This window comes from uncultured Mobiluncus sp. (assembly GCF_947254095.1).
In the GTDB taxonomy this organism is placed as follows: domain Bacteria; phylum Actinomycetota; class Actinomycetes; order Actinomycetales; family Actinomycetaceae; genus Mobiluncus.
The window spans coordinates 1-57087 of record NZ_CAMYBV010000007.1 but is presented as its reverse complement, the minus strand read 5'-3'; the positions used below and the strand labels follow the sequence as shown (position 1 = coordinate 57087).

Sequence of the window (57087 nt, the reverse complement as noted above, 5' to 3'; positions counted from 1 at the left end):
AACACGAGTTCTAACCCGGTTTCAAGGAAACAGTATACACATTAGTTGATAATGATTATCGTTTTCATTTATAGTAGCCCTTATGAAACTAATGAAGATTGTTGCAATTGCGTCAGTAATGACTGTGGCCCTGGCTGGCTGCGGAACCCAATCCGACGATTACGACCCTAAAGGTCAAAAACACGACGACCACGGCGTGAGTTCCACAGGAACAGAAACCTCGGAAGCAATGCCACGCGTTATCGTGGCAACTGAGAGCGGGGTAAGCATCTTTGATGAGAACCTTAAGAAAGTTACGGATTTTGAGCTCACCTCACGCCCATCGTTGACAACGGCACATGACGGCCGTCACGTAGTGGCTAACCGTCAACACGACAACGAATCATCCATCATCGATGCGGGTGCATGGAAGCAGGAGCACGGCGATCACTTCCACTTCTATACTGGAAAGCCAGCACTGCTGAAAGAGGTTGTTAAGGGTAATAAGCCTGTTCACGTGGTGCCGAATCCGAAAGCCGGGGCGACCGGGATTTTCGCTGATGATGATGGCGCCGCTTCCCTGGTCACCACCAAGAATTTAGAGACAGGGCAGCTTGATGGTCTCACTCGTGTCAAAGCCAACTTGCCGCATCACGGCGTAGTGGTTCCCATGCCTGAAGGTCACTACCTCGTGAGCGCCACAGCACAGGAAGGCACCGCATTGCCCGACACTATTGAACTGCGCCACGGAGAGACTGAAGTGGAGAAAACCTTCACCTGTATGCGCATGCACGGCGAAGTTGCTCGCGGCACCAACGCCGCCTTCGGTTGCGCTGACTCTGTACTAGTTATCAAGAACGGCGAGGGTGTCAACATTCCTACTCCTGACCTTGGCGAGGATCGCGTGGGTACTTTTGTAGCTAATGCGGACTTTTCTACATTGGTCGGTAAAGCTGGCGATAAGCTCGTCTTCGTTGGTGACAATACCACCAAGACTGTCGGGGTGGACGAGGGCGTGAATATCTCGAATCTCGCTATCACACCTGACGGTCATGTGATTACACTCGGAACCAACGGCAAGCTCTATGTCTTTGATGAGACCGGCAGCCTTGAACACACCATGCAGGTGACCGGTGAATGGGAAAAGCCCAGCGGTCACGGCGGCATTGCCCCCGGAGTTGCTGCTGGCAACTACGCCAACGCTAACACTGTGTGGGTCTCTGACCCTCTCGCTGGAAAAGTGCACATGATTGACCTCTCTACGATGACCGAGACTGCCACTGCGGAGGTTGCGGGTCAGCCGACATCACTGGCGGTCACGAATGTGAGCTAGCCACTCGTTGCTCGCTATGCATGTTTCCCTAACGAACAGTGTGCCCCCTCTAGACAGTTGAGGGGGCACACTTTCACGTCCAGTCCAAGGGGTAGCCATTTTTTGGGTAGCCCCGGATCGAGACTATATGGGTGTAGATGCGCGCAGGGGTCAATGCTACCGAGTTCATGCCCTCACGATGAACTTGTCGGGATTCCCGACAGGTTGTAGCCTCCTCCAGTTCACCCTCGGCATAGATATGGCTTAATTAAACAAAATTGGGCTTAAGTAACATTGTGTCTATATTTCGGGTTTTTTCCAGGTACTACAGCAAAAGGTCGGTGCTGGTAGGTTTTTTGTTTTGTGGAGCGGGCGACGGAGGTTTTTTAGGGCGTTCCGGCTAAAACGGCACACCAGTGCCGTTTTTTAACGCCTCCACCGTTTTACTCAGCGACTCATGCGACTGCGTCGCTGCCGCTTAACCTTCATCGGATGTGCCTCTAGATCGGGCCGGACGGCGGCTTCCTGGATGGAGGGATCGCCTTGTTCGTACTGAATTTCATTAACGGTGGTGTGATCGGCGGCTTTGTCTTGACCTTGCAGTAAATCGTGTCGGTATGGCGGCTAGTCGTTGCTTAGAGCAAAACGAAGAAGGGGGAAAATTTTGAGTATTTTCTCAAGAATTTCTTCCGCTTGCTATCTGGCAATAGATTCGTTGACGAATAGTGCTATAATTAAATACTAGACATATAAAGGAGGTTTCTGCAATGCCAAAAAGCTATGCCGACTTGATGAATGATATATCAGCGGATGAATTGTATGAACGATTGCTGGCTTATGGGTTATTTGCCGATAAACTTCCTCCTATTTTGAGCTCTGTCGATTTCTATCATTATTGCCACAATGAAAACCCATCATTTTCTGATAAGTGGAAACAGTATATCTATTATGAGAGTGTGCGCAACATCAATGTTCCTCGACCATTGGGTATCCCTAACCCCATGGCTTATCAAAAGCTATGCCGTTGCCTTTCAGATAACTGGGATAATCTAAAACTGCACTTTAAGCAACAAACAGCAAGTCAAGATTATAAGATTAGTCGTATTCATATCCGCAAGAGAAATAATTCAGGCGCGCTCTTTTCCATGAGTTATTCAAATTGGAAAACGGATGGTACGCCAGAGCCGGATTTGCTTATTGGGAAAAGGTATGTTGTAAAAGCCGATATTTCAACCTGCTTTCCAAGTATCTATACGCATTCTATTCCTTGGGCATTGGCTGGGAAAGCTACTGCTAAGAAAAAAAGTAGAAAAAAAAGAAATGGTATAATCAAATCGACCACTATACACAGAATTGCAAGAATGGTGAAACACACGGCCTTTTGATTGGTCCTCATGCATCAAATCTCTTATCAGAGCTTATTCTTACAGTTGTTGATAAGAATCTATATGACAAGGACTGGCGTTACATACGAAATATCGATGACTACACATGCTATGTTGAGAGCATGGAAGATGGGCAAAAATTCTTACTTGAATTAGGCAGTGAGCTTCGCCAATTCGATCTAACACTCAACTTCAAAAAAACAGAAATACAGGAGTTACCCGTAGCATCCGTAGAACAATGGGTTCGGAAAATAAATTTTGCATCCATAATACAACGTAATGGAAAACTTGATTTTATTGGTGCCCGCGCATATTTAGATTTGTCAATCGATTTAATGCGAAAAAATAAGGGTAATTCTGCCATATTGAATTACGCTATAAAAGTGTTATCAGGACAGGAACTTACTCCTAATGCAAGAGATTACTGCATAAAAACAATCTTCCATCTTAGTTTATTGTATCCGTATCTAATTCCGCTTCTTGAACGGAATGTATTTGAGCCATTGTCTGTTGAAGGCAAGCAAATTGCTTCATTCTCACAAAAGGTATTTCAGCTCGGATATAATACCCAGAATTACGAGGCAATTTGTTTTTCAATTTATTTTTCGCTAAAATATAATTTTAAGATAAAAGGTATAACCGCAGATGCAGCAATTTCAAGCGATTCCTGTCTGTTTAAGCTTTTTGCTTTTTTGTACTACACCGCTCATAAAGACAGCAAAGCAAAGAATAAACTCAAGGATCACGCTAAAGCTTTAGCCTCGAACGAAGATGATTTTATTCGTAACTGGCTATTTGTATATGAGGCTCTGCCTCAAGACGATTTAGAAGGTGAATGGGAGCCCATGAAAATGGCTGGCGTTTCATTTATCAAAATACCTGCCAGCAATGACGCAACTTAATAAAAACAGGAGTACAGCCAACCGGACGAACCGAAAGGCTGTACTCCCATTTTGTATAACAGAAAGTGTTTGAAATCGATTCTTTTTTCCGTGTGCCAGTAACCAGTCTGGCACATGAGAAATCATAAAGGCACTTTTTGAAACTGCGGATACAAGGGCTTATTCTGCCGTTTTCGCACCCTTATCTGCACCGAACTAGAGCGCTTTGACCTGTGATGTGGACAGGCGATTTCGCACGGCCGGAAGCTCTGCTTGCAGCCGTGTATGCATTTGCGGCAGGTATGGTTTTACTGCCGCCTTTCGTTGTCACCAAGGAAGAACGCCCATTCCAGCCTCCATTTCTTGCTCCGGCTCATAGACAAACCTGCTCCGGCACATCACGGCCGAGCTTCTTGCTCTCCGAGGCCTTATGCCCGGTGCACTCCCGTTTGGCATTTTCCAACCGCTCCCGGATGGAAAGCGTCTCCGGCTTCGTCCGCTCCGTGTGCTCCTGCGCCTTCTCCGATTCCTCGCCGCGTCTGCCATTGTTGATGATGCCGTCAATCATGCCGTAGTCATCCTCCAACGTCATTTCCGCTGTGCGGAGGGGATTGTCCTGCTCCGGCTGCTGTGCGCGCACAGCAAAGGCTCGTGTGCCGTTGCCCATGATGAGGTATTTCCCATCGTCAGACTGATGGTGAATCCCATATCCCGCCGCCTGCATCTGTTCCCGCGTCATATTGGTCACACAAAAGCTGCCTCTGGGTGTACAGATTCGCTCCTGCGTCGCCATCTGATACGGCGTGGGAATCGTGACCTCTGCCGCCTGTTCCGGCTGCAAAAACTCCGGCACCTGAGAAAAGTCAAAGCGGTCACAGTAATGGGCGGTGTCCTTCCCGTCCTGATGCAGCACCACAATATCGGACACAGACAGAGAGTGCCCCTTGAAGTCAGCCGGGTGGTCGATGTTAAAGCGGGTATAGATGCTTTCCAGATCATCCTTTTCCGTCAGCGGAGCGGTGTAGACCAGTTCATAGTTCTTCGGCTTCACAGAAAGGCCGTTGTTTCGGATAGCATCCAGCGGTTCAAAGCGGTAAGCCCGTGTGGCGTCCCCCGGTTTCAGTTGGTAGATGGAAAAGGTATCGCCCCGCGGCTGCTCCTGTACCGCCTATGCCCGCTCCGCAATGTCGGCGGGCGTCTGCACATAGGCGGTCGCCTCCGCCATGTACTCGCGTTCTGCCTTTTCCGCAGAGGCCAGCATCTCTCAATGCGGGACTTGTCCGGGTTCTCCAACACTGCCTTGATTTCGGCGGGATCAAAGTCCAAAAATTCCTCATAGCCCGTGGCATCCTTGAATTTTTCAATCTCCGAAGGAAGATAGTCCTCCTGCGTTTGCCCTAGCGCCGCCAGCTTTTCGTCCAGAACGGAAATGCACCCTGCCATCAGATTTTCGTGGATTTCCCCCTTGGCTGCCTGTTTCTCCGGATGTTCTGCCGCATACTGCGAATCACGCTGCCGGAAAAAACTCGTCCTTGTCAAAGGCAATATCCATGGCCCAGAGCGGGCGACGGAGGATTTTTAAGGCGTTCCGGCTAAAACGGCACACCAGTGCCGTTTTTTAACGCCTCCACCGTTTTACTCAGCGGCTCACGCGACTACGTCGCTGCCGCTGAGCGAACCTGTTCGATTCCCGTCGCAGTCCGCTAAATGTTGAAGATGCCGAGCAAATGCTCGGCATCTTCAACAGAGCGGGCGACGGGAATCGAACCCGCCTTTACAGCTTGGGAAGCTGTCGTTCTACCGATGAACTACGCCCGCGGTTCAAACTACAACAGTATGCCACATTCTAGCAGCAACAGCCAGATTCACAGAGACAGGGCCTTTTCTTGAGTCATAAAACTAAACCTTGCTAAACATTACGTTAAAATTGGCCTATGCTTGCCACGCTTACAGGACTGGGACTCTCAGCAGCCGCGGGATTGAACGCTTACATCCCTTTCCTCATCGTCGCTCTAGTCGCACGTTTCACCGACTTCGTCACCCTACCCGCCGAGCTCTCGTGGATTGCCTCCCCTTGGGCTATCGCCATCGCAGCCATCCTCTGCTTCACGGATTTTTTCATTGACAAAGTTCCCGCACTGGACAGCGTCAATGATGCCATCAGCACCGTGATTCGCCCCGCCACCGGCGGCCTAATATTCGCAGCCTCCACCGCTGCTGAGGACTTTGAAGAACACTCCGCCCTTATGGCGCAAAATCCCTGGATAGGCATAGTCTTGGGCGTAGTCGTAGCGCTGACCGTTCACAGCGGCAAAACGGTCAGCCGCCCCGTCCTTAACACCACCACCGGCGGTCTGGCCGCCCCCGTAGCGTCCGGCGCAGAAGAAGGCTTTTCCTTGGTAATGTCCTTGACAGCTATCTTCGTCCCCATACTGGTTATCTTTTTCCTGATAATTATCATCATCGGACTCATATTCATCGCCCACAAGACCCGAAAATTCCTCGCCAAACGCCGCCAGAGGAAGGGAAACACCGCAAATCAGCCCGCCGGGAATTTGCCGGAAATCCCCACACAACTGTAACGATCGTTCAAAAATCTGCCGCTGTCCTAGGACTGCATAAAATCAGGGATTTCCCCGGGATATTCCTCCCAGTACGCCTCCGCCTCGCTCGCCAAAACATCCGACTCACCCCGGCTGGCATCATCGGCGATTCCCACCGTGTGGAACCCGGCCGCGTTGGCCACCCGGACCGCATAAACCGCGTCCTCAAATACCCAAGCGTCATCCGGCACGCTGCCCATCGCCCCCGCCGCCTGCAAGAACATAGTCGGCTCGCGCTTGTGCATTCCCGTCTCCGAAGAGGCGAAATACTGCGTAAACATCTCCTCAATCCCCAGACGCCGGAAAGCTGGGCGGATCAGACCCTCGGATCCGGAACTCACCACCGTCATCGGCACCCCCGCTTCGGCCAGTGCCTCTAGGAAACCCCTGGCTCCGGGCTTGAGCTGCACCTCCTCGAGATAGCCGGTATAGACCGCATCTTTGATACCGTTCACGACCTCACTGACCGTTACGCCCAACCCGAAGCGCTGGTGTACCAGGCGCGCCGACTCGGGCAACGTCATCTCAAAAAATTGCGCGCCCAAATCCTTATCAACCTCTATCCCCAAGGTCGTCAAGTATTTTCCGGCTGCCTCCCGCCACAGCGGCATGGTATCGAGTAGCGTTCCGTCACAATCGAAAATCGCGCCTTTAATCATGCCCTCAGGATACCTTCCCAACTTCCCTCCCGGCGCGCATCCTTTCCGGCCTGCACCACTAAACCGTGAAATACCGCCAGTTCCTCCACGGTAAATCCCTCCGCCCGCCACGCCGCAACGCAGGCCTGACGCGCTTGGCGATAGGTCCGAAACTCGCCCAAACCAGCTGCCGCCAGCAATCGGCGCGCATAGGCATCGAAAATAAAAACCGGGCGGTCATAGGCATAAAGTAGGATGTCATCGGCCGTTTCCTCACCCACTCCCGGGACTTGCAAAAGGGAGTTGCGCAGCGTTGGGGTGTCAATCTCACCAGCCCGGGCATCAGTTTTTATGTACCATTCGGTCAAGTTTTTCAGGTATCTCGCTTTCGCGCGCATGAAGCCGCTGGGTCGAATGAGGGTCTCGAGTTCGCACGATTCCACCCCCGCCAGCCGCAAGGGGTCAAGCAGTCCTTCCTTCCGCAGGTTCTCTAGGGACTTTTCCACGCTGGTCCAGGTCGTGTTTTGGGTCAGCACGCTGCCCACCAGGATCTCAAACTTCGTTTGCGCCGGCCACCACTTTCCCGCATCCCTCACATTGCGTTGCAAAATCTCGAACAGCTCGCGAAAACCTGAGACCCGCCCTACCACGCTTGTCATGAAGAACCGCCCGGAAAGACTATTGACCCGAAATCTGCAAGTCTCGTGACGAGACCATCAGCAGTCTGCCGCTAGTGAAAGAAACGGTGGCGCACTGTGCGGTGATTTCGTTGGAAACCCCGCGCGTTGAGCCGCGAACCAGGGTAAAGTCCTCGACCAGGTAGCGCGTCCCCGTCAGGGTGAGGCCGCGAACATCGCCGTCAAAAGGAATCAAGCCGAAATAGTGGTAGTCGTTGCGGGGCACCATATGGGTTCCCGGCCCTACCAGGGACACCATGTTGTAGCCGTCTATCCAGCGCAGCCGGGCGGGAGTGTGGGCGAATTTCGCCAAAATACCGAGGTTTCCCAAAGTATGGTCCAAGCGTCCCCCCAAACCGCCAATGACATCAATGTGCCGGTAACCGCGAGAATACGCCAAATCGACCGCCGCTTCAGAATCCGTAATTTCCTTGGCCGCGGGGAGAACTATCACTTCCGCGCCATCGCGGGGAACAGCGACGCTGGGAGGGTCGACGGGTACTGCCGCCAAAGCCTCGGGGGAGCGAGCGCGCCCGTCCGCGAACTCAGCCTGACCTGTCGGACGCGGCGAAGAATCAAAGTCGCCGATATAGACGTCGGGGACAATCCCCAAAGTTCGCGCCACGTCTTGACCCGAATCGCCACAAATTACCAACTCGTAGACCGAAAAATCCCAGTCGTCAGCGCACAGCGCACGCAGACCTTGCACCCCTCCGACCACCACCAGGCAGCGCGAATCAGCCGACACAGCGCCACCTTTAGCCGAATCGTCGCGGTTTTCGCACATCTTGGTCATGGAGTCATTCTAATCTGGCCCCCGCGAAGCCCGGAAAACATGACAGATGTCATCTAATTTTTGTGATTGCGCACACTACCGGCCCAAACGCCGGGGAGCAAGACTTAGATACATGAACACAACCACTACGGCTGCCCTGCAGCTCACTCATCTGCATAAGCACTTCGGGAAAGTCCACGCAGTGGATGGCATCGAACTTAATGTACCGACTGGTACAGTTATGGCTCTACTAGGGCCAAACGGGGCGGGGAAAACCACCACTCTGGATATGGTTCTGGGGCTCGGCGCACCGACCTCCGGACAGGTGCGGGTTTTGGGCGAAAGCCCGAAAACCGCGATTTCCCGCGGTCAGATTGCTGCCGTCCTGCAAACGGGTGGCCTACTCAAAGACATGTATGTCTCCGAAGTCGTCCGCTGGATTGCCGCAGCTTACGGCCGGGATGTTGATACCCCGGAAAACCGGGAGCGGGTGATACGCGCGGCAAACCTAGAGCCGATTCGCAAACGTAAGATTGGGAAATGCTCCGGCGGGGAACAGCAGCGGATTAAATTCGCGCTAGCTCTGTTACCAAACCCGGATTTATTGATACTCGACGAACCGACCGCGGGAATGGACGCCAACGCGCGCCGCGACTTTTGGGAAGTGATGCACGGTCAGGCGCAAAACGGCAAGACCATCATCTTTGCCACCCACTACCTGCAGGAGGCCTCGGACTATGCTGATCGCATCGTGGTGATGAATCACGGAAAAATCATCGCGGATGCCAGTCCGGCAGAAATTACTGCCCAGCGAACGCGCAACGTGTCTTTCCAGGTTGACCCCTCGCACCTCAACGCGCTTGCCGCTCAGATACAGGAACACTGGCCCCAAGAATCTGTGGAAATCAAAGACGACAGAATGTACCTTTTGGTACAGAAATCGGATGATTTCGCACGTTTCATTCTTTCTCAACCCGGTGTGAGCCACTTGGAAATCGTCCCTCCCTCTATGGAGGACACTTTCTTTACCCTGACCAGCAACTAAGGAAACCTCATCATGAACACGAAAATATTTGCTCTGGATTTAAAGCGAATCCTGCGCTCACCCGAAGTACCCATGTTCGTCATCGGACTTCCGGCAGTGATTTACCTGATTTTTGGAGTCGCCGCGACCTATGCCAAGGAAATGGTCGCCGACACGACTGCCAATTGGGCCTGGGTCATTATGGTCAATATCGCCGCCTACGGAGCCATTATCTCCACCGCCAGTTTTGCCGCTGGCACCTCCGTGGAAAAGATCCAAGGCTGGGGACGCCAAATCGCACTGACTCCCCTGAGTAACGGGAGGTACCTGGGTACCAAAATCGCCTTGGGAGCGCTGCTGGCGGCTTTGCCCGTGGCGGTCATCTTCCTGTTGGGTGGTCTCACTCAAGCCAAAGCGGAGCCCTCTGCTTGGGTTATCTCTGTCTTGGTGATTCTGGGTGGGTCGCTCACTTTCACCCTCTACGGTCTGGCTTTCGGGCTGCTGCTGCATTCTGATACGGCCGTCTCTATCGCCTCGGGTCTGACCACCCTATTTGGTTTCGGCGCGAATCTGTTTATGCCCCTGGGCGGATGGCTGCTGGATTTCGCGAAATTCATGCCAGGCTACGGTTACGGAATCCTCGCAAGATACGCCGCCACTAACGGAAATCAGATTACGATGGACGGAAAGCTATACACCGAAAACCTAGGAATTGGCATCGTGAACTTTGTAGTGTGGATCTTGATTTTTGCTCTCCTGGCAATATGGGGCTATAAACGTTCACGGAGGCGCGTATGAGCACGCAATCCACCTCCGACTTCACGGCGAAAGACCACGGTTTCAGCATGCCGCCCTCAAAGTCCTACGTTATCGTAAGCATCATCATGAGCCACGTGTGGCTGGGGTTTCTGTACTTTCCGATTAGTCAGGCACTGACCTTACCCCTGGGGCAAAAGATAATTTCCCTGATATTGACCACCGCATTCGCTCTGGCTTACGTAGCTGCTTTTTCACTCTCGTGGCGCAAACCAATCATGGGAGAGCGTAACTTCCGCTACTTCGACGGTCGGCACCGCCTACGCAAGAGCGACGCCGTAGCCTTTGCGGTACTTGTGCTGACTACATTGCTACAGGTGGCAGTGTTAGGACCGCTGAACTCCTTGGCTTTCCTGCCGTTTATCGCTGCTGCCGCGCCTTTCACCCTGCCACAAACGGTTGGCTATATTGCCGGAGCCTTGACGGTTTTAACCTCCTTCCTCATTCCCAGTTTTGTACCGAATGGTCAAGAATACTTTGGCCTCGCCATCACCACCTCAGCCGTGTTTATGTTCGTGGCGGGAATAACTTTCTTTATCGGTTCCAGTATTGAAAGCCAGCGCCAAGCTGGGACACGAGCGATTTTGGAAGAACGCGAACGTGTAGCCAGGGACGTACACGATGTCCTGGGTCACACCCTTACGGTCATTGCCCTCAAGTCCGAACTGGCCGGAAAACTGCTGGAACGCGACCCTGGGCGTGCCCACGCGGAACTGCGCGAGATTACCCACTTGGCGCGGGAATCAATCGAGGAGGTTAGACAAACTGTGGCGGGGCTCAAAGTACAGAGTATGTCAGAAGAAATCGCCGCCGCGTCTCAAGCATTGGAGAGTGCCAGTATAGACTTGCAGCGGGAGGGCAGCGCCTGGAAAGACCTCGACTCCATCCCCGCCGTGAACCAAGCAGTTTTCGCTTGGGTGATTAGGGAGGCCACCACCAACATCATTCGTCACTCGGCGGCTCGCCGAGCCACTATCAAGTTAGACCGGAGCAGCCTGACTATCACCGATAATGGAGTGGGGATTCCCCCCGATGCTGCCGGACACGGCCTGGAGGGACTCAAGGCTCGCGTGGAACAGGTCGGGGGAACCCTCAGTATAGTAGGGAAACGTGGGGTCGCAAGCGCCGCAAGCACCACGGGCACCGCAAGCGCCGCTAACGAACGGCAAAACGCCCTTGAGACCAGCACCGTAGTGGAGGTAAAGCTGTGATTAGCGTGGTACTGGCCGATGATCAAGCGCTAGTGCGCGGAGCGATTGCGGCACTGCTGGAACTCGAAGGCGACATTGAGGTAGTCGCCCAGGCCAGCAATGGTCGCGAGCTCCTCGATGCCGTCCAAACCCACCACCCCCAGGTTGCGGTGGTGGACATCGAGATGCCCGACCTTGACGGAATCGCCGCCACCAAAGCCATCACCGAGACTGCCGCCGACACCAAGACGCTGATATTGACGACTTTTGGACGTCCCGGATACTTGAAACGCGCCTTGAGCGCCGGTGCCAAAGGCTTTATGGTCAAGGAAACTCCCGCCGAAGAACTCGCCGCCGCAGTACGAACTATTGCCGCCGGAGGCACGGCTGTTGACCAAAAACTGGCCACGGAATCCCTTTTCGAGGGCGATAACCCGCTGACAGAACGCGAGATGGAAGTCCTGAAAATCGCGGAAAAAGGCTTGAAAGTCCAAGAAATCGCGGCTCGAGTGCACCTCTCACCCGGTACGGTACGCAACTACCTCTCTAGTGCGATTAGCAAAACCCACGCGGACACCTCGGCGGGTGCAGCTCGAAAAGCCCGTGAACTCGGATGGCTCTAGACACGCCGCCTGTGCCTCGGAGCACCCAGACTACCTAGGATAGGTAAGGCTTACCTAATCTTATTCTGATAGACTGGGAACATGAATGATGACTGCAATCTTCCACAAAGCGCCCGTGCCACTAAAATCGCAGCCGGATATTGGGTACTAGCGCGTGCCGGAAAACGGGTGCTGCGGACAATGTAGACTGAGGGCATGCCGCAGCGCCGTGAATACTGGGACTCCCGTCCTCTGTCCACTCCCTTGGGTTGGATGTATCTGGCGGCCAGCGAGCAGGGGTTGACGCGGTGTGTGTTAGGTGAAAATCCGACTAAAACGCACGCTCCAGGCAATAGTCTCCATACAAATACCGCACATCAGGCGCCTGAACTTAACGGACGCATCGCGACTGAATGCCCTATTCCCGGGATGCCAACTGCTGCTCGCAATCTTTGCAATCTGACAAGAAGCCAGCTTGAGGAATACTTTGCCGGCACCCGCCGCAGCTTCAGGATTCCGCTCGACCTGTCCGGCAGTGAGTTTCGCCGTCGTATCTGGCAGACCTGCGCCGCTATTTCCTACGGTCAAACCCGCACCTATTCTCAGTTGGCGGTGGAGGCTGGCAGTCCTGGCGCGGCGCGTGCTGTAGGCCAGGCTATGCATAGCAACCCAGTGGTAATCATCGTACCGTGCCACCGAGTCGTGGCGGCTCGTGGTCTGGGAGGATACGGGCCCGGGATTGAGATTAAACAATGGCTTTTGGACTGGGAGAGACAGCACGGACGCTAAAAACCTTGGCGGTTTCCCAGATGACCACTTCCGCAGAGGTCTCGGCACGCCGGCGGGCGCAGCCCGAAAAGCCCGTGAACTCGGATGGATCTAGACACGCCGCCTGTGCGTCCGAGCACCCAGACTATCTAAAATAGGTAAGGCTTACCTAAGCTTATTCTGATAGACTGGGAACATGAATGATGACAGCAATCTTCCGCAAAGCACCCGTGCCACTAAAATCGCAGCCGGACATTGGGTATTAGCACGTGCCGGAAAACGGGTACTACGTCCCGGAGGACTCAAACTTACCAACCGGATGCTCCAAGCAGCTGATATAACAGGAAAGAGAGTTGTAGAGTTTGCGCCCGGATTAGGCAAAACAGCCAAAATTATTATTGATGCGCCGGTCGAGTCCTATACAGGGGTAGATCAAGACCCGGACGCAGCCCAGCGGGTGCGAAACATCGTTGCAGACAGCGGCGGCAGAGTGGTACAGGCAGACGCCCAGGATACCGGTTTGGAGTCGCAATCGGCCCAGGTGGTGGTGGGTGAGGCGATGCTCACCATGCAAAGCGAGAAAAACAAAGAAAAAATCGTTTCAGAAGCATACCGCATACTAGAACCAGGCGGATGCTACGCGATTCACGAACTCGGGTTAACCCCTAACGATATAGACATGCAGCTAACGGATCAATTACGTAAGCGTCTTGCACAAGCTATTCGCGTGAACGCTCGTCCCCTCACCGAAAATGAATGGCGCAAGGTACTGGAAAATGCTGGTTTCGTTATTGAATGGGTTGGTTTTGAACCCATGGCTCTGCTGTCGCCACGGCGTAACCTAGCTGATGAAGGTCTCAAGGGAGTGTTGCGGATACTCAGTAATGTTCTACGCGATCGAGAGTTACGGGCGAGAATTTTAGAAATGCGAGCCACATTTAAGCACTACCGTAAGAATCTAACCGGAATTGCTATAATAGCTCGTAAACCCGGTAATGGTAATGAAGGTCAGAGGTGATTCATATATGGATTCAAAAGAAGAATTGGTTACTGCCGGTCTAGGATATATAGATAAACTTGCGGAACGAATTGAGTATTCCCCGAACTCTACTGTTTCTAAAACCCTGATGCGTGCAGAAGGGGTAAATGTTGTGCTATTTTCCTTCGACAGCGGCGAAGAACTATCAGAGCACACCGCTGCTATGCCGGTGATCGTGCAAACCCTGGAAGGGGAAATTGAAATCACCGCCGACGGCAAAACTGTAAAACTGCTTCCCGGCGGAATGGTGCACTTTTCTACCCGCTTACCACACGCAGTTAAAGCTTTGACTCCTGCAAAAATGGTTCTCTACATGCTCAGCGAGCAGGATAAATAACACCCTTTAGGTATCCGACGATACGAAAGCACTAAAATCAAGAAACTACAGCGTCACTATTGCGCCGTTTGCTTTTGATCAGCGGCACGAGTGGCGGTGAACAGCGAGTTGCGCAGCTCCTCCATTGCGTTATTGACCCCGCCGGGGTTGGACGGCAGCATCAGCGTCTGGGTGTTAGAGGCTTTCGCGACTTCCTGTAACGTATCGAAGTACTGGGTCAACAGCAGCATTTCTTGGGCTTCCGAACCAATCCCGGCATCGCGCAGGGATTCATACTGGCTGACCAGACCGTCCACGATAGCTTTGCGCTGAGCGGCGATACCTTCACCTTGCAGGCGCTTGTATTCCGCGTCGGCCTCAGCCTGTTTCACAATCTTGATTTTTTCGGCCTCAGCCAGGCTCACTGCTGCCTCGCGCTCCCGCTGGGCGGCGTTGATTGAGTTCATGGACGCCCGCACGGTCGGATCGGGGTTAATGTCAGTGACCAAAGTATTAATAATCGCAAAACCGTAGGCGTTCATAGCCGTAGCCAAGGTCGTCTCGACGTCTTGGGCAATTTGGTCCTTGGAAGAAAACGCCTCATCCAAGTCCAGTTTGGCCAGGGAGGTACGCACCCGGTCGTAAACGTAGGACTGAATCTGACGTTCTGGATTGGCCAGGCGATAGTAGGAATCAACCACGTTTTGAACCTGGTACTGCACCGAAACCGGAATCGTGACGAACACGTTGTCTTTCGTTTTGGTTTCCACTACGGAATCCAGCTGCATGATGCGCAGTGGAACTTTTTTCGCAATCTGATCCACGAACGGAATCTTTACCCGCAGACCGGGCAGAGCGACCTTGTGAAACTTACCAAAACGCTCAATCACGTAGTTCGTCTGTTGCTTCACCACAAAGAACATCCCGCCCGCGATGAGCAACACTAAGATGACGAGGGCGATAATCGACATCCCAAAAAGACCCCCGACAAAAGCCAAAAATGCTTCCATTTGCAAACCCTTTCAATCAACAAAAACCTAACCTTACAACCAACTTTAGCGCCTCACTTGCGTGATGGAAACTCGAAAATCCTGGTACCGACCCAGAACTGGACGAACATCATCACCACCATCAAACCAATCGTGGCAGCGAACGCCCAGGGTCCCAGAAAGAGGGTCATGGCGTAGGTGATTCCGCCGTACGCCACCAGCGCGGCAGCGGCGAGGGTGTCGGCTACGTTCAGAGCTGCGGAGACTTCGCCGTGGCGCTGGGGCGGGGTCAAGGAGAGGGCGTGGACAGTGGCCAGCGGGAAAATCAGGCCTTGACCCGAACCGGCGATGGCCCATCCCACCAGCACAAACCAGGGGCTGAAACCGGGCAAGACCGCCAGGAGCACCACCAGGGTGCCCGAAATTTGGATGATGGGACCGATGATAATCAGCCAGCGGCGGTGCGCCGGATCCACAATCCGGCCCTGAATCCATGAGCTAAATGCCCAGGTCATTGACGAAACCGTCATTGACAGGCCGGCCATGGTCGGTCCCCAACCGTGAATTTCTTTCAGCAGCAGGGGCAGGTAGAGGTCTACGGTGACGAAAGTGCCGTTCAACAGTCCGCGCATCGCCACGGTGGCGGGGACGCCACGCACCGCTAGGAAAGTGCCGGGAGGCAGAATGGGGCGAGCCGCAAAGAACAGCGCCAGGGTCAGGATGAGAGCGGAAATGATGAGCAGCGGAGAGACCGTTTCACGTTCCACCCCGGAGATAACTTGCAGGGCACCAATCAAGATGCCGCTAAAGATGGAACCCCAAAGCAGACTGGGAGAGGGACGAAACGGCACCGGGTCATGCAGCGGAGGAAATTGGCGAAATTTTGGCCACACTACCGGAAAAAACACCAGAAATAGGATTGGGCAAATTCCGAAAACGAAACGCCAATGCACATAGTCCACCAGGAATCCCGCCACCAGCGGGCCGACCAGGGAAGGCACCACCCAGGCGATGGCAAAGACCGCAAAAAAAGCCGGCTGCTTGTGCGGTAATACGTAGGAGCCCACCATCACGTAGAGGGGCACAATCAACAAACCTCCGCCCAAGCCCTGAATCGCGCGTCCCACCACGACAAACCAGATGTTGGGGGCGAAACTCGCCACCAGCAGTCCGCCGGTGAAAGCCACGATACCCGTGTAAATTACCGGTTTCGGGCCTCTGGTATCGACCCAAGCTCCGGCCAGGGCGGTGGTGATTAACTGGGTGGACATGGAGATTCCGGCCGCCAGCGCGAACAGATTTTTACCGTCTAGGCGGTCCACGATGAAAGGCATGGCTGTGTTCACCGCGATTGCTTCAAAAGCAACCAAGGTAATCATCCCGGTAGCGATGATTTTAAACCAGGCTGCTAGGTAACCGCTGAGATAGTTATTTCCCTTGTCCTCAGCTGACTTCTGGTTGCGTCCCGATGCTTCCACGCCGTCCACGGATCTACTCACTCCCTCATCACTCAAAAAATCTCCCTGCCGGAACCCTAGGTTAAGGCTCCGACAGGGAGTTGGCAAAAAATATTCGGTCTCCCCAGATTACAGATCAGAGGCCTTCAAGTAAGGCTGGTAGCGGTGGCATTTCACCGGAATCTGCCAGGACAAACGATCCTCTTGCAGCTCTTTCAGCACCAGCTGCAGCGCCACATCACTATAGGTCATGTTTTGGTGTCGATGCGCATCCGCCGGGCACACGTCTTGGAGCACCACGTTATTTACGTTGCTGCCTTCCAGGAATTCGCTGGTGTAGGGGGTGACGACCGTGTCTAACTTGGTGGTAATCACGGTGTAGTCGATGTTCGGGTAAACTTCAATACCATCGTTGAGCTGGTTAAAGAACCCCGAACCAACCAGCTGCTGCATTAAACCGGTCTGGTTGGAACTGTGAAACACTTTGTCGTCAAGGCTCGGGATTTCCTGGCGCAGCCAGTTAACTAGGTTCAGCATTCCTCCCAAGGTCGTGCCGTGGTTGTTCGGGGTCAGGCCAATGAGCTGGTCGACTTTCTGGTCCCCGCCGTACCACTTGATGTAAGCCCGCGGCAGCGCTCCACCGCCTTGGGAATGGCCCACCAAGTCAACCTTTGTGGCGCCGGTAGCCGCCAAGACCCGATCCACAAAGCCGGCCATAAACGCTGCGCTTTGCTTGATGTCGCCGCTGAAGGCTTTTGAATCGTTGATGACGGTTTCGCCCTTAGCGTTCTTTGAGGTCGCAGGGTTGTAGTTAAACGTAAATACGCAGTAACCTGCCTGTTTCAAGCGTGGAGACATGTAAGACCAGGCTCCGAAAGCATCATTGCTGGTACCCGGAATTAAGACGACCGGTTCCGTGCCTGGGGCTGGCTTGCAGTTGAAATCATTAGCGCCCAAAGGCGTCATCCCCGGATGCAAAGCGGCCTGGCTCAAACCCACCATTGCCGTGTGATAATCAGGGCCATATCCATTGGCGGGGATTCCTCCCGGGGAACTTGGGGCTTCAATGCCACCAATATTGTCAATAGTGGGACCCGCAGGAGCCGGAAGAGCCAGAGCCGCATTGGCGCTCAGACCCAACCCTAGAAATGCTGCCCCAGCTGCCGCCGCGATACGAGTTAGCTTCTTCAACTCTGTCTCCTTCTCAGTTTGGATTGTCACAAGTTTCCAGGGACTGTTTTTCGTGCTGAGGCGGTTTTCCCGCCGAGCCCACTCTGCCAGTTCCTTGAATAAATCCTAAAAGGAACCTGAAAGAAAAACAACTCTTTGTTCCTGACAAACAGAGAATATTTTTCCTAGTCAGGACGGGTTCAAAAGCGCGACTGGGCAGGTTCGCGCCGCCGCAAACCCTCCCGCACTCACTTTCCGCCGTCGTGGGTGGGTTTCCAGTGAGAACCGACCGTCCGGGTGTCCCCCGTGACAATGGTCAGGTCGTTACGTATGTTTGAACCGGTCAACATACCGCGAGCTATCGGGATTAGTTTATGAGCCACCGCTATCCGCACCAGCGGCACAATCAGCTCGGCGGCGTGAGCGGGGACTCGTCCGATATACGTTTTCTTGTCGAGATAGGCGCCCAAGCCACCGTCGTCCTCCCGTATCCACAGAGCCACCGGCACCGTCTTGCCAGTAGAAATATAGGGATGGAGCGGACCGATGTGTTCATCGTAGTCCTCCAAGGGGATTTCTTCCCCCGGGGGTAAAATCGTGAAAGCTTTTTTCGGGAACATATTGACCGGACCTACCCCGCCTACGGGAGGTAAACTCAAGGTCACCCGGTTTGCCAACCGCGACTTGGTGCGTTGAGCCCACAGGTGGCAAGGCACCACCAGATTGAGTTCTTGGGAATCCAAGCCATTGAGTTCCACCACGTATTTGCCAGCGGTAGCGTGATCCAAATAGCCCACGAAGTGGCCTTGCACCCACACGCAGACGGCCGCGTAATCATCAGGATTGTTCCGGTCACGCACCAGGTAAGCCCAGTCGTCAAACTCCGCGCCATGAATATCGTCAACGTTGTATCCGGCGAACAGCGCCGCGAAATCGTCTTGCAGCTCCAGCGAGTCCTCGACAGTGGCAAACGTTGACGGCGCTTCCCACCCGGCAAAACTTTTGACATATGGACGGACTGGACCGCTCGTAACAGGCCTACCCTTAGAAAACAACCCCACGCCGTTCCCCTTTCGCTAGTTTTACCTGCATTCTTTACGTTTTTACGCGGTGAACCTAGTTTCAAGCATAACCAAAAACGTTACGCTCCAAGCCTGGTTGACGGCCTTTCCCGAAGTTTCCTAAGGAATTCCGAGGCGTTTGCCGCCAGTTTCGAGGTGTATTCAGTTGACTTCCTGGCAGTTTTTCGGTGCCCGCGGATAGTGTCCCAAGTTGCCATCGCTGAGGTTATCTTTCGAGAGCGCACCTTGGAACTGTTCGCCCAGCAAGACGTTAATCTCTGAGCCGCGATTCAAGTCAATCCTGACGTCGGCTTCCGGCAGCGCCCGCGCCAACGAAAACGCTTTTGCCACATTGGCCTTGCTGGTATTAATCCGGGCTGCCCCGGCGTAGGAATCCGGCGAGTTACCAACCGTATTGACCTTGACTCCAAAGTCTTTCAGCCGCTGTGCCGTCTGCGTAGCCAGACCGTTTTGGGAAGAACCGTTGAATATATTTACCGTCACCCCTTGCAGGGAAACCGGCTTTCCTTTCGGGGGGCACGGCGGCACTTTCGCCTTGGCCTCCTCGGACAAAACGAAAGAATTACCGAAAGGCAGGGACACTAAACCCATAGCAAAAGGTAGGGAAACCACCAAAACCGCCGCCATCGCCAGAACTATCCAGCCAAAAATCACGGTTTGGCGCGCCAGAGTGTGACGCCGCCGCTTGGCGCGTATTTCCTGAGATTCACCCTGGCCTATCAGGTCCTTCGCTTCAATCCTGGGCATCGCTTCTTCCTTGCGCGTCTCGCAGTTCTTGATCCGCGTGACGCTTCGAGTAGGCCTCCGAATGCAATTCCGTTCCAGCCGGGGCGGAAGCCGGGGAGGCTTGCTCCAGCTTGGTGCCACGAACGTTAGAAATCGCCCGCATGACGTGATACATGATGATGGCACCGAAAGAACCCATCGCGATACCCTCGAACTTTACGTCACCAATGACCAAGGTGTAGTTCGCGATAGCCATCACCATCGCCACCGCGGCCGTATTCAGGTTCACCGGGTCAGCGAAATCTACCTGGTTCTGAACCCAGATACGCACCCCCAGCATCCCAATCATGCCGTACAGAATCGTCGCGGCTCCGCCCAGAACCCCCGGCGGAATGGTGGCGATAATCTCACCAAACTTGGGCAGCAAAGACAGGGCCAAAGCCCCGATAGCAGCAACGATATAAGCCACGGTGGAATAGACCCGAGTCGCGGCCATAACGCCGATGTTTTCCGCGTAGGTGGTCGTACCGGAACCGCCGCCGCTGCCGGCAATCATGGTGGACAAACCGTCCGCAATCAAAGCCCGCCCCGTCAGGTCGTCGAGGTTCTGACCGGTCATGGCGGACACAGACTTTACGTGTCCCACGTTTTCGGCGATGAGTACCAGCACTACCGGAAGGAACAAGCCCAGCAAGGCGGGGCTAAACGCCGGGGCGTGGAAAGTCGGCAGGCCCACCCAGTCGGCCTTGCTGATAGCTTCAAAGTTCACTTCGTGACGAATCACTGCCGTCGCATATCCGATGAGTACCCCGATGAGAATCGACAACCGCCCAATGATGCCTTTGAACAGAACGGTAATCAGCAGGACGGACAGAATGGTCACAGTGGCCGTCACCGGAGCCTGTTTCACGTTGTTCCAAGCCGAAGGAGCTAGGTTGAAACCAATCAAAGACACGATGGCACCCGTCACGATCGGCGGCATAATCCGGTCAATCCAAGTCGCACCCGCGAAATGAACCAACACCCCGACCAACAGCAGCAGGGCACCAGCGGAAATCACCCCGCCTTGTGCCAGAGCCATCTTGCCGGAGTCAATAGGTGCCCCGCCGCCGGAAACGTAACCGGTTACCGCACCGATAGGAGCAATCAACGCAAAGGACGAACCCAAATACGAAGGCAGACGCCCTGAGGTGATGAGGATGAACAGGATGGTTCCCACACCCGTAAAGAACAGTGTGGTTGCGGGAGAAAACCCGGTCAGCAACGGAACCAGGAAGGTCGCGCCGAACATAGCAACAATGTGCTGAGCCCCGATGCCTATGGTTCGCGGCCAGGTCAAACGCTCATTGGGCTGAACGACCTCACCGGTCGTGATGCGCTTGCCGTCCCCATGCAATTTCCACTTGAAATTGCCGGTTTTCGTTTCTGACATTTTTCGTCCTTCCTTGCAGACTCCCGGATTTTGTCCCTCTCATCCTAGTACGGCCCCGGGCGCGCAAAAAAACGCCTGTTGCGTTAGGCTAAACGGGTGAGCGATGCCTATGTTTCGGATTTTCCCGGCCTGGAAAAGGTCGACCCGCGAGAGGTTTTTTCCCGAACCGGGTACAGGGATTCGACACAAAAAATCCCCGGCGTCGTCATCACACTGTTTGTGATTGCCCTAGCCAGTTTCCTGGTACCAGTGTTTTTTTCAATAGCCGCCGTAGTCGTGGCGGTGCTGTCTGGCGGGATGCTGCGGGTGCGTACGCTTTCCTCCGAGCATCTTCCCGGCGATGGGCTGCTACGGGCCGCGTTCGGGCTGTCGTTCCTGTCGATAGCTTGGGGCTCAGTATGGTTCCTGGCTTGGATAATCACTAAAGTTACTGTGACTGTCGTCCCGTTTTAGCCGCTACACCCCCGACCTCAGTTCGAGGAAAGCGCTCCGTATCAGTCGACAAAATTACTCGTCGGCAGGCTCGTCAGGAATTTCAGAGGACAGCAGACGGCGAACCTGGAACTTTTGAATCCAAGTGGTCCACAAGATACCGCAAAGCGTGGTGACGACAAATGCAATAACAGCCAGCCAGGGTTGTCCCACCAGAGCGCGCGCCACGATAATGGCGGACAACAAACCAATGGGCATAAAAGACCCCAACCAAATCACCTTGTACCCGGTCGGATCATAGAAACGTCCCGAACCGATACGACTGGCGAAAGAGTAGGTGAACAGCAACACAATCGCCATCAACACGGTAAAGGCAATCAAGGAAAGAAACGCGTTCAAAGCGGACACGGCCGCCCCGCATACGCCACCGAACAAGGAAATTACCCAACGAATCCATCGGGGAATCGCTACAATCCGAGCCAGCACCTGTCGGGCGTGTTCGGGATCACGAATGGACTCCATGATTAGGCTGATTTCGTACCCGGTGTAATACGACGGGTGTTCGCGGGCGATGTAGGGAATCTCGTAACGGGCGTCCACTTCGGGCACTTCGCCTACGGCCAGACCTACGGCTCGCATTTGCAGGCCGTCAGAATCTTCGATTTCTTTAGGGCTCAGAATCGTCGCCGCAGCCATATTTGACACGGGTTGACCCAGCAGTTCCTTGAGAGACGGACCCGCATTCGGATCACCGGGAAGACTGAGGCTCCCCAACATTCCTTCGGATTTGTTTTCCCTCTGGCTGGCATCGCGCTTTTTACGTCGGGATGCTCGACCGACCACGGCGGGCTGGTCAGAACCCAAGGTCGGCATATTAAACGGCACCCGCGCGCGGATGTCTTGCAAATCAGGATACTGTTCCTCGGCGCGCTGCACCACCATACGAGGATCCATGGGTTGGGGTGTATACCGCGGAACCGACGTCCCCATGGGGGGGTATCCCTCGGGCTGCGGAACAGTTCCTGCCTGACTAAAATCAACCGGCTGGTTTTGAGCCGGGTATCCAGGATATTGGGGATATTCAGAACCGCTGGGAGCAGGCCCCGAGCCACCGGAGAAAGGCGGCTGAGCCATATTGGGATTCCCGTAGCCGTAACCAGCGTATGCACTAGGATTCAGGGGCTGGCTGTTCGGGTCATAAGCCGGCATCCCCATCGGTGCCGCTGGCGGCATTCCCATCACATCGTTCATACCATCAGGTTCCCCATTGAGAGGTACCGCCCCACCGTCGTAGGGTGCCGCCGGGTCGTTGAGAGGCACCGCACCTCCCCTGGGGACGTTGCGGGAAACCATATTGTCACTGCCAGCAGCGCCGTCGTAGCTCTGGAGAGGAACTGCCGCAGAATCAAGCGGAACCGCACCTGCCGGAGTGCCGCCCAGAGAAACCAGATTCGGGTTGGCATTTGCAGGCTTGGGCGCAGGTCTGCCTCCCTGACCGCTACCGGGCACGTTCACGCCAGTCATAAACCTGTAATCCTCCTTGAGCATACAAATACCTGGATACCATTGTACAAGGTTGGAACAGGTGGGGTCGCGTGATTCTGTAAAGAAGAATTAAACTCTTCCCCATTCTTTAGGTCACTACCTTCTCGGCGCGGCGAGTTGGCCCCCGCCGTCCAACATACCCGGGCAAACCTCGATTTATGCAGGCTTCGCCCGATTAGTGCCCCAGCAGTCTCACCAAGATACCCAGCCGCAGCCCTGTCAGCTTCTCGCGGCGAACCTTAATTTGCCGAACTGACAATGTTTAGGTATCTTTTTATGGCGTTGTTTTTATAGACAGCCGCACAAGCGCGAGTGGCGGAATTGGTAGACGCGCACGGTTCAGGTCCGTGTCCCAGTGATGGGGTAGGGGTTCAACTCCCCTTTCGCGCACGTCTCCGGGATTTCCCGGTCTGACCCAGCGCCGGTTTCACGGTCGGTTTTGCTGGGTTTTTTCTTATTTCCCAAATGTTTATTATTCTTTCATTGTTAACATGACATCGAGGGAAAGGGATATCATGAACAAATTTTTCACTCGTGCCGCCGCATTTTTCGGCGCAGGCGCTTTGGCTATTTCTTTGACCGCTTGCGGCGGGGGCGGCACCGGTGACGCAAATGTTTTGACCGTAGGTGCTTCTCCCACCCCGCACGCCAAGATTCTGAAGTACCTGCAGGATTCCGGCGCTGCTGAAAAGGCTGGAATCACTATTAAAGTTCAAGAATTTTCTGATTACATCCAGCCCAACGAGGCTCTGAAGTCTGGGGACCTCGACGCTAACTATTACCAGACTGTGCCCTACCTTGAGGAGCAATCGGCCTCTCGCGGCTACAAGTTCACCGCCAGCAAGGGCGTTCACCTAGAGCCGATGGGCATCTACTCCAGCAAAATCAAGAGTCTCGACGAACTCAAAGATGGCGCCAAAATTGCCATCATCAACGACCCGTCAAACCAGGCACGCCAGCTCAACTTGCTGGCAGCTAACAATTTGCTCCAGCTCAAGGGCATGAAAGACATCTCGGTCGTGAACGTTAAGGCTAAGCCGGCGGCTAATCCTCACGGTTTCCAGTTCACCGAAGTTGACGGCGCTTCCGAACCAGCCCTACTTCCTGACGTGGACATCGCCGTTATCAACGGAAACTTCGCGCAAGGCGGGGGTCTGAAGCCCTCTGACGCTTTGACTTTGGAAGACCCGAAGGGCAACCCAGCGGTGAACGTCCTGGTGTGGCGTGCTGACGAAAAGGACAAGCTCGACGCCATTAAGAAACTTGACGAGCTGCTGCATTCTGACGTGACCAAGAAGTACATTGAAGACACCTGGCCCGATCAATCGGTCCTCCCGGCGTTCTGATAATATCTGGCTCAAAATATTGGCGGTCAAGGCTTTCCTTGACCGCCAATATTTTAAAATCTCAGTTCAGACCAGCCCGTAGAGACGATCTCCGGCATCACCCAAACCGGGCACAATGTAGGAATCCTCGTTCAGATGGTCATCCACCCCAGCCACGACAACCGTCACTTCCGCCCGGTCACCCACCGCATCAGTCACGGCCTTAATCCCCTCAGGAGCAGCCAGGATACACGTGCAGGTGACATCTCGAGCGCCACGTTCCAACACGTAGTTGATGGCCGCAACCAAGGTTCCCCCCGTCGCCAGCATCGGGTCAACGATGAAGCACTGGCGCCCAGACAGGTCGCTGGGCAACCGGTTAGCGTAGGTTTCAATCGCGAGGGTTTGTTCGTCACGTTTCATTCCCAAAAATCCGACTTCCGCGGTCGGTAGCAAGCGAGTCATGCCTTCCAGCATCCCCAAACCAGCGCGCAAAATCGGAATCACGATGGGGCGCGGGTCTGCCATGACCTGGCCTTGTGTCTTGGTGATAGGGGTTTCTACGTCAATCGTCTCTACCCGAACATTGCGGGTTGATTCGTAGGCCAACAAAGTCATCAACTCGTCCACGAGCTGGCGAAACATCGGCGACGGGGTGTTTTTGTCGCGCAACAGGGTCAATTTATGGTTAATCAGCGGATGGTCCGCAACATATAAGTGCATGGTTTTAACTTACCGCGAAAGCACCTCGCCTCGCGTGAAGTTCACTCGGGCGGTTAGAGTTACTTTATGGTTTCCTCCAGTGTTCCTTCTGTTCCCAACTTTTCCGCCGATTCCTCCGGGAATTCACTAGGCGGGGGCGCGGCTTACGGTTTGTCCCCAGCAGAAGTGCGGGCGTTGGATACCGCGTTTCATCTAGCTCAGCAGGCGGGGCAGAGCGGAGACGTTCCGGTCGGGGCTGTCGTGTTAACCCCGGAGGGGATAGTGGCGGGATTGGGGCTGAACCAGCGCGAGTGTCCGCCTTACGATCCCAGCGCTCACGCGGAAATTGTGGCGCTGCGGGAGGCCGCGGGCCGGCTGGAACGTTGGAATCTCAAAGATTGCACCCTGGTGGTGACGCTGGAACCTTGCACGATGTGTGCCGGGGCCATCGTGAACGCCCGCATCTCGCGGCTCATTTTCGGCGCTTGGGATCCGAAAGCCGGAGCCTGCGGGTCGGTGCGCGATGTGGTGCGGGATAGCCGGCTCAACCATCAGGTGGAAGTCAGAGGCGGGGTGGATGAACCTCGGGTAAAAGCCCTGTTGAGTGGGTTCTTTGGGGAGCGCAGGTAGGTTTCGGCACGGCTCGGTCAGACCGTAAGTTTCTCGACGACTTGCCGCAAGGAATCTTCGTCCCCCACGTTGCCCGGAAAGACCACGTAAGGAATGCCCGCCCCCAGGCCTTCTGGGGCGCTCCAAAGCGACACCAACCCCTCCAACATGGGACCACGCACCCAAGCGCGACGTATCTCCAGGCCTTTCGCCGCCACATCCGAAGACGTAATCCCCCCTTTTGCCACCACAAACTGCGGTTTCACCCTGCCGATGACTCCCTGCACGACGCGCACCACCGCTTGTGAAACCAGGCGGGCAATGCGCAGCGAATCGGCCTGGTCCTGGCCTTTTACCAGGTTTCGGGAGGTGTAAACCACTACTGAACCGCTCTCTAAGGCCCGGCAGACTTCGCTTACGACCTGCTGGATAAATGCGTCGGGGTTATCCTGGCTGATAACCGCCGCCACCTCGATTTCCACCTGTTTCAGAGGAACGCGTGACTCTAATCGAGTCAGTTGCCGGGTCGTCAGTCCCACGTGGGAACCCACCACTATGAGCCCGCCCGGAACGGGGGTCCGGCCAGACGTCGAATCGGGAATCCGCGTCAAAGCGATGTCCGGGGCCTGCAGTGGCCGAGGAATGTCTTGCCCCAGACGAGCCCGCACGAAAGAGGGACCGGTGCGATAGATAAACCGTTTCCCCTGTGCTTCGGCCCGCATCACCGCTAAAGCCAAGAGCCGCAGGTCATCCTCCGTGGAGGCATCGCAGATAAGCGGTTGGAGGTTTGAGGCGGATAGTAGCTTTCGCAACGACTCGTCCCCCGCGTCCTGCTGACGCAAATCCTGCAAGTCAATGCGGATAACCGCTTCAGTCCGGTATTGGCCCGCGGATTTTTCCTCGACCCACTGCGCCAAATCAGACTGTTTATACCCAAAGGTCGCGTCCTTAGCGAACTCGGATTGACCTACCGGAATGAAACCTTCGCTCGGTGAACCGGTATAGTGAACCCCGCCAACAGTGACGCGGCCAGCCTCAGGAAACGCCGGCACGATGATGACCCCGTCAACCGTTTGGCCCCGCTTTTCTAGCTCGGAGCCAATCGTGTTGGGTTCCAGCGGGAAATGCCCGCGCAAGGTGGAATCAGACCGGGAAATAAACGCAACTTCCCGCCCCAGTGTCGCGCCCGCACGAGTGGCGGCAACCACAATTTCCCGGTTAATCCGCCTAGCTGAATCCGGATCCAGAGACCGGGTATTGGTCACCACGTACACAGCTGGCGCGGCGGTGCCCAGAGCCCAGAGAAAATCCGTTTCGTCCCACTTCATCAGCACCGGTAAGTCACAAACTGATTGGCTGCCAGTAGGGTCGTCGTCGAGTACCACAGAGAAGGGGCCGGGATGGTCCGCCTGGGCTTGGCGCACCTGAGATGCGGATACGGCAAGCGGCGCCGGCCATCCTTTCGTCAGCTCCTCCAGACTCACCAAGGCTGCCGGAGTATCGCTAGGTTTAGCCATAAACCCTCCCAAAATTGCGGTAGAGGTGGGATTTGAACCCACGGTGGGTTGCCCCACACAGCATTTCGAGTGCTGCACCTTCGGCCGCTCGGACACTCTACCTGGTCGCGCTTTTCAGCACGAGCCATGATTTTACCATGAAGCCGCGGGGGAAATCTTGTGGCGGTTCCACGTGCGCACAGTCCGGGTGCTGCCGAGAGTTTGTCTGGATGGTTTAACCTGTCAATATCGTTGCAAACACGGCAGTTTTCTGCGTTTGTCGTCTTGATACCTTCGCTACGCCATCGGTCGGGATTGGGGGAAACGTAAAAATCGGCAGAGTGTCCGAAATATGCTCTACAATTTGGTTTTCGGGATTTCCTGGAAATGACCCATTTGACACCAGTCACACGAAAGGCTCGATATGTCAGTCGACCGCGACCTGAATCTTCCCCTGCCCCCGGCTCGCACGCCGGTTCTGGCCATCATTACCGCCGCGATGGAGGACGAAGCCACGCCCTTGTGGGACCTGGCTCAAGGCGGGGGGAATCTGGTGCGTTTAGGCGCGAAAGGCACCCTGCAGCTGCTCCAGATTGAGGACGCTACGATTGCCCTGTTGACAACCGGAATCGGGCTGGTCAACGCGGCCAGTTCGCTGGCCACAGCCCTGACATATGTTTCCCCTCGCTACATTTTTAGCTGCGGTTCGGCTGGCGGTTTGGATGCGGATTCACAAGTCCGGGACGTAGTCGCGGCGTCGTCTTGCCTGTTTTCCACCGCCGATGCCCGCGAATTTGGTTACGCTCTGGGTCAGATCCCGGGAATGCCCGAACGTTATTTAGCTGACGGAGACCTGCTGGGTCGTTTTCATGCTCTGCCCGACCAACTGGCTGGGTCGCGCACCCGCAGCGGGGAGTTTCTCTCCGCTGACCAATTCGTGGGCACCGAAACCGCCCTGCAGCTGCGGGAACGCTACCCCGAGGCGACCACAGTCGATATGGAATCAGCGGCTTTGGCGCAGGTCGCTTACGGGGCTGAGGTTCCCTTCTTGGCGATTCGGGGAATCAGTGATTTGTGTGGACCCGAAGCGGCGGCGGAAAACTACGCTCGAGCCGGGGACGTAGCCCGCCTGAGCTTCCTGGTGGCGCTGTGCCTGTTGGGGCTGCGCGAACCTGAGGAAATCAAATAACGTCCGGTTTTCCGACGTAAACGAAGACCTCGGCTTCAGTGGGAATAGATGCGGCCCCACTCTTCTCTGTGATCAAGCATCTTTTGTGCCGCGGCTTGAGCTCCGGCCAAGCTGTGGTTCTGGCCCCACCCGCACTGGACTTCATTCGCAGCCGGTACCTCGGTCATGTTAACTACGTCAACCAGGGTTGCTTCCAATATCGACATAAATTCCGCTGGTTGAAGACCTAAAGTCATCGCATAAAATCCCGTTTGGCAGCCCATCGGCGAGAAATCCAGCAGTTTATCCGTGTGGTCACGCATATGCTCAGCCACACTGTGCTCCAAGGAGTGCACCACCGGCATATCCAGATGCTCTACATTGGGCTGGCAAAACCGTACGTCGTACTTGATGAACTCGTCCCCGCCGGGCAGAGTCTCCTGGTGTGCCACCCGCACAAACGGCGCCTTTACCTTGGTGTGATCCAGCTGAAAAGATTCCACGTTAGTTTTCTCGATTTCCATAGTTAAAATTCTATAGCTTCCCCGACACGCCGGCGACACGCCGAAGCCGTCATTTTTATAAAAAATTCTTTTTACACCGCTTGTGGATAACTACACCCATGTAACTTACCCTTACTACGTGGACTAACGCCGCTATGCACAAGCTCGTCCACAGCAGGAATCGGACTTGTCCACAGGCGGCAGGGAGAGAAAACCGACCACTACATATAGTGGTGGTAGACACACCCGCCCCCAAGGTGTAGTGTTTTGAACTCGACAGGACTTTTCAGTGCTGATAGAATAACAACGTTGTAGTTTTCCCTTCGTGGTTCCCGAAAACGCCGCGGGAGGACTACACACCGGGAGAGAGATGTGGAGGAAGTTTCGAGATGAGTATCACTCTTTACACGAAACCTAACTGTGTTCAGTGCAACGCAACGAAGCGCGCTTTGGACAAACAGGGTCTGTACTACGAAACCGTCGACCTGACCGAGGACGTGAACGCTCTCGATCACATCAAGAGCCTGGGGTTCCAACAGGCCCCCGTTGTTTTTGCCGGAGACGACTCCTGGTCCGGATTCCGTCCCGATAAAATCAAGGCTCTCGCCGCCGCGGCCCTCACGGCCGCCGCCGTCTAAACGCAACACCTCGGTCCGCCCGCTCCGCGCCATCGGCTCGGAGTTACGCACCGCGCCTCCGCACCGTCAGCGCGACCGACACACCTTGTGAATCCGCTAGAAAAAGCATCTAAGTAAGGCAAAACCGTGGGGTTATTGGTTTATTTTTCCTCCGCAACTGAAAACACCAAACGATTCGTGGAACGTGTCGGTGTTCCGGCGTTGCGTATCCCGCTGCGCCCCGGTCCTGAACCCTTGCTGGTCGACGAGGAATACGTGCTGATGGTGCCCTCTTACGGCGGCGGGGACACCAGTAAAGCAGTCCCCAAACAAGTCATCAAATTTTTGAACATCGAACATAACCGCAACTTGTGTCGCGGCGTAATTTCCAGCGGCAATATCAATTTCGGCGAAGCCTACTGCATCGCCGGCAAAGTACTTTCGGACAAACTCAAGGTTCCCTTCCTGTACAAGTTTGAACTGTTGGGAACCCCGGAAGATGTAACTGCAGTCAGAAAAGGATTGGAAGAATTTTGGGCGAACCTGCACTCTCAACAAGCGGAATCGGACTCCCCGGCGTCACCGGAGTCATGACTGACACACTAGAAGACGAATTCCTCGACGCTAAACACGATTACCACTCGCTAAACGCGAAACTGAACCTCTACGGCGAGGACGGAAAAATCCAGTTTGACGCGGATCGGGAGGCTGCTCGCCAGTACTTCTTACAGCACGTCAACAAGAACACGGTGTTTTTCCACGATCTGAAAGAAAAGCTCGACTACCTGGTCGAGGAAGGCTACTACGAGGCGGAAACTCTCAAACAGTACAGTTTCGAGTTCATAAAGTCCCTGTACGAAAAGGCCTACAGTCACAAGTTCCGGTTCCCGACTTTCCTGGGGGCGTTCAAGTACTACACTTCCTACACGCTCAAGACGTTCGACGGTAAGCGTTACCTGGAACGTTTCGAAGATCGCGTATGCATGGTGGCGCTGTACCTGGCACGCGGCGATGAACAGCTGGCCGTGGACATCATGGAAGAAATCATTTCGGGACGCTACCAGCCCGCCACCCCCACTTTCCTCAACGCGGGAAAGAAAGCCCGCGGAGAGATGGTTTCGTGCTTCCTGGTGCGCTTGGAGGACAATATGGAGTCCATCGCCCGGGGCATCAACTCTGCTCTGCAACTGTCCAAGCGCGGGGGTGGCGTCGCTTTGCTGCTGACGAATCTGCGCGAGGCGGGCGCGCCAATCAAAAAGATTCAAAACCAGTCCTCCGGCGTGGTTCCGGTGATGAAACTGCTGGAAGATTCGTTTTCTTACGCGAACCAGCTGGGGGCTCGCCAGGGAGCAGGTGCGGTCTATATCAACGCATTCCACCCCGACATCATGTCTTTCCTGGACACCAAGCGCGAAAACGCGGACGAGAAGATTCGCATCAAGACTCTGTCTCTGGGTGTGATGGTTCCCGACATCACTTTCGAGCTGGCGCGCAATAAGGAGCCGATGTACCTGTTCAGCCCCTACGATGTCGAGCGAGTTTACGGGGTACCCTTCAGCGATATTTCCGTCACGGAAAAGTACCGCGAGATGGTTGACAACCCCGACATTCGCAAGAAAAAGATAGATGCCCGCAAGTTTTTCCAAACTTTGGCGGAAATCCAGTTCGAGTCCGGCTATCCCTACATCGTTTTCGAAGACACCGTGAACCGGGCAAACCCGATTGACGGGCGCATCATCATGTCAAACCTGTGTTCCGAGATTCTCCAGGTGTCCGAGCCTTCCGTGCTCAATGAGGACCTGTCATATGCGAAAGTCGGCAAAGACATTTCTTGCAACCTCGGTTCCATGAACATCGCCAAGACCTTGGAATCCCCGGATTTTGCGAAATCCATCAACGTGGCGATTCGTGCTTTGACGGCGGTGTCGGATTTGACGAACGTAGAATGCGTGCCGACTATCCAGCGCGGCAACTCGATGTCTCACGCCATCGGTTTGGGGGCGATGAACCTGCACGGCTGTCTGGCGAAAAACCGAATTTTCTACGGTTCGGACGAGGGTCTGGACTTTACGAATATGTACTTTTACGCCACGGCGTTCTATGCCCTCAAGGCGTCTCACGCCTTGGCAGTAGAACGCGGCGTCACCTTTGAGGGTTTCGAACGTTCCCAGTACGCCAGTGGGGAATACTTTGAGAAGTATATTAACGGGGATTGGACCCCAAAGACCGCCCAGGTTCGCGAACTATTCGAGAAATCCTCGATTCATCTGCCGACCCAGGAAGATTGGCAGGCTTTAGCCGCTGACATCAAGCGCGACGGCATGTACAACCAAAACTTGCAGGCCATTCCGCCCACCGGATCGATTTCTTACATCAACAACTCGACGTCGTCGATTCACCCCATTGCCTCCAAGATTGAAATCCGTAAAGAAGGCAAGATTGGCCGGGTGTACTATCCGGCCCCCTACATGACCAACGACAACCTGGACTACTATCAGGATGCCTACGAAATCGGGTATGAAAAGATTATCGACACCTATGCCGAGGCTACGAAACACGTGGATCAGGGGTTGAGCCTGACCCTGTTCTTCCCGGACACGATTACGACCCGTGACGTGAATAAAGCCCAGATTTATGCCTGGCGCAAAGGCATCAAGTCGCTGTACTACATTCGTCTGCGCCAAGCTGCCTTGGAAGGCACCGAAGTGCAAGGCTGTGTCAGCTGTATGCTCTAAGTCTTTCTGACTGCTTATATACGGGAAATCCCCGGTTGAGGTGTGAACCGCGTCAACCGGGGATTTCCTTTCTCAAAAGCGATTACTCGGGTATCTTACTTGGGTTGCAGAGCCTCGGAAACCAGGTATTGCAACAGCACCATCGGGGTGTGCGCCCGCAGGTCGACCTCACCACGAGAGTTCAAACAGCCTGCTGAGAACAAGAAGTTATTGAACACCTCCACCGCTTCGCCCACAGCCTCCGGGGTCGCATCTTGCCCCATTTCATGCAGCAGGTCCACCGCCACCGTTTGTGGGTCGTCTGGTTCAGCCCAGTCGCAGTAGGCGAACGCCTGTGCCAACGCCCCAATAATGAGACGCAGGAAAAACTCATCTTCATCGTTGTCGCTCAAAGCAAAAGCCACCATCGGCAAGATGGGCTGCGGTGAACGCAGCTGGCGGATACCCATCAGCGAGAGCATGACTTGGGAACCAGCCAAGTTAATCAGTCCCGACTTCACTGCCATGAGGAAATAGGCTTGCAAGGAATTCCCCAGGGACGTCGCAAACCCGTCGGGGAGATTGTCCATGTCTACCGGGGAGGACGGTCGGACGGCGTTGATTTGTACCAGGTTGTCATCCTCGCCCCGGTCAAAGCGCGACGAGACCACGGAAGGAATATACTGCCCAGCCGCAAAACCGACACCGTCGGAGTTATCCGTGAGGGGGCCTGAGCTGGGCAACACAAAGTCCAATAAATCGGGGCCGGGATGCCGCATCAAATCCACGAAATCCTGCATATCCAGACCCGCGCATCCCGCCCTTAGCTGGGACAAAATCCAGGCTAGAGGTCGGTTTAATGCCTGTTCCGCGGCCTCAACCATCGCGGAAGTTATCGGCTGGTTAGACAACTCCAGCAGGTATAAACCCAGCTTTGATCCGGGCTGCAGGTGCAACAACTGGTCTCCCAACTGCGAAACCGGCAACTGGGTTACCAAGCGAATCAAGTCCGAGTCGTCCACCATTTCTTGCCTTCAAAACACGTGTTGGTCTGTCTACGCATCCTCACCGTTGAGTTAGCTTATTTCTGTTTCTACCCTAGCCGCCCTGCGGTTTTTTTGTATCCTAAATTGAAACCTGGGTCCCACAGGATAGACTGGGAAGGTCAGTTTCGCGCGATATTTCCCGCTCTGCGCAAACCCAAAAAAACTATTGAATTCAAGGAGAAACTCGTGGTCATTGGGATTCCAAAAACCGTGCAAGCCATCAACTGGAACGACATCGAAGATGACAAAGATTTGGAGGTGTGGGATCGTCTGACCGGCAATTTCTGGCTTCCCGAAAAGATCCCGCTGTCTAACGATATTCCCTCGTGGAAAACTTTGAACGAAGATGAAAAGAACATGACGAACCGCGTGTTCACCGGTCTGACCCTGCTGGACACCATCCAGGGCACGGTGGGTGCAGTTTCGCTGATTCCAGATTCCCGGACTCCGCACGAAGAGGCGGTTTACACCAACATCGCGTTCATGGAATCGGTCCACGCCAAGTCCTATTCCTCCGTGTTCTCGACCCTGCTGTCCACCGAGGAAATCAAGGAGTCTTTCCGCTGGTCCGAGGAAAACGAATACCTCCAAAAGAAAGCTCATATCGTGCTGGATTACTACCACGGCAATGACCCGGAGAAGCGCAAGGTCGCCTCGACCATGCTGGAATCTTTCCTGTTCTACAGCGGTTTTTACGCTCCGATGTACTGGTCGGCGCACGCGAAGCTGACCAACACTGCCGACCTCATCCGCCTCATCATCCGCGACGAGGCTGTTCACGGCTACTACATCGGCTACAAGTATCAACTGGCTATCCGCGAGTCTTCCGAGTCCCGGCGCCAAGAAATGAAAGATTACACGTTCTCCCTGCTGATGGACTTGTACGACAACGAAGAGCTGTACACCGAGACCCTCTACGACCCGCTGGGTTTGACGGAGGACGTTAAGAAATTCCTCAAGTACAACGCCAATAAGGCTTTGATGAACCTGGGCTACGAAGCCCTTTTCACAGCTGATCAGGTCGACGTTAATCCCGCGATTTTGGCAGCTCTGTCGCCCGCGGCCGACGAAAACCACGACTTCTTCTCCGGTTCGGGTTCCTCCTATGCCATCGGCACCGCCGAGGAAACCGAGGACGCCGACTGGGAATTCTAGATTTATTCAATCTTGAATCCAACAGTCGGACCATGCTCTTTCATGGTTGGGAGTATTCTTGTTAGCAGTAGGCCGTTTCCGTACTGTTGCGGGTACGGCGTGCATTTACTTTGTGAATGTTATTCTGCGTCTAGCGTTCAGATTTGCTAGAATGCAGTGGTTAATATCAACGTAATCGAGGTGTAATTCTTGTCTCGCCAAATTATCTTGTCCCAAGAGGCCGTTGAAGCCGGTCTGTGGTATGTGCTTTCTCTGCGGTATCAGGACGAAATCGACCGCGAGCTGAAACAGTTTCCAGCCGACATGATTGATTACTGGGCGGCCAAGTTAAAGATTAACCCCCGCATGGAGACTGAACTGGCTGAGGTTCTGGCCGAAGAACGCGAGGTTGTTAAGACCCAGCAGACGGCGGACAAAGAAATCGGTGCGGAAAAGGAAAACTATATCTTCCCCTCTCTTGACGAGGTCTGGCCGCGTATCGTGCTGGCCAAAAAACGCGCTCATGACCACCGAGAAACCACCATCCCCGCGGCAGTCTACGAGCGGTTGCGCACCCAAGACATCACCAGCCGGGGGGTGCGTTCTTCGCAGGGTATGGTGCGCTGGCCACCAACTTGCCAAACCATCACCAAGCGGTGCGGCGGTTCGTGGAACGAAGCACTGCACAACATGGGACTGATGACCTCGAAACGGGGACGTTCACGAGGCTCGCTAAAGTTCACCGATGAGATTTACCTGCGCGCCGGTGCCGAATTTTTGATGCACTGCAACGAAATCGGTAAAGCTGCCACCGTGGCTTACTACTGCCAGTGGGTGGCTCGCGAACGCAGGGCCGGACGCATCTGGCCCTCCGCCGCGGCGCAGCGTCAATTGCGCGGCACCTGGAATCACGTCATGGAATTGGCCGATCAAATGGTGAAATCCAAGAGCTTTTCCTGAGTTTTTCCTCTCCAGGCGATATCCTGAATCTTACGGTTCTCATTTTTCGATTCCATGGGGAGGCAGAAGTGGAGAAACTTCACGGCGGACGACGCCTTTTTCGTCTTTTGGGGGGCACCTGTCTGACTGTTTTCGCGCTGGCAGGCTTGGTTCTCGCCGGTTCTGGCCTAAGTACGGCCTACGGTCAAGACTCTGATTCCACCCCCGCGATGCAATCAGAGCCCACCTCTGCGGTCGTAGGGTTTAACCCCGGGATGATTATCTCTGACGAGGTCTTTTACAATCCCAACACTATGGACGTCAACGCGATTCAGCAGTTCTTGAACACACAAGGGCGTGCCTGCCGACCGGGTGTGGACACCGTACCCGGCCCCAATGGTGAACCGCAACCCGTCACCATCGTCTGTTTGAAAGACTACGTGGAAAGCACCCCGGATCGTCCCGCGGATGCCTACTGCCCGGCCGCCTATCAGGGAGCCGTGGGAGAAAGCGCCGCTCAGATGATTTGGAAAGTTTCCCAGGCTTGCCAAATCAATCCGCAGGTCCTCCTCGTCACCCTGCAGAAAGAGCAGGGATTGCTGACCCGCTCCGGGGCCTCTTTGAAACTATCGAACTACCAAAAAGCCATGGGATACGGCTGCCCGGACACGGCTCCGTGTGACACCCAGTATTACGGGTTCTTTAACCAGATTTATCAAGCCGCTCACCGTTTCCACTACTACCAAAAGCATCCGGGCAAATTCCGTCATCGTGCCGGGCGAGTCAATAATCTGCTGTATCACCCGTCTCGGAACCCAGATGGCTCCTACAAGTGCGGAACGACACCGGTATTCATTGAAAACCAAGCGACCGCGGGGCTGTACAACTATACTCCTTACACTCCGAATGCGGCGGCTCTGGCAGCCGGGGGCGGATTGGGCGATCAGTGCTCCAGCTACGGAAACCGTAACTTCTATCGTTTCTTTACGTCCTGGTTTGGTTCCACTGGTTCGGCTAGCGCCATACCGTCGCTGCGGATTTCGGGAACTGATCGCATACAGACTGCCGCGGGCATCTCCGCCCGGGCTTTTCCCGGTGGTTCTGACCGGGTTTATCTGGCTCGTTCAGATATGCCCATCGATGCTTTAGCTGGTGGGGTTTTGACTGACGGCCCGGTTCTGTTGGTTCCCATTGACCGTCCTATTCCGTCTGTAGTCACCGCGGAAATCAACCGTCTGCAAGCTAAAACGGTGGTGGCGCTGGGTGGTCCGGGAGCGATTCCCGATGAAGTCTTGGCTAACGCGGCGCAAGGACGTGAAACTTCGCGGATTTATGGTCCTGACCGGTACGCCACGGCTATCGCGATTTCTCACCAGGCGTTCCCGCAGGGTGCCAAGCGAATCTATATTGCCGATGGCGTGGGCGCCGATGGTACAGGTTCTCCCGATGCGGTCGTTGGCGGAACTCTGAACGATGGTCCGGTTTTGATGGTCAACCCACGCAGCCCCGAGACGTGGAAGTACGTCGCTTCTGAAGTTTCTGACCTGCACGTTTCCGAAGTGGTTGGCTTGGGCGGGCCTGGTGCCCTCCCGCAGGAAGCCATCACTACGATTGCGGCCGAATCGGGAGCTAACGTCTCCCGCCTCGCTGGGGCGAATCGTTACGGCACGGCGGCGGCTATCGCGGCTTATGCCTATCCGGCGATAGCGCGGCAGGACGACAAGACAGGTTCGCCGATTTTGAGCGATTACGTGGCTTATATTGCTCGTGGCGATAACTTCGCCGATGCTTTGGTGGCTGGAGCTTTGCGAGATGGTCCGGTTTTGCTGGTACCCTCCCGAACTAACCAAGCCCCTGCTCCGGTGGCGAACTATCTGGGCAGCTTGCATCCCAACACGATTATTGCCCTCGGGGGTCTGGGATCGGTGCATCCCGACACTGTTGAAGCTGTAATAGCTGCTACCAAGTCGGGTTTACGCTGAGAATTTCACCTGTGACTGGTTAACCTGGTTTACTCAGGCGGATAGGTTCCAAACGCGGTCGGCCCGCTCTTTCGAGCTCTGAACCAACAGCCGATTCGGTTCGTCGACCCGCCGCACCCAAGCGAGGGCCTGTTCCGGGGTCCTGCCGTGAAGTGTGTGACGGGCGACTAGGCGAGCCTGCGTTGCCTCCGGCGGTGCCTCCAGGTAAATCAGCAGGTCGATTGCCTCGCGAACCAGAGCCCACGCCCCGTCTTGCAGCGCCAAGTAGTTGCCCTCCGTAAGCACCACCCCTTCTCGCTCGACCTTGTAACGTGCTGCGATAGCTTGACCAAGTTGACGGTCGTAGCCGGGGGCATACACCACCGTTTTGGCATCGTGGGCCCGATCCAGAGCCATGAGGTAGCCCACCACGTCGAACGTATCCGGGCGTCCCTTATAGTCGCTGAGCTCCTCAGCTTGCAAGACTTCGTTGGACTTGTGGAATCCGTCCATCGGAATAATACCGGCTAGCAGCGGCTGCGCGCCCCAAACGGAACCATCCAGCAGCTTCATCAGCCTGGTTACTGCCTCGGACTTGCCCGCTCCGGGGGCGCCGGTAAAGCCAACCACCCGCAGGATGTGTCCGTTATCAGCCATATCCTTTAGTTCCGTAGCCAAATCGCTGAGCAATTCATCAAGGGTGCCTGAGAAAGTCTGGACCATGATTATCCTCGGTTCGCTGTGATTGAAATGGGTTCGCTCTCCCAGTCTAACAGCCCCAGCGTCTCTCCCGGCAGGTGGGTTACGATGGTGAGGTGTCCACAAGAATGTCTCCGCGTCCCTCCCCGAGGGGCTACCCGTCCGCGGGCACACCCAGGGGAGGGCGGCGCAAGGGTGGTGCGGTTCGTGCTCTTCTGGTGATCTTAGGGATAGCCTTGGTCGCGCTCGGTTTGGGCGGGGCCTTGGCTGCGGCGGGGATCCATTTCTTTGCCGATACTGGAAAACCGGCTGCACCAACGGCGACTGGACCGACGGCTCCCACCCTTGACCTGTCAGGATTTGACCCCGGAAACATCATCTCCGACACGGTTTTCTATGATTATCAATCCATGACCCAAGCGGACATAGAGAACTTTATCCGCGACAAGAACGCGGGGTGTGTGAGTCTCTCCACCCCCTGTCTGGCGGACTACACCGAGGACACTATCGATGTTCCTGCTTCGCCCCGCTGCGAAGGCTATCAAGGGGTGCCGGGAGAATCAGCGGGAAAAATCATCTATAAAACCGCCCAGTCGTGCAAGATCAATCCTCAGGTGCTGCTGGTGTTGCTGCAAAAGGAACAGGGGTTGCTCACGGCCTCTGACTACAGTTTGTCCCCGCGCCGTTACGAGGTGGCAACGGGGTTTGCCTGCCCCGATGGGGCGGATTGTGACCCGCAATATTTCGGTTTCGGAACCCAGGTTTACTACGCTGCGGCTCAATTTCAGCGCTATCGGCAAAGCCCCGCGCAGTTCCCTTTCCACACCGGGGTAACCAACAATATCCCCTACTCTCCCCATGCGAGCTGCGGCTCGGCGCCGGTAATTTTGGCTAATCAGGCGACCACGGCGCTTTACAACTACACGCCCTACCAGCCGGATCCCGCTTTGCTGAGCGGGGCACCCGGTGAATGCTCCAGTTACGGAAACGCGAATTTTTACAGCCTATTCAAGGCTTGGTTCGGGGATTCGCGTCGCTAAATAAGCCTATCAATGCAGCTAGTAAGCATTTATTAGATAATATAAGCATTTTATTTAGAGCGGGGAAAAACAGGGTGATTTCCTTATTTGAGAGCCAAGATTTGCTTATTTATGCGTTTGGCAGACACCTTTTCAACCGTGCCGAGTTGCTGGGCAAAGGTCTGTACCCGGTATTCCTCCAGCAGCCAACGCAGCTCCTGTAAACGGCGATGTGTCTCGGCGTTAAAGGGGCGCGCCTCCGCCGCTGTCACCGCCGTGTCAAAGGCCGTGGCAACTTCTGCGAACCGTGCAGCTAACTGGGCGTCACCGGCAGAGTTACGCCGAGCTTTATCCAATCTTAAGGTGTCCGCCCGCAAGTAACGAGCCAGCTGAGCCAGCCATTTGGCAGGTGTCCTCGCCAAGAAGTCACCGCCCATCAATTGGTTTACGTGGTTTACAATATCTGCTTTGGTGGCGGTGAGGTTAGAGCCGGTGGCCTCTCGTAAATGCTGCTCGAGTTCGCCTTGTACCTGCATCGTGGCAGCGACGGATTGCAGGATTGAATAGACCTGATCCTCAAAGCGGTCAATAGCCCATTCCTGCAGGTCAGTTAGGTCGGTATCGTCTGTTAGGGAATGCCCCTCCGCCTGGTATTCCTCCACCAATGCCCGACCCGCAGCGCTTTGTGCTGCCCCAATCAGGGCAGAAGTGGACGGGTAGGGGGACGCGGCCAAAGCCGCTGCTTCCGCTCCTCGCCACCGGGTCGACACTCGCGTCTCCGACAGGCACAGCGCTTGACTGAGTTGCTCAGCAAAATTTCTGGGCCGTTCGATTTTGGCTTTTTCGACTTCCTGTTGCGCCCAGACTTTGCCTTGTTCCTGGGTGGTTTTCACAATCAGGCGGTCACGCAGAGCCTGAAAATCGTCTCCCAGCCCCAGGACTTTCCCACCGCGTCCCACAATCGCGAAGTGGTTTCGCTGGCTTTCCTCCAAAGCCGCGTGCATGGCGGCTAGGTCTGTCGCGCTCAGTTCGACTTGGCGCACCGCGGCTACGCTCTGGGTAAAGATTTCGTCAAATTCGAGACGCTGATGGGGAGGCTCGTTTATAAACTGCTCAAATCGGGGCAGGATTTCGTCAACGCAGTTTGCCGCGGGTACCACGTACTTCCGCACGGATTTCGGCAGGGCTTTGACGCAGGCCAGCAGGTAATCACGCAGCGCTCCGGGAATCGGCCAATCGAACCCCCGGGAGTCTAGAGACTCTAAGATTGCCTCATCGATGATGATGGTGACCCCTTCTGGAAGGTCAACCGTGTCAATCTCACGTTCTTTAGTTTTGTGGGATTTTTTCCCTTTGTTGTGGGGCGGGACACGGTGATGAGCCGCTTCGGGGGTCGGTCCGCGTTTGCCCGAAAACGTGTAGGCCAGTGGCAGCAGGTGCTCGCCCGCCGGCCAAAAATCAGGGAATTGGTCAGCATTTTCGCCGCTATTCGGCACCAATAGATCCCAGGGGTATTCCAACCAATCCGGGTGCTCAAGACGCTGGTTCTTCCACCACGCCTCGAAGGCGGCTCCTGAGGTAACAGCGGGGTCAATGCGTGTTTCCAGCCAGTTCTCTAAAGAATAGGGATCGACTTCGCCGGGAATCTGGCGCCGCCGCCGCGCTTCGGCAGCCATCTCTATCCGGCGCTGATTCTCTTCCCTAAAGGGATAGACCGAACGCCATTCGCCGCGCACAATTCCGCGACGGATAAACAACTCCCGCGCCAGAGTCCGAGCCGGTGTCCCTTCCACCACCGTGTCTCGCAAAGATGCCAACGGGAGGGAACGATCCGCGCTGAGAACCATCCCGAACAGGCTGACGCGCTCGTGAATCATGGCGCACCCAAAACGTGTGGACCAGTACGGGTCGAAATATGTTCGCGTCAACAGGTAACGTCCCGCCTGTTCAATCCATTCAGGTTCCACCCGTGCCACTGTCCGGGCAAACAGTCGCGATGTTTCTACCAACTCAGCAGCCATGACCCAGTCGTAGTGTTTGCGGCTCAACCCCGAACCCGGCCACACCACAAATCGGGTTCCGTGTGCCCCGTGATATTCCCTTTTTGTCTCTGACCAGAACCCAATCTGGGTGAGCATCCCGCTCAAGATAGCTCGGTGCAGCCTCTCGACGTCAACCAGGTCAAGGTTTACTTCTTTAATTTCCCTAGTTTTTATCCCAACTTCGCGGCACATTCCGCGAAGTTCTGCCACCAGGTCAATCCACTCCCGCACCCGCAGGAAATGCAGAAACTCGCGGCTGCACAACCGGCGAAATGCGCTGGAAGACAGGGTATCAATCCGGTCTTGCAGGTAACTCCACAGTTTCAGATAACTTAAGAAATCCGAACGCTCGTCTTCAAAACGGGCATGAGCGAGGTTGGCCTCCGCCCGGCGTTCGCTGGGTCTCTCCCGCACGTCTTGCATCGCCAACGCAGCTACGATAACGACCGCGAGGTCAATAACTCCGAGCTGATCCGCTTCGATAAGGATGCGTGCCAAGCGCGGGTCGAGAGGGAACCGGGAAAGTTTGCGCCCCAGACGGGTCAGTCGAGCGGGCTTCTGGCGGGTATCCAACGCTCCCAGCTGGCTGAGTTCCGTCACCCCATCCGTAACGGAACGGGGCGAGGGCGGATCCAGGAAAGGGAAATCCGCAACTTCGCCCAAACCCAGAGCCGCCATCTGCAAAATCACCGCAGACAGGGAAGTCCGTTGAATTTCAGGCTCGGTGTAAGGGGGGCGAGACAAAAAATCCGCTTCGGAATACAGACGAATGCACACCCCCGGAGCCACCCGGCCACAGCGCCCTTTTCGCTGATTGGCGGAGGCTTGCGAGATGGGTTCGATAGGCAGGCGCTGCACGCGAGTCTTGTTTGAATATCGGGAAATTCGTGCCACTCCGGGGTCAATCACGTAAACGATACCCGGTACGGTCAAGGACGTTTCGGCTACGTTCGTAGCGAGGACTACGCGCCGGTAAGGATGCGGGGCAAACACCCGCTTTTGTTCCGCCTCGCTGAGCCGTGAATACAGCGGCAACACTTCCACCGCTCCCGGAACTGAGGTCCGCTGACCGGGAGCCACGTAACGGCGCCCCAAGTGTCCCTGCAGCGCCTGGGCAGTATCGCGAATATCACGCTCGCCAGCCAGGAAAACCAAAATATCTCCGGGACCTTCCCGGCACAGTTCATCCACCGCCCGCAAAATGCCGGTGACCTGGTCAATCTCGCCGGTTTCCGCCCTTGTGAGGTCGTCCTCGGTGTCTTCGGACGTGAGCACACCCGAACTATCGTCATCCACGTCAACCAAGGGGCGATACCTGACCTCTACCGGATACGTTCGGCCCGCGACTTCAATAATGGGAGTATCGGGCCCAAAAGCCGTGGCGAAACGTTCAGAATCAATGGTGGCGGAAGTAATAATCACCAGCAGGTCAGGGCGTTTCACCACCAGACGCTGCAAATAGCCCAGGATAAAGTCAATGTTCAAAGACCTTTCGTGAGCTTCGTCAATAATCAGCGCATCGTATTGTTTCAGCAGCGGATCGTGGCTGATTTCGGCCAGCAAAATCCCGTCGGTCATCAGTTTGATCTGCGTCTCGGGACCCAAAGTTTGGCGAAACCGCACCTGGTAACCAACCGTGGAACCTAGTGACTGACCCAGTTCGGAGGCGATTCGCGAGGCGACGGTCCGGGCCGCCAGACGACGCGGCTGGGTGTGGCCAATCATCCCTCGCGTGCCCCGGCCCACTTCTAGGCACATTTTCGGCAGCTGCGTGGTCTTTCCGCTTCCGGTGGCTCCGCTGATAACGACGACTTGATGCTGGCGCAGGGCAGCCAGAATCTGCGGTCGTGCCGCGCTGAGGGGCAAGTCGGAGGGATAGGACAACTCTAGGGACATAACCCACCTATTTTAGGCAAGGATGGCTCAAACTTCACCTGTCAGCGGGTAAACTCGCCGGGATGCCCCCACCAGCCCGTGAATGGGAGAGAATAGGGGGGTGAATAACCCGACGCCGAATCTACCCCCGGAGCCGACCGATGCCGCCAGTTTGCCTTCGAGGCCCGCTGCGACATCGGATTTTTCCCCGTTTCTCCCGGTCCAAGTGCCCATTTTGCCGTGGAAGAACACGAAACTTTTGAGCCAGGCTCTAGGCGACACGGTCTATGTCAGCTCCGCTTTTGCCACGGCCCTGCGCTTGGAACTACAGCTCGGCGTACCCGCCCAACGCGGTGAAATCGGGGTAAGGGTTCCGGTTGACAATCCGGATTCATGGTCTGAATTTTTTTGTCTGGGTGACGCTTCCCCCCAGCTGGGCAGGGCTTTACGTGCCGAAGTCAGCGCTCGGGAAGTGCTGGCAAATCCCCAGGCATTCTCGCAACTGGTGTCACGCTTAGCGGATAATCACTGGTACGGCATCGAGATTGAGGTTCCGGGAGAAAACCTCGATTCGCAACTGATACAGGTGGCCCAGCGCACCACCGACGCGGGCCTGCATCCGGTATTAAGTGTTTTGCCCGGAGCCCTACATTCTCAAAATCAAGGGATTATGAGCGCGTTTGAAACAATTTCGCTGGACCTTCTCAATGGCTACCAGCCCCGACGCGAACAGTTGAAGTATCTGGCGACTCAGCGCGTGGTCGGTAAAATCATTGACGCGAAAGGTCGCGAGAGAACGAACTTGGAAGCCGCTTTGGAGACCCTGGTGTTGATGCGTGCTCAATTAGCCAGCCATTCGGAAGTTGTCGTGGGAATCGCGGGGGATTTCGGTTTGGAGTCCCTCACTCTGCCGCTGCGAGAGGACTTGGATTTCGTGGCCAAAACGCGCTTGGCGGGGGCTCCGGAAAAGATTTTTGAAGCCCTGGATTTGGCTAATGCCCTGACCCAGGGCAAGACCACGGTGGCTTCCGCGTTCGTGGCTGATGTATTGTCCCGGTCTGGCAAAGCCACGTCCCTTCCGGTCTAGCTTTGGCGCTAAAGGCCGGCAAACAGTAGAATTGCCATGCAAAGTTTTTCGGAGGTGTGTGCAATGTCTGAGGGCAAGTGGCTGTTCCTGGCTGGTTTGGGGGCTGGAGCCGCATTGGCCTTGCGGATGAGTGAAAAACAAATTAGCAGCGTAAAAGGTTTTGCGGCAAAAATTGCTAATTCGGAGAGCGTCACGGATGCTCGCCGGGTGACCGCCGAAAAGTTGAACGATGTCTTGCGCACGCAGGGAGCTAAGCTCATCGATAAGTTGGCTGAAAACCTAAAGAGCCAGTTGAACGCGGGAGGCGGTGCCGCTTGGGCGGGCTTTGCTAACGCCGGAGGAGCCGGGGGCAATCCTCCCGAATCGTCAACCACATCAACCGATAAAGACGGTGTTACCCGCGATAAAGACGGTCACATTATTATTGATGGAAAAATTGTTGCCTAAAACCGAACCGGTGGAGAGGTTACCACAGTAGATGAACTCACAGAACCTCCCCGAACCCACACCGGAACAAATTAAGCGCTGGCGGCGCTATCTCGCCGAGGAACGTGACGAAGCCAAGATTTACCGTGCTATCGCTAAAAAACGCTCCGGCATGAATCGCGAAATTCTGTTGGAACTGGCCGATGCCGAAAAACGTCATGAGGATTACTGGTTGGCGCACCTCGGCACTCACGCCGAGCCGGCTCCACACAGCCCCTGGTATGTTCGGCTGCTGCAGGGGCTGGCAATCAAGATAGGCTCGATTTTCGTCTTGGCGATGATGCAGCGCTCCGAAGAACGCGGCACCTACGATGTTGATGCCGACGCCACCCCGCAGATGGCGGCAGATGAGCACCTGCATTCCGAGGTAGTGCGGGCTTTGGCAGCCCGCTCTCGCGCCCGTTTCTCGGGACGTGCCCGCGCCATGGTCTTCGGGGTCAACGATGGTTTGGTTTCCAATCTCGCTCTCGTGGCGGGTATTGCGGGTACCGGCGTTGCGCCATCAATAGTCCTGGTCACCGGACTGACCGGGTTGGTGGCCGGAGCCCTGTCGATGGGTGCGGGAGAATACATTTCCATCACGTCTCAACGCGAGCTGTTGGAATCTTCACAGCCCGACCCTGACGTGAAACAGCGTCTGCCCATGTTGGATCGCGCCGCTAATGAACTGAAACTCCTGTTCATGGCTCGGGGTGAGAAGCCTGAAGAGGCAGCCGCGCACGCGGTTTTGGCCTTGGAAGCCATTGATGCACAACTGCAGTCACGTACGCTGTCTAAAGCGGTTTCGCCCGACCAGCCACAGGACTCCTGCCCGGGCGAGTCACCGGACGAAAAAAATGTGCCAGGGGGCGATACCACCCTCCCTTCTGCGTCAAGAATGTCAACTGAAGAATCCAGAAAACAAGCCGATAATCCGTTCGCCCTAGCCTTCGAGGACACTCCCTCTGGAGAGCTCGAGGCGATTGGCTCCGGGTCTCAGGCGGCCGTGTCCTCTTTCCTAGCTTTTACCCTGGGGGCCTTCGTTCCCCTAATCCCTTTCCTCCTGGGACTCAGCGGAATCCCCGCTATTAGCGCCGCGGTCGTCCTGGTCGGACTGATGTTGCTGATGATTGGAGGAACCATCGGCATTCTGTCCGGGAAACCGCCGTTTTTGCGAGCCTTGCGACAAGCCGCTATCGGTATAGCTGCCGCCGTCGTCACTTACCTCTTGGGTCTCGCCGCCGGGGGCGCATTTTCCCTGTAAAACCCCCGGCAACAACGGTTTGCGCGTCCTGTCCTGCCACAAAAACACGCGGATTCTCGCTAACCCGCCATGATTTACCCCTCTGGGGATTTTACGGGGAAAGTTTCGCTTTGCCTCAGGTAAAATGCTCACGTGCTGAGTGCTATATTCTCTTTCGATGCCGGCCTGTTTTCCACAACTATCCCGGCAGCAGCACCTGTTTCTTTCAACGACATTTTACCTCAAGTGTTTCGGGTTCTCGACATTACTGGCGTCTTCCTCAACGGTATCCTCGGCGGCAGACTGGCTCGTCAAAAGCATTTTGACCTGGTTGGTTTCGGGGTTTTGGCGGTCGTTTCCGCTTTGGGAGGCGGCATCATTCGCGACATCATGCTGAACAACGCTCCCCCTGTAGCGCTGACCGACAAATTTTATTTGACCATGGCTTTGGCTGGGGCGGTGGTCGCCGGGTTATGGAAGTTTGATGGCAAATGGTCGCGGCGCACCCTCATTTTATTCGATGCTCTGGTGCTGGGGATTTGGGCTGGCACAGGTACCCAAAAGGCATTGAGCTTGGGGTTCGACGTGATTCCGGCTATCTTAATGGGTGTTGTCACCGCTATCGGTGGGGGAATGGTACGCGATATCGCCGCGGGCAATGTGCCGATGGTTTTCGGCGGAAGCAGCCTCTATGCCATTCCGGCAATCCTCGCGGCGTGCGCCGATGCCGCTTTCTATAAACTCGGATACCCCCTGACAGGTATGGTGGCGGCGGCTCTCATCGGTTCGACTCTCACCATCTTGGCTTCGTGGCGCCGCTGGGTTCTGCCCGAAACTCACGACTGGACGATTTCGATGACTCACCAGCAGTGGAAATCAGCGCAGCGGGCACGCCGAATCGCCCGCGGGGATTATCCAGATGCTAAGACAAAGAAGCTGTGGAAAAACCAGTTTTCCACAGGTGAAACCGAAGAGGATAGCGGACACGACGACTCCGGTACCACACTTGAGAAGTGAGCAGTTTCTCTAACTTCGAGGCGTCAACGCCGAGGCGCCGAGCCAGTATCGGCGACGTTGTCTTGATTGGCTGCGCGGCACTGGTGTGGTGGGCGCTATGGCCTGGAGCAGGGCCTAACTTGGCGAATTTTCCCACCCCTGGCCTCCACTGCCCCGCCAGTTCCGCCAGCGCGACAGTCGGCGGTTCCTTGCGGCAACTGTGTGCCTTGACGGTTCGTCAAGATGCTGGACCCAGTGGGTATCAGCGCGATATGTTCGGAGCGGGGTGGCTGGACCGCGACGGAAACGGCTGCGATACCAGGGCGGACATTTTGGCTCGGGATTTTCAGTCCCCGCGTTTTGCAAATAGCGCCAAGCCATGCCGGCTGACCGGGGGAATTTTTCACGATCCCTACACCGGTAAAACCATGCAGTTTGAGACAGCGCCGGGACGCAAAGTCCAGATTGACCACGTGGTGGCGTTGGGCAATGCGTGGAAGTCCGGGGCTTGGGCCTGGACGAAAGCGCAGCGGGAGGCTTACGCAAACGACCCGAGCGTGCTTCTAGCGGCAGACGGACCGGCGAACCAACAGAAATCCGACGCCTCCGCCGATGCCTGGATGCCTCCGAACCGCAACTTCCGTTGTTCCTACGCCCGCCAGCAAATCGACATCAAGTACCGGTGGAACCTGACGATCACCGCCGCGGAAAAAACCGCGCTACTCTCTGCCTTGGCCAAATGCTAGGCAAGCCTGGCGCAATCCGCCTTACTTTGCCAAAGCCTGAGCCACCACCTGTTTTGCTTCTTCCTGAATAGCCTTGAGATGCTCAGAACCCTTAAACGATTCGGCATAAATCTTGTAAATATCTTCGGTACCGGAGGGACGCGCGGCGAACCAAGCGTCCTTGGTGGTGACTTTCAACCCGCCGATAGCTGCGTGGTTGCCCGGCGCCTGTACCAGGCGGTCGACAATCGGTTCCCCGCCCAGAGTCGAGGCCGCAACGTCTTCGGGCGCCAAGGCCGCGAGCTTGGTCTTTTCGGCCTTGGTAGCGGGGGCGTCCACCCGTTCGTAAGCGGAGGCACCAAACCGGGCCACCTGTTCCTCGTGCAAAGCGCTGGGAGTTTTTCCGGTCACTGCAAGGATCTCGGAGGCCAACAAAGCCGCAATCAGCCCATCCTTGTCGGTGGTCCACACGGTACCGTCTTTGCGCAGGAAAGATGCGCCGGCGGATTCCTCGCCGCCGAAGCCTACGGATCCATCGAGTAACCCGGGAACAAAATACTTGAAACCGACGGGAACCTCAACGAGTTTGCGTCCCATATCGGCCACTACCCGGTCAATTAAGGCCGAGGACACCAGGGTTTTACCTACGGCACAGCCCTGTGCCCAGTGCGGACGGTGGGTGAACAGGTACTCGATTGCCACCGCCAGATAGTGATTGGGATTCATCAGGCCGTCGGCAGTAACGATACCGTGACGGTCCGAATCAGCATCGTTTCCAGTCGCAATATCGTAGGGAGCCGAGCCGCCCTCCATCACCTGACGCAAAGAAGCCATCGCGTATGGCGAGGAGCAGTCCATCCGAATCTTGCCGTCCCAATCCAAAGTCATAAAAGACCAGCACGGATCGACCTTTTCGTTCACTACCGTCAGGTTCAACCCATAACGCTCCGCGATGGCAGCCCAGTAGTCTACCGAAGCGCCGCCCAGGGGGTCAGCCCCGATACGAATTCCCGCAGACCGAATCGCCTCAACGTCAACTACGTCAATCAGCGAATCTACGTATGACGGTAGAAAATCTGTTTTCCCGATGAAATCCGATTGCTCGGGATGTGGGTTCCTCGGTACGGAACGCCACCCTTGGCGCAAAATTTCGTTGGCGCGATTAGCAATCCAGGAGGTCGCGTCCGAATCGGCGGGCCCCCCGCTGGGCGGGTTGTATTTAAAGCCGCCGTCACGAGGCGGGTTGTGCGAAGGAGTAACGACGATACCGTCAGCTAGTCCAGCCCCGCTCAGTCGCACGCCTCCCGGAGTGCCCGCCCCATTTGCCTTGAGGATGGCGTGAGATACGGAGGGCGTGGGGGTGAAAGAGTCACGCGCGTCAGTCAGAGTGCGCACTTCCATCCCCGCGAGGACTTCCAGAGCGGTACGCCACGCCGGTTCGGACAGGGCGTGCGTATCGCGACCAATAAACAGAGGCCCGTCGTATCCTTGCGACTGACGGTATTCCACAATCGCGGCCGTGGTGGCTACGATGTGAGCCTCGTTAAAGGCGCGGTCCAGAGATGATCCGCGATGGCCCGAAGTGCCGAACGAAACTGCATGTGCAGGCTCGTTCACGTCGGGTTCCAGGTCATAGTAAGCGCTGATGACTTCATCAACGTTGATGAGGTCTTCCGGTTTGGCAAGTTGTCCAGCTCGTTCATGCATAGTCTCATTGTTTCACCAATTTCTGTTCCGGGGCGGACGTTTAGAGGGCGAAACCCGGAAACTTTTGGCGTCGAAAGCTCGCATTTGGCCCAATGGGGCTTTAAAATTGCACACGTGCCAGAAACTGACCAGGAAAACAGCAAGAACCCCGCCGCAGCCGTTCCCGATCCGAACCAGAAAGTCGCGGTCATCATCCCTGCTAAGGATGAAGCCGATTCGATTGGGGCGACTATTCGTGCCTGCAAGGCGTTGCCCCGAGCGGATTTGTTCGTGGTGATTGATGATGGTTCCACCGACAATACGGGAGAAGCCGCGCGCAGTGCCGGTGCTGTGGTGGTGCGTCATTCCGTCAACCGCGGTAAGGCCAGCGCGATGGAAACCGGAGCAAAAGTCGCGGCCATGCGCGACCCCGAAGACGGGCCTCGCCGTCTCATCCTGTTTCTGGACGCGGACTTGGGAGATTCCGCGGCCCAGACTTTCCCTCTGGTCGAGGCTGTAATGCAGGGGCGCACGGACTGTGCCATAGCCGCGCTGCCCCGCCAAGCCGGTGCCGGCGGTCACGGTTTTGTGACACGTCTGTCGCGTCGAGCGATTCGCTGGGCGACCGGGTGGGAACCCCTCCAGCCCCTGTCCGGTCAACGTTGCCTCAGTGCGGAAGCGTTTTTCGATTGTCAGCCTTTGGCGCACAAGTGGGGTGTGGAAACCGGCATGACTATCGACCTGCTGGTTAAGGGGTACTCGGTGCAGGAAGTTCCCTGCGACCTGACCCACCGGGCTACCGGCAACGATATGGCGGGGTATCGTCACCGTCTAAGCCAATTTAGAGATGTATTCCTGGCCGCAGCAACACGCTTTGTGCGCCATGTACGGGCTCCGCTTCGGCTGCGCCTTGCCGCGGCTAGTAAACAACAGCCCGGCGAGGTTTACTGCCTGAAATAACGTTGCGTTGAGCGGTTAGCGCTGGGGCTGGTCTGTCAGGAATTTGTGACATCCCTGTGCCAAGATGGCTGGGAACATGACCGCGGCTCCTGCCATGCCCAGCAGGATTCCAGAATCATTGAGTAGCATTCCCACCACCATAGTGGTACACCAAGCCGTAAATAAGGCTTTTTCCGCGTGATTCCAGGTGATTCCTTCGGGTTTTAGTTTGGCGCCGATACTGCCCCACAGCCAGCCGTAGTCACGCCGGTAGGGGTTGCGCATATTGGCGAACAGCGGAGCCAGAATAATCGCCAGTGCCAGCAGGATAGCCAGAATGACACTAATAATGAGCCACGCCGGCCAGCCGGCGTTCCAAACCATCGTCGATTTGTTAATCAGTACCGGTAACACTCGACCCTGGGCGAGCGTATCCATAAAGTTGCCCAAATGAGTGCGTTCCTCGGCAGGCCGCAACCAATCCAAATAAGCAAATATGGCTGCTACAACTACGGTCAATAAGGCTATCATCGCAGATGATAGGATTGTTAGAGGTTTTCGGTTGAATTTTAAGAACAGGATGGCAAAGCCGGGAACCAGAGCCATCGTGCCGCCGAAATCTGCCCCCAGACTGGGGGCTGAGTCCAGAATAATCACCGCGCCAGCTAGCACTACCAGCACTACCATCAGGGACTTTTCTGAGACATTCGGTTGTTTACGTTCCTCTACCAGTCCGTAGGCCACCGTAGCCAAGGTGAGCGCCCCGGTGGCGAGTACCGCGAACATGACATTGTCGATACCGAAGAAACGCCCTCCAACTGTTGATTGCAGACCCATGATGGAATCCAGTACCATAGGGGAACCAATTAAGGGGTCAAGAACCCCTACTATCAGCGACGATATGCTTATTATGAAGAGCGGTCCGAGGAGGGAATTCAAGCCTAAAGCGCTCCAGACAATCGCCGCTAGGGCGCTGAGGATGACCGGGAGCTGGCAACCCAGCCACAGGTAGCTGACGGCAGCCACGTCCGTATCGGACGGACCGAGTTCCCACCACGGCACCAAGTTCATGAAGTACGCCATGGCCGGAATGAGGGCGGCGAAGGTTGCGACCATTCGCCAAAATCCCAGCAGCGCCCGGGGCTGTTCCCAGTCTTCATTCAGCCGTAGGTGAGTGCGGCGATTCAGTGTCCATACTGCCACAATCAACAACAAAGCCAGCCCCACCCCCAAGCCGGGAAGGAACCAAACCTGGACATTGCGAATCATCGCGGCCCGGCGCGCTGCCGACGCGAGAGACTCCACTGTGACCACATTTCCCGTAGTGATGGTTGAGCCTTGCACCCACGCTGGTTTCTGAGCTCCGACATAGTCCAAGATGGTGGCGGTTAGGTCGGCGGTTTGCACCCACCCCGGTCGGTGGGTGGAAGCCGAGGTAGCGCCCCCATTGCCAAACTGGGGGCCGCGCGCCGCAAAAACCTGCAGCCTGGGATTTCCCTGCGGAACGATGGCTTTTTGAGGCGCAGATTTGTCAATTAGGTAAACGTCAGATTCTTGATTTATCGCGGGTTTATCATCAGCTATTGAGGCAACAATGGTATTCCAACCCGAATCATCGCCGCGCTGCCAGGCGGCGCGAATAATTTGGGGCTGCAGGTGGCGGGGAAACACCCTCATATCGACCACGACGACCGCTCCGGGAGTCATGACCTGGCTGAGCAGGTCAGCAAAAACTTCCGGACTGGCGCCCCGGTAGCTAGAAGCCGGCGAAAAGCTCAGAGAATCGGGAAGTTTGGTGCCGGGCGCGTCAGGGTGCATGAAACCCAGACCGGCCGCCGCTCCATCACCAAACAGGCGCAAGCGCGTACCGGAATCCAGCACCGCCCGACCGAGGCTCCAGCCTTTTTCACTTGAGCCCATACGGTTTCCCGTCGCCAGCGCCCGAAAACCGGCAGCCGGAACAGTGGTGTTCGCTTTGGTGCGCACCACGGAATTTGCACGGGTGGAACTGTCCAGGAGTCCTCGTAAATCCGGGTCGGCCAGTGAATCATCATCCCAGCGCCATTGCGCGCCCAACAAAACTAGCAGCGGCGTGCGGCTCACTTGGGCAGCCATGCTGACCGGACCGGAGGTACCACCCAAACTAGAGACCGATGAAGACGCTCCGGTGGCTATGCTTTTGGGACCGCGACCTCGTGAACCGAGTCAACTGGTGAGCTCTTAGAGGTAGGACCCATTGCTACGGGAGGCGCCCCGGCGGGAGCTTCTGAAGCGGTCGGCTCTTGGGGCGCACCAGGAACTTCAAAAGTCTTGACGACAGTCGAAGAATTCGTCTCATTGGCCGAGGAAGGCTCTGGATTGGCTTGCCCTGAGGCCGGAGACTCATTGACCGTCGCCTCGGGAGTTTTCTCAGTCTTCGTCTGCGTATTAGTTTCTGTGGGAGTTGCACCTGTCTTAGGTTTAATCGCCTCAGAAGTACGGCGCCCCGCCTCACTGAGAGAGCCCACATCCACACCGGCAATCTCGTGATGCTCGAACGGATCCCAGTGCATTTCTTGGGAAGGATCCCAGGGTTTGGTGTCAAAAGTATTGGTTGAGCTCATCGCTCCGGCGATGAGGCCCATGCTGACAATAATCGCGGTCAAACCAGCAACCAGGTAACGCGTAGTAGGAAGCGGCTTATAAGAACGCTTAATCGGTTTACGCGTACCGTTGCCCGTCCGCCCCGACGTCGGGCGCGGAGGCATAGTAGCGGGCTTGACTTTTGTCTGCATGGTTAAAATCATACCGATTTTTGTGGAAATTGCGCTGCTTCGCGATAATTATTTTGAGGAGTACCATCTATGAACACCGTATCAAACAATCCAGCATCATTGATTTCGACTGGAACATTACTTCCCGGACCGGAGGTGAGAGGTCCTCTGCGGGTTTCCTTCCTGGGACCTTTCGGGACTTTTAGCGAGCAAGCGACCCATGAAATCACGCCCCGTGACGCCACCTTGATTCCCGCGGTCGGCGTCGAATCTGCCCTGCATCTGGTTCGTACCGGCGAGGCCGATCGCGCTGTCGTGCCTATTGAGAACTCCGTTGAAGGAGGCGTCAACGCTACTTTGGACACTTTAGCTCACGGCCAGCCCCTGACGATTGTGGATGAAGTTTTAGTACCGATTGCCTTTGCGTTGATGGTACGGGCAGATTCCGGGCTTGAGTTGAGTCACATCAAAAGAATCGGCACGCATCCGCACGCCTGGGCGCAAACTCGCTGTTGGGTGGAACAGCATATCGGTGAGGTGACTCATATCCCGACCACTTCCACGGCCGCGGCTGCAAAACTGCTGGTGGAGGACGACTCGTGCGGCTATGACGCGGCTCTTTGCTCCGCAGTATCCGCTTCGGCCTATGGCGGAAAAACTCTCGCGGAGGGGATTGCCGATGATGACAGTGCCCAAACCCGATTTGTGCTGGTTTCCCCTCCCGGAGCTATTCCTCCCCCCACCGGCGCGGACAAAACCACAGTTCAGGTGACGTTACCGGATAATGAATCCGGCGCCCTGCTGACCATGCTGGAACAGTTTTCGGCACGGGGAGTAAACCTTTCGCGCATCGAATCACGGCCGGTCGGAGGGCATTTTGACCGCTACGCCTTTTCCATTGATATCGAGGGTCATATTTTTGAAGAACGTGTCAAAGATGCGTTGATGGGGCTGCACCGAACCTGCCCCGAAGTGCGGTTTTTAGGCTCCTACCCGCGGGCGGATCGGATGCGCACCCAGATTGTACGGGGGACGGCGAATATGGATTTCGCTACGGCACAAGCCTGGATAGAACAGGTCGTCTCCGGTCGCGCGGTGTGAGGTTGCCGGGGAGACGCGTTATCCAAAGACGCCGCGCAAAACGGTTATGCTTTATACATGATTGATTTGCGTGCGATGAAAGACAATCCGGAACCGATGCGGGCCTCTCAGGTGGCTCGTGGTAACGACCCCGCAACTGTAGACCAGGCCTTAGCCGCCGATGAACGTCGCCGGGCGACCCTGACCGCTTTTGAAACCGCGCGAGCCGAACAAAAGGCCTTTTCAAAGACCATCGGCAGTGCCTCGAAGGAGGAACGCCCCGCCCTGCTGGAGAAAGCCAAGGAGCTGAGCGAAAAAGTTAAGGCTTTAGAAGCTACGTCTAATCAGGCCGCCGAGGAAGCCAAGCAGGCCGCGATGGTGCTGGAAAACCTGATTTTGGAGGGAGTTCCTTCCGGCGGCGAAGACGATTACGAGGTACTGGGTCAGGAGGGCGTGCCGATTCGCGACTTTGCGGTGGAAGGCTTCACTCCCAAGGATCATCTCGACCTGGGTATCGGTTTGGACGCCATAGACACTGACCGGGGCGCCAAAGTTTCGGGGGCGCGGTTCTATTATTTGAAGGGCGTGGGTGCCCGCCTCGAACTCGCCATCCTCAACGCTGCCTTTGACACCGCTATGGCTCACGGGTTCACCCCGATGATTACGCCGTGCATGGTGTCACCTGAGACGATGAGCGGGACGGGATTCCTGGGCGAGCACTCGGACGAGATTTACTATCTACCGGCAGATGATTTGTACCTCACCGGAACTTCGGAAGTTGCTTTGGCTGGCTATCACACGGGAGAAATCATTGACCTTTCCGCCGGCCCCAAGCGTTATACCGGCTGGTCGGCTTGTTTTAGGCGCGAAGCGGGTTCCTACGGTAAGGATACGCGCGGCATTATTCGCGTCCACCAGTTCCACAAGGTCGAGATGTTTTCCTATTGCAAACCTGAAGATGCGCTGGCGGAGCATCAAAAGCTGCTCAATATGGAACGCGAAATGCTCGCCAAGGTGGAACTACCCTATCGAGTCATCAATACCGCGGCCGGAGATCTCGGTTCCAGCGCGGCGCAAAAGTTTGATTGCGAAGCCTGGCTGCCTACCCAGAAGCGGTTTATGGAAGTAACGTCCACATCCAACTGCACGACTTTCCAGGCGAGACGCCTGGGAATTCGCTACCGCGATGTGGAAGGAAAACCGCAGGTCTGCGCCACTTTGAACGGGACGTTAGGAACTACGCGCTGGATTGTGGCTATTTTAGAAAACCACCAGCAGGCCGACGGCTCAGTGCGGGTCCCCGCCGGTTTGCGTCCCTATCTGGGCGGGTTGGAAGTTCTGGAACCAGTTAGTCAACCAGGTAAATAACTTGAATAGCTTTTTAGCACGATATTAACCCAATACCGGAGGTTTTGTTGGGCGAGTACACCGAACAAGTCAAGCGCCACGCCATTGCGCTGGGTCTGATGGGCTTGCCCGAAAATCCTCGTGATGTGTTAGTCTCCCTGGACATTGACGGCACCATAGTCACCCCTGAACAGCAGATTTATCCCGCCGTAAAGGAATACGCCGACCGCCTCCGCATCGGTGGGGTGCATATCTGCATCACCACGGGACGTTCCGTCCCGGCTACCCTGCCGGTGGTGAAAGGGCTGGAATTGGAAAGTGCCTGGATTGCCAGCGCCAACGGCTCCCTGGTCGGCCATTTTACTCAAGCCGGCGGTTACACCCTGACGAATCAATACACTTTCGACCCCCGCCCAATTGTGGCTCGCGTGTTGCAGGTGCTTCCCGAAGCCTGCATTGGGGTGGAGGACAATCCCCTCGGTTTTCGGGTTTCCAAGCCCTTCCCGCCCGGAGAACTACGCGAAACTCTGGAGGTTCAAGACCTCGATATACTCTTGGCGACTCCGGTTTCCCGAGTGGTCATTCGCGAACCCCAGTTGAATAACGAGGAATTTCATCGCGCGGTCAAACGCATAGATTTTACCGGAGTGGAACACGCCATCGGGTGGCGTTCCTGGCTGGATATCAATCCACCGGGAACCTCAAAAGGGCACGGGCTTGCCACTGTTTGTGAGAATTTGGGGGTTGACCTGGGTCACACTATTGCCATCGGAGACGGCGGTAACGATATTCCCCTGCTGCGGACTGCCGGCTACGGGGTCGCCATGGGAAATGCCCGACCCGAAGTAAAAGCAGCCGCTGACGCCACTACCCTGCCGGACACGCAGCAGGGCTCGGGTGCAGTCTTGGAAGCTCTCACCCAGGTAATGGGACTTTAAGGTATCCGAGCTGCCTCCCTCGGGGAGAGGCTCCCGGCAAAATCCTGCCAGCCGAACTGAAATCTTACTCTCTGCACTAATTTCATAAGTGTTGTTAATTCAACTGAAATCGAAAAAACTTAGGAATCAGCGGGTAAAATTTTTGTATCGGAGGCTCGTAAGGAGGGGGCGATAATGCCAAGATTCGATTCCACAGAACATGTTCGCTGGCTCGGCAATCACATGCAAACGGTGCTGGAGTACGGACAGCATGCTTATATTCATGGCGGTTTTGGATACATTCGCAGCGATGGGAGTGTTGATGCGGCAAAACCTGTGGCGCTGGATTTGACGGCTCGCTCAACTTACATTTACGCCATAGCATCGTTATTGGGAATCCCCGGTTCTTTGCGACGATGTGAACACGGAGTCCAAGCCATCAGGAATGCATTCAAAGATTCTGATTATGACGGCTGGTTTTCTTTGATAGAGCCGATTCAAGAACGCCAAAAATTAGCAAACACGCCCGGTATTCCTGCGGGTATGGAGGGGAGCCGGAAAACCTCACGAACCATGTCCTATCTGTTAGAAGCAGCTGCCGCGGCCTCGTTAACCCCTGTCAACAGCGCTAAAGAACTTCTTGAACAAGCTATTGATGTCGAAGAGAAATACTTTTGGGATGAAGAAGTTGGTCGTGTAAACGAAAACTTCGAACGGGATTTTTCAGAGATGGAAAGCTATCACGGCATGAGCTCAAACCTGCACGCCGTGTCAGCTTTCTTGACCGTAGCTGATGCTACTCAAGACAAAAAGTGGATTGAACGAGCCGCGCGGATTGTTTCTTTTGCCATGGAACAAGCCAGAAACAACAATTGGCGAGTTCCGGAACACTTCGATGGGAATTGGAACCTGGACCGAAACTACAATGTCGGCACCCCAGCTGACCCACGCCGACCCTATGGAATCAATGTCGGACACAATTTTGGCTGGTCACGGAAGATTATCCAAGTAGCTGCCGCTTTACAAAACAATGGTCTCGAACCCCCGAAAGATTATTTGCAGGTGGCACGAGAGATTTTTGATCGAACAGCCGCGGATTCATGGTGCAAAGACGGCCACAGCGGTATTTTCTTTACCGTGGACTATCAAGGTAAACCATTGA

51 protein-coding genes, 3 tRNA genes and 2 pseudogenes are annotated in these 57087 nt (G+C 55.6%); 33 read left to right on the top strand and 23 right to left on the bottom strand.

What is annotated here, in order from left to right; translation table 11 throughout:
• Positions 1-82: 82 nt before the first annotated feature.
• The 3 genes from Q0X47_RS03710 (at position 83) to Q0X47_RS03700 (ending at position 3578) form a co-directional block, all read left to right on the top strand.
• Entirely contained in the window at positions 83-1312 is a 1230-nt protein-coding gene (locus Q0X47_RS03710; RefSeq protein ID WP_297723028.1) for a YncE family protein, read from the top strand.
• Between the two features lie 746 nt (positions 1313-2058).
• Positions 2059-2676: a hypothetical protein gene (locus Q0X47_RS03705; RefSeq protein WP_297723026.1), complete on the top strand. Its 618-nt coding sequence runs from the start codon at positions 2059-2061 to the stop codon at positions 2674-2676.
• A gap of 122 nt (positions 2677-2798) precedes the next feature.
• Positions 2799-3578, top strand: coding sequence for a hypothetical protein (locus Q0X47_RS03700; protein ID WP_297723024.1), 780 nt, complete (start codon positions 2799-2801; stop codon positions 3576-3578).
• Between the two features lie 122 nt (positions 3579-3700).
• Here the strand turns inward: Q0X47_RS03700 and Q0X47_RS08670 are convergent.
• The 3 genes and pseudogenes from Q0X47_RS08670 to Q0X47_RS03690 all read right to left on the bottom strand — a co-directional run bounded on the left by Q0X47_RS08670 (position 3701) and on the right by Q0X47_RS03690 (position 5375).
• A pseudogene (locus Q0X47_RS08670) lies at positions 3701-3934 on the bottom strand (hypothetical protein).
• Positions 3935-4017: 83 nt separating this feature from the next.
• Positions 4018-4701: pseudogene (locus tag Q0X47_RS03695) on the bottom strand (YodL domain-containing protein); the annotation flags it as partial.
• A gap of 603 nt (positions 4702-5304) precedes the next feature.
• Positions 5305-5375 (bottom strand) — tRNA-Gly (locus tag Q0X47_RS03690).
• A 116-nt stretch (positions 5376-5491) separates the two neighbouring features.
• On the opposite strand from Q0X47_RS03690, the gene Q0X47_RS03685 reads away from it, so the two are divergent.
• Complete coding sequence (locus Q0X47_RS03685; protein WP_297723022.1) at positions 5492-6139, top strand: DUF4126 domain-containing protein; 648 nt, start codon at positions 5492-5494, stop codon at positions 6137-6139.
• Between the two features lie 26 nt (positions 6140-6165).
• Here Q0X47_RS03685 and Q0X47_RS03680 read toward each other — a convergent pair whose 3' ends face one another.
• From Q0X47_RS03680 to Q0X47_RS03670, 3 genes are read right to left on the bottom strand one after another with little or no spacing between them, the layout of a single operon-like run.
• A complete protein-coding gene (locus Q0X47_RS03680) occupies positions 6166-6819 on the bottom strand; it encodes an HAD family phosphatase (protein ID WP_297723021.1) in 654 nt (217 codons plus the stop codon).
• Entirely contained in the window at positions 6816-7457 is a 642-nt protein-coding gene (locus tag Q0X47_RS03675; RefSeq protein WP_297723019.1) for an endonuclease III domain-containing protein, read from the bottom strand. Before Q0X47_RS03675 ends, Q0X47_RS03680 begins: the two co-directional genes overlap by 4 nt.
• A 19-nt stretch (positions 7458-7476) precedes the next feature.
• Positions 7477-8271: a thiamine diphosphokinase gene (locus Q0X47_RS03670; RefSeq protein ID WP_297723017.1), complete on the bottom strand. Its 795-nt coding sequence runs from the start codon at positions 8269-8271 to the stop codon at positions 7477-7479.
• A 112-nt stretch (positions 8272-8383) separates the two neighbouring features.
• Here Q0X47_RS03670 and Q0X47_RS03665 point away from each other — a divergent pair, with 112 nt between their 5' ends.
• The 7 genes from Q0X47_RS03665 to Q0X47_RS03635 all read left to right on the top strand — a co-directional run bounded on the left by Q0X47_RS03665 (position 8384) and on the right by Q0X47_RS03635 (position 14026).
• Positions 8384-9295: an ABC transporter ATP-binding protein gene (locus Q0X47_RS03665; protein ID WP_297723015.1), complete on the top strand. Its 912-nt coding sequence runs from the start codon at positions 8384-8386 to the stop codon at positions 9293-9295.
• A gap of 12 nt (positions 9296-9307) precedes the next feature.
• Positions 9308-10072, top strand: a complete 765-nt coding sequence (locus Q0X47_RS03660; protein WP_297723013.1) for an ABC transporter permease — start codon at positions 9308-9310, stop codon at positions 10070-10072.
• Complete coding sequence (locus Q0X47_RS03655) at positions 10069-11301, top strand: sensor histidine kinase (RefSeq protein WP_297723011.1); 1233 nt, start codon at positions 10069-10071, stop codon at positions 11299-11301. The genes Q0X47_RS03660 and Q0X47_RS03655 overlap by 4 nt, the downstream gene beginning before the upstream one ends.
• A complete protein-coding gene (locus Q0X47_RS03650) occupies positions 11298-11903 on the top strand; it encodes a response regulator transcription factor (RefSeq protein ID WP_297723009.1) in 606 nt (201 codons plus the stop codon). The genes Q0X47_RS03655 and Q0X47_RS03650 overlap by 4 nt, the downstream gene beginning before the upstream one ends.
• A gap of 195 nt (positions 11904-12098) precedes the next feature.
• Positions 12099-12671 carry a methylated-DNA--[protein]-cysteine S-methyltransferase gene (locus Q0X47_RS03645; RefSeq protein ID WP_297723007.1) on the top strand — a complete coding sequence of 191 codons (573 nt, stop codon included), beginning with the start codon at positions 12099-12101 and terminating at the stop codon, positions 12669-12671.
• Positions 12672-12846: 175 nt separating this feature from the next.
• The gene (locus tag Q0X47_RS03640; RefSeq protein ID WP_297723005.1) at positions 12847-13668 is read left to right on the top strand and encodes a class I SAM-dependent methyltransferase; all 822 of its coding nucleotides are present in this window, start codon (positions 12847-12849) and stop codon (positions 13666-13668) included.
• A gap of 7 nt (positions 13669-13675) precedes the next feature.
• Positions 13676-14026 carry a cupin domain-containing protein gene (locus tag Q0X47_RS03635; protein WP_297723003.1) on the top strand — a complete coding sequence of 117 codons (351 nt, stop codon included), beginning with the start codon at positions 13676-13678 and terminating at the stop codon, positions 14024-14026.
• A 56-nt stretch (positions 14027-14082) separates the two neighbouring features.
• Here the strand turns inward: Q0X47_RS03635 and Q0X47_RS03630 are convergent, their stop codons facing one another.
• From Q0X47_RS03630 to Q0X47_RS03605, 6 genes are all read right to left on the bottom strand, one after another.
• On the bottom strand, positions 14083-15015 hold the full coding sequence (locus tag Q0X47_RS03630; RefSeq protein ID WP_296180081.1) for an SPFH domain-containing protein: 933 nt from the start codon (positions 15013-15015) through the stop codon (positions 14083-14085).
• Between the two features lie 53 nt (positions 15016-15068).
• Positions 15069-16508 carry an MFS transporter gene (locus tag Q0X47_RS03625; RefSeq protein ID WP_297723001.1) on the bottom strand — a complete coding sequence of 480 codons (1440 nt, stop codon included), beginning with the start codon at positions 16506-16508 and terminating at the stop codon, positions 15069-15071.
• A gap of 72 nt (positions 16509-16580) precedes the next feature.
• On the bottom strand, positions 16581-17642 hold the full coding sequence (locus tag Q0X47_RS03620) for a triacylglycerol lipase (RefSeq protein ID WP_297723000.1): 1062 nt from the start codon (positions 17640-17642) through the stop codon (positions 16581-16583).
• Between the two features lie 227 nt (positions 17643-17869).
• Positions 17870-18682, bottom strand: coding sequence for a hypothetical protein (locus Q0X47_RS03615; RefSeq protein ID WP_297722998.1), 813 nt, complete (start codon positions 18680-18682; stop codon positions 17870-17872).
• 162 nt (positions 18683-18844) lie between these two features.
• Entirely contained in the window at positions 18845-19450 is a 606-nt protein-coding gene (locus tag Q0X47_RS03610) for a LytR C-terminal domain-containing protein (RefSeq protein ID WP_297722996.1), read from the bottom strand.
• Entirely contained in the window at positions 19437-20861 is a 1425-nt protein-coding gene (locus Q0X47_RS03605; protein ID WP_297722995.1) for a uracil-xanthine permease family protein, read from the bottom strand. The genes Q0X47_RS03610 and Q0X47_RS03605 overlap by 14 nt, the downstream gene beginning before the upstream one ends.
• A gap of 96 nt (positions 20862-20957) precedes the next feature.
• Here Q0X47_RS03605 and Q0X47_RS03600 point away from each other — a divergent pair, with 96 nt between their 5' ends.
• Complete coding sequence (locus Q0X47_RS03600) at positions 20958-21314, top strand: hypothetical protein (protein WP_297722993.1); 357 nt, start codon at positions 20958-20960, stop codon at positions 21312-21314.
• A gap of 54 nt (positions 21315-21368) precedes the next feature.
• Here the strand turns inward: Q0X47_RS03600 and Q0X47_RS03595 are convergent, their stop codons facing one another.
• Complete coding sequence (locus tag Q0X47_RS03595) at positions 21369-22817, bottom strand: hypothetical protein (RefSeq protein ID WP_297722991.1); 1449 nt, start codon at positions 22815-22817, stop codon at positions 21369-21371.
• 327 nt (positions 22818-23144) lie between these two features.
• Between Q0X47_RS03595 and Q0X47_RS03590 the strand changes: the two genes are divergently transcribed.
• Together Q0X47_RS03590 and Q0X47_RS03585 are read left to right on the top strand one after the other, a co-directional pair.
• Positions 23145-23228, top strand: a tRNA-Leu gene (locus Q0X47_RS03590).
• Between the two features lie 125 nt (positions 23229-23353).
• A complete protein-coding gene (locus Q0X47_RS03585; protein ID WP_297722989.1) occupies positions 23354-24184 on the top strand; it encodes a MetQ/NlpA family ABC transporter substrate-binding protein in 831 nt (276 codons plus the stop codon).
• 66 nt (positions 24185-24250) lie between these two features.
• On the opposite strand, the gene upp is transcribed toward Q0X47_RS03585, so the two are convergent.
• On the bottom strand, positions 24251-24886 hold the full coding sequence (gene upp, locus Q0X47_RS03580; protein WP_297722987.1) for a uracil phosphoribosyltransferase: 636 nt from the start codon (positions 24884-24886) through the stop codon (positions 24251-24253).
• Positions 24887-24952: 66 nt separating this feature from the next.
• Between upp and Q0X47_RS03575 the strand changes: the two genes are divergently transcribed.
• Positions 24953-25495 (top strand): nucleoside deaminase, encoded by a 543-nt coding sequence (locus tag Q0X47_RS03575; protein WP_297722985.1) that lies wholly within the window; start codon positions 24953-24955, stop codon positions 25493-25495.
• A gap of 17 nt (positions 25496-25512) precedes the next feature.
• On the opposite strand, the gene Q0X47_RS03570 is transcribed toward Q0X47_RS03575, so the two are convergent.
• Together Q0X47_RS03570 and Q0X47_RS03565 are read right to left on the bottom strand one after the other, a co-directional pair.
• Positions 25513-26991 carry a four-carbon acid sugar kinase family protein gene (locus Q0X47_RS03570; RefSeq protein WP_297722983.1) on the bottom strand — a complete coding sequence of 493 codons (1479 nt, stop codon included), beginning with the start codon at positions 26989-26991 and terminating at the stop codon, positions 25513-25515.
• A 17-nt stretch (positions 26992-27008) separates the two neighbouring features.
• A tRNA-Ser gene (locus tag Q0X47_RS03565) sits at positions 27009-27093 on the bottom strand.
• Positions 27094-27394: 301 nt separating this feature from the next.
• Between Q0X47_RS03565 and mtnN the strand changes: the two genes are divergently transcribed.
• Positions 27395-28159: a 5'-methylthioadenosine/S-adenosylhomocysteine nucleosidase gene (gene mtnN, locus Q0X47_RS03560; RefSeq protein WP_297722981.1), complete on the top strand. Its 765-nt coding sequence runs from the start codon at positions 27395-27397 to the stop codon at positions 28157-28159.
• A 35-nt stretch (positions 28160-28194) separates the two neighbouring features.
• Here the strand turns inward: mtnN and Q0X47_RS03555 are convergent, their stop codons facing one another.
• Positions 28195-28662, bottom strand: coding sequence for an S-ribosylhomocysteine lyase (locus Q0X47_RS03555; RefSeq protein ID WP_297722979.1), 468 nt, complete (start codon positions 28660-28662; stop codon positions 28195-28197).
• A gap of 368 nt (positions 28663-29030) precedes the next feature.
• Between Q0X47_RS03555 and nrdH the strand changes: the two genes are divergently transcribed.
• The 3 genes from nrdH to nrdE all read left to right on the top strand — a co-directional run bounded on the left by nrdH (position 29031) and on the right by nrdE (position 31993).
• Positions 29031-29279: a glutaredoxin-like protein NrdH gene (gene nrdH / locus Q0X47_RS03550; protein WP_297722977.1), complete on the top strand. Its 249-nt coding sequence runs from the start codon at positions 29031-29033 to the stop codon at positions 29277-29279.
• Positions 29280-29405: 126 nt separating this feature from the next.
• Positions 29406-29852 (top strand): class Ib ribonucleoside-diphosphate reductase assembly flavoprotein NrdI, encoded by a 447-nt coding sequence (gene nrdI, locus Q0X47_RS03545; RefSeq protein ID WP_297722975.1) that lies wholly within the window; start codon positions 29406-29408, stop codon positions 29850-29852.
• The gene (nrdE, locus tag Q0X47_RS03540) at positions 29849-31993 is read left to right on the top strand and encodes a class 1b ribonucleoside-diphosphate reductase subunit alpha (protein WP_297722973.1); all 2145 of its coding nucleotides are present in this window, start codon (positions 29849-29851) and stop codon (positions 31991-31993) included. Before nrdI ends, nrdE begins: the two co-directional genes overlap by 4 nt.
• A 95-nt stretch (positions 31994-32088) precedes the next feature.
• Here nrdE and Q0X47_RS03535 read toward each other — a convergent pair whose 3' ends face one another.
• Positions 32089-32997 carry a hypothetical protein gene (locus Q0X47_RS03535; protein WP_297722971.1) on the bottom strand — a complete coding sequence of 303 codons (909 nt, stop codon included), beginning with the start codon at positions 32995-32997 and terminating at the stop codon, positions 32089-32091.
• A 207-nt stretch (positions 32998-33204) separates the two neighbouring features.
• Here Q0X47_RS03535 and nrdF point away from each other — a divergent pair, with 207 nt between their 5' ends.
• The 3 genes from nrdF to Q0X47_RS03520 all read left to right on the top strand — a co-directional run bounded on the left by nrdF (position 33205) and on the right by Q0X47_RS03520 (position 37073).
• Positions 33205-34173, top strand: coding sequence for a class 1b ribonucleoside-diphosphate reductase subunit beta (nrdF, locus tag Q0X47_RS03530; RefSeq protein ID WP_297722969.1), 969 nt, complete (start codon positions 33205-33207; stop codon positions 34171-34173).
• A 189-nt stretch (positions 34174-34362) separates the two neighbouring features.
• On the top strand, positions 34363-35112 hold the full coding sequence (locus Q0X47_RS03525) for a multidrug transporter (protein ID WP_297722967.1): 750 nt from the start codon (positions 34363-34365) through the stop codon (positions 35110-35112).
• The gene (locus tag Q0X47_RS03520; protein WP_367178283.1) at positions 35109-37073 is read left to right on the top strand and encodes a cell wall-binding repeat-containing protein; all 1965 of its coding nucleotides are present in this window, start codon (positions 35109-35111) and stop codon (positions 37071-37073) included. Before Q0X47_RS03525 ends, Q0X47_RS03520 begins: the two co-directional genes overlap by 4 nt.
• 33 nt (positions 37074-37106) lie before the next feature.
• Here Q0X47_RS03520 and Q0X47_RS03515 read toward each other — a convergent pair whose 3' ends face one another.
• The gene (locus tag Q0X47_RS03515; RefSeq protein ID WP_297722964.1) at positions 37107-37775 is read right to left on the bottom strand and encodes a fructose transporter; all 669 of its coding nucleotides are present in this window, start codon (positions 37773-37775) and stop codon (positions 37107-37109) included.
• Positions 37776-37879: 104 nt separating this feature from the next.
• Here Q0X47_RS03515 and Q0X47_RS03510 point away from each other — a divergent pair, with 104 nt between their 5' ends.
• Complete coding sequence (locus tag Q0X47_RS03510) at positions 37880-38791, top strand: hemagglutinin (protein ID WP_297722962.1); 912 nt, start codon at positions 37880-37882, stop codon at positions 38789-38791.
• Between the two features lie 83 nt (positions 38792-38874).
• Here the strand turns inward: Q0X47_RS03510 and hrpA are convergent, their stop codons facing one another.
• The gene (gene hrpA / locus Q0X47_RS03505; RefSeq protein WP_297722961.1) at positions 38875-42708 is read right to left on the bottom strand and encodes an ATP-dependent RNA helicase HrpA; all 3834 of its coding nucleotides are present in this window, start codon (positions 42706-42708) and stop codon (positions 38875-38877) included.
• Positions 42709-42808: 100 nt separating this feature from the next.
• Between hrpA and Q0X47_RS03500 the strand changes: the two genes are divergently transcribed.
• The 5 genes from Q0X47_RS03500 to Q0X47_RS03480 all read left to right on the top strand — a co-directional run bounded on the left by Q0X47_RS03500 (position 42809) and on the right by Q0X47_RS03480 (position 47224).
• Positions 42809-43774 (top strand): hypothetical protein, encoded by a 966-nt coding sequence (locus Q0X47_RS03500; RefSeq protein WP_297722959.1) that lies wholly within the window; start codon positions 42809-42811, stop codon positions 43772-43774.
• Positions 43775-43810: 36 nt separating this feature from the next.
• Positions 43811-44221: a hypothetical protein gene (locus tag Q0X47_RS03495; RefSeq protein ID WP_297722957.1), complete on the top strand. Its 411-nt coding sequence runs from the start codon at positions 43811-43813 to the stop codon at positions 44219-44221.
• 31 nt (positions 44222-44252) lie between these two features.
• A complete protein-coding gene (locus Q0X47_RS03490; RefSeq protein WP_297722955.1) occupies positions 44253-45503 on the top strand; it encodes a VIT1/CCC1 family protein in 1251 nt (416 codons plus the stop codon).
• Between the two features lie 132 nt (positions 45504-45635).
• Complete coding sequence (locus Q0X47_RS03485; protein ID WP_297722953.1) at positions 45636-46499, top strand: trimeric intracellular cation channel family protein; 864 nt, start codon at positions 45636-45638, stop codon at positions 46497-46499.
• The gene (locus Q0X47_RS03480) at positions 46496-47224 is read left to right on the top strand and encodes an HNH endonuclease family protein (RefSeq protein ID WP_297722951.1); all 729 of its coding nucleotides are present in this window, start codon (positions 46496-46498) and stop codon (positions 47222-47224) included. Before Q0X47_RS03485 ends, Q0X47_RS03480 begins: the two co-directional genes overlap by 4 nt.
• A gap of 21 nt (positions 47225-47245) precedes the next feature.
• Here Q0X47_RS03480 and pgm read toward each other — a convergent pair whose 3' ends face one another.
• A complete protein-coding gene (gene pgm, locus Q0X47_RS03475) occupies positions 47246-48910 on the bottom strand; it encodes a phosphoglucomutase (alpha-D-glucose-1,6-bisphosphate-dependent) (protein WP_297722949.1) in 1665 nt (554 codons plus the stop codon).
• A gap of 189 nt (positions 48911-49099) precedes the next feature.
• Between pgm and Q0X47_RS03470 the strand changes: the two genes are divergently transcribed.
• The gene (locus tag Q0X47_RS03470) at positions 49100-49849 is read left to right on the top strand and encodes a glycosyltransferase family 2 protein (protein WP_297723099.1); all 750 of its coding nucleotides are present in this window, start codon (positions 49100-49102) and stop codon (positions 49847-49849) included.
• A 15-nt stretch (positions 49850-49864) separates the two neighbouring features.
• On the opposite strand, the gene Q0X47_RS03465 is transcribed toward Q0X47_RS03470, so the two are convergent.
• Together Q0X47_RS03465 and Q0X47_RS03460 are read right to left on the bottom strand one after the other, a co-directional pair.
• Positions 49865-51931 (bottom strand): hypothetical protein, encoded by a 2067-nt coding sequence (locus Q0X47_RS03465; protein WP_297722947.1) that lies wholly within the window; start codon positions 51929-51931, stop codon positions 49865-49867.
• 68 nt (positions 51932-51999) lie between these two features.
• Positions 52000-52614 carry a hypothetical protein gene (locus Q0X47_RS03460; RefSeq protein ID WP_297722945.1) on the bottom strand — a complete coding sequence of 205 codons (615 nt, stop codon included), beginning with the start codon at positions 52612-52614 and terminating at the stop codon, positions 52000-52002.
• A 57-nt stretch (positions 52615-52671) separates the two neighbouring features.
• Between Q0X47_RS03460 and pheA the strand changes: the two genes are divergently transcribed.
• From pheA to Q0X47_RS03440, 4 genes are all read left to right on the top strand, one after another.
• The gene (gene pheA / locus Q0X47_RS03455) at positions 52672-53682 is read left to right on the top strand and encodes a prephenate dehydratase (protein WP_297722943.1); all 1011 of its coding nucleotides are present in this window, start codon (positions 52672-52674) and stop codon (positions 53680-53682) included.
• Positions 53683-53739: 57 nt separating this feature from the next.
• Positions 53740-55029 carry a serine--tRNA ligase gene (serS, locus tag Q0X47_RS03450; protein WP_297722941.1) on the top strand — a complete coding sequence of 430 codons (1290 nt, stop codon included), beginning with the start codon at positions 53740-53742 and terminating at the stop codon, positions 55027-55029.
• 47 nt (positions 55030-55076) lie between these two features.
• Positions 55077-55946 (top strand): HAD family hydrolase, encoded by an 870-nt coding sequence (locus tag Q0X47_RS03445; RefSeq protein ID WP_297722939.1) that lies wholly within the window; start codon positions 55077-55079, stop codon positions 55944-55946.
• Positions 55947-56120: 174 nt separating this feature from the next.
• Positions 56121-57087: AGE family epimerase/isomerase (locus Q0X47_RS03440; protein WP_297722937.1), on the top strand; the 967-nt coding region annotated here is incomplete at its 3' end.

Bases quoted from the DNA above. Each gene is read 5' to 3' on its own strand.
- Q0X47_RS03710 (WP_297723028.1), top strand. From the start codon at position 83: ATGAAACTAATGAAGATTGTTGCAATTGCGTCAGTAATGACTGTGGCC.
- Q0X47_RS03705 (WP_297723026.1), top strand. From the start codon at position 2,059: ATGCCAAAAAGCTATGCCGACTTGATGAATGATATATCAGCGGATGAA.
- Q0X47_RS03700 (WP_297723024.1), top strand. From the start codon at position 2,799: ATGGAAGATGGGCAAAAATTCTTACTTGAATTAGGCAGTGAGCTTCGC.
- Q0X47_RS03685 (WP_297723022.1), top strand. From the start codon at position 5,492: ATGCTTGCCACGCTTACAGGACTGGGACTCTCAGCAGCCGCGGGATTG.
- Q0X47_RS03680 (WP_297723021.1), bottom strand. From the start codon at position 6,819: ATGATTAAAGGCGCGATTTTCGATTGTGACGGAACGCTACTCGATACC.
- Q0X47_RS03675 (WP_297723019.1), bottom strand. From the start codon at position 7,457: ATGACAAGCGTGGTAGGGCGGGTCTCAGGTTTTCGCGAGCTGTTCGAG.
- Q0X47_RS03670 (WP_297723017.1), bottom strand. From the start codon at position 8,271: ATGACCAAGATGTGCGAAAACCGCGACGATTCGGCTAAAGGTGGCGCT.
- Q0X47_RS03665 (WP_297723015.1), top strand. From the start codon at position 8,384: ATGAACACAACCACTACGGCTGCCCTGCAGCTCACTCATCTGCATAAG.
- Q0X47_RS03660 (WP_297723013.1), top strand. From the start codon at position 9,308: ATGAACACGAAAATATTTGCTCTGGATTTAAAGCGAATCCTGCGCTCA.
- Q0X47_RS03655 (WP_297723011.1), top strand. From the start codon at position 10,069: ATGAGCACGCAATCCACCTCCGACTTCACGGCGAAAGACCACGGTTTC.
- Q0X47_RS03645 (WP_297723007.1), top strand. From the start codon at position 12,099: ATGCCGCAGCGCCGTGAATACTGGGACTCCCGTCCTCTGTCCACTCCC.
- Q0X47_RS03640 (WP_297723005.1), top strand. From the start codon at position 12,847: ATGAATGATGACAGCAATCTTCCGCAAAGCACCCGTGCCACTAAAATC.
- Q0X47_RS03635 (WP_297723003.1), top strand. From the start codon at position 13,676: ATGGATTCAAAAGAAGAATTGGTTACTGCCGGTCTAGGATATATAGAT.
- Q0X47_RS03630 (WP_296180081.1), bottom strand. From the start codon at position 15,015: ATGGAAGCATTTTTGGCTTTTGTCGGGGGTCTTTTTGGGATGTCGATT.
- Q0X47_RS03610 (WP_297722996.1), bottom strand. From the start codon at position 19,450: ATGCCCAGGATTGAAGCGAAGGACCTGATAGGCCAGGGTGAATCTCAG.
- Q0X47_RS03605 (WP_297722995.1), bottom strand. From the start codon at position 20,861: ATGTCAGAAACGAAAACCGGCAATTTCAAGTGGAAATTGCATGGGGAC.
- Q0X47_RS03595 (WP_297722991.1), bottom strand. From the start codon at position 22,817: ATGACTGGCGTGAACGTGCCCGGTAGCGGTCAGGGAGGCAGACCTGCG.
- Q0X47_RS03585 (WP_297722989.1), top strand. From the start codon at position 23,354: ATGAACAAATTTTTCACTCGTGCCGCCGCATTTTTCGGCGCAGGCGCT.
- upp (WP_297722987.1), bottom strand. From the start codon at position 24,886: ATGCACTTATATGTTGCGGACCATCCGCTGATTAACCATAAATTGACC.
- Q0X47_RS03575 (WP_297722985.1), top strand. From the start codon at position 24,953: ATGGTTTCCTCCAGTGTTCCTTCTGTTCCCAACTTTTCCGCCGATTCC.
- Q0X47_RS03570 (WP_297722983.1), bottom strand. From the start codon at position 26,991: ATGGCTAAACCTAGCGATACTCCGGCAGCCTTGGTGAGTCTGGAGGAG.
- mtnN (WP_297722981.1), top strand. From the start codon at position 27,395: ATGTCAGTCGACCGCGACCTGAATCTTCCCCTGCCCCCGGCTCGCACG.
- Q0X47_RS03555 (WP_297722979.1), bottom strand. From the start codon at position 28,662: ATGGAAATCGAGAAAACTAACGTGGAATCTTTTCAGCTGGATCACACC.
- nrdH (WP_297722977.1), top strand. From the start codon at position 29,031: ATGAGTATCACTCTTTACACGAAACCTAACTGTGTTCAGTGCAACGCA.
- nrdE (WP_297722973.1), top strand. From the start codon at position 29,849: ATGACTGACACACTAGAAGACGAATTCCTCGACGCTAAACACGATTAC.
- Q0X47_RS03535 (WP_297722971.1), bottom strand. From the start codon at position 32,997: ATGGTGGACGACTCGGACTTGATTCGCTTGGTAACCCAGTTGCCGGTT.
- Q0X47_RS03515 (WP_297722964.1), bottom strand. From the start codon at position 37,775: ATGGTCCAGACTTTCTCAGGCACCCTTGATGAATTGCTCAGCGATTTG.
- Q0X47_RS03510 (WP_297722962.1), top strand. From the start codon at position 37,880: ATGTCTCCGCGTCCCTCCCCGAGGGGCTACCCGTCCGCGGGCACACCC.
- hrpA (WP_297722961.1), bottom strand. From the start codon at position 42,708: ATGTCCCTAGAGTTGTCCTATCCCTCCGACTTGCCCCTCAGCGCGGCA.
- Q0X47_RS03495 (WP_297722957.1), top strand. From the start codon at position 43,811: ATGCAAAGTTTTTCGGAGGTGTGTGCAATGTCTGAGGGCAAGTGGCTG.
- Q0X47_RS03490 (WP_297722955.1), top strand. From the start codon at position 44,253: ATGAACTCACAGAACCTCCCCGAACCCACACCGGAACAAATTAAGCGC.
- pgm (WP_297722949.1), bottom strand. From the start codon at position 48,910: ATGCATGAACGAGCTGGACAACTTGCCAAACCGGAAGACCTCATCAAC.
- Q0X47_RS03460 (WP_297722945.1), bottom strand. From the start codon at position 52,614: ATGATTTTAACCATGCAGACAAAAGTCAAGCCCGCTACTATGCCTCCG.
- pheA (WP_297722943.1), top strand. From the start codon at position 52,672: ATGAACACCGTATCAAACAATCCAGCATCATTGATTTCGACTGGAACA.
- serS (WP_297722941.1), top strand. From the start codon at position 53,740: ATGATTGATTTGCGTGCGATGAAAGACAATCCGGAACCGATGCGGGCC.